Here is a 53,871-nt window from a genome sequence, read left to right on the forward strand (position 1 = left end):
CGCAGGCGCTGGTGCTCGCGCGCTACGGCGTGGCACCGAAGCACGCGTACTTCCTCGGCACCTCCACCGGCGGGCGCGACGCGCTGAGCTACATCCAGCGCTGGCCGCTCGACTACGACGGCGTGATCGCCAACGAGCCCGCGCTCAACTACACCGGTACGCGGCTGTCGAACGTGGCCGTGGGCCGCGCGCTCTACTACAACAACGGCACCGCCGGCTGGATGGACCTGAGCGAGACGCTGATGGTGCAGAAGGCCGCGATGCAGGCCTGCGACAAGCTCGACGGCGCGGCCGACAACATCGTGAGCAACGTCGAGAGCTGCCGCCAGCTCAACACACAGCTGCTGGCGTCGCTGCGCTGCCCCGGCGGCACGAAGACGGCGAAGACCTGCCTGTCGGACGCGCAGATCGCCACCGTGAACGCCATCGAGTCGCCGCTCGACTTCACGACCTACTCGCTGGCCAACGGCGTGAAGCGCGCGGGCGGCTACAACCTGCTCGAAGGCGCGCTGGTGGCGGGTCCCTTCACCACCCGTGACCTCGGCACGCGCAACGTGCCGGCCAACCCCGCCACGTCGGCCGACGCCAACATGTACGTCACTGGCGACCAGTGGGTGAAGTTCTTCGTCACGCGCGACGCCAACTTCAACACGCTCACCTTCGATCCGCTGAACCCGGGCAGCTACGCCGCGCGGGTGACCGAGGTGTCGAACATCACCGACGCGACCAACCCGAACCTCGCGCCCTTCTTCGCGCACGGTGGCCGGCTCATCATGCTGCACGGCCTGGCCGACGAGGTGATCAGCCCGAACTCGACCATCGACTACTACAAGCAGCTCATCGCCACGGTGGGCCAGGCCTCGGTCGACCAGAACGTGCGCTTCTACACCGTGCCCGGCATGGGCCACGGCACCGGCAGCTTCATTCCCAACTGGGACTCGCTGGCCGCGCTCGAAGGCTGGGTGGAGAACGGCCTCGCTCCCGCCACCGGCGTCGCGGTGGACGCGGTGGCCGGCACCTACGGCCGCACGCGCCCGCTGTGCCTGTTTCCGGCCTGGCCCAAGTACCGCGGCAGCGGCAGCCTGGACGCGGCCGTCAACTACAGCTGCGTGACCGAGGTCGGCGATCCGCTGGCCTGCCCGAACCTGCCCGCGGCCGTTACCAGCTACAAGGGCGGCAACAGCTTCGGCGAAGAGCTGCGCGTGCAGATCGACCCGTCCACCATGGCCTACACCGTGACCATCGACGCGAGCCTGCAGCGCACGGCCGGCACGGTGCGCACCGGCACGCTGGTGTCGGAGGGCAACTGCAGCTACGGCAGCGGAGAGAGCGGGGCGGTGTTCAGCTTCGGCGCGGGCGGCGTGCTCTCGGGCGGCGTGAATGCGCCCAGCGGCGGCGGCTTCGCGCCCCTGCTGGCGTTCCAGAACACCTTCCAGAACGCGGCGACGCCGACGGTGTTCAACCCGGTGGCGAACATCTTCAATGCGGTGGGCGTACAGCAGGGCACGGGCGGCACGGCGGCGCAGGCACTGGCGGTGCGGCTGCGCAATGCCGGCACCTTCCAGTACTGCCGCGATCCCGCCAACGGCTTCATGATCTACGACGCCACCTGCACGCAGACCGAGAAGGGCTACATCACCTACAACGGCACGCGCGGCGCCTTCGACCTGTTCACGACCTCGCCCACTGGCAGCGCCGTGACCACCGGCGGCACGCTCACCGGTTCGATGGTGATCGGCCTCGTCAGCGGCACGGCCGTGCCGATGCACCTGGTGCGCGAATCGGCCGCCAATGCAGGCATGCGCCTCTTCGGCCTGCAGCAGAGCCTGGTCTCCGGCACGGCCGACGGCAGCTATGCGCTGCTCAGCGTCAAGGGCGAGAACCACGATGCCACGGTGGCCGGCAGCGGCCTTAACCTCGGCGGCGCGGCCGCGGGGCTGAGCTACGACACGCCGGTGCTCGGCGTGGCGCAGGCCGATGCCGGCCGGGCGGGCAATTTCATCTTCAACAGCGGCGTACTCGCATTCGTCTCCACCGATGCGGCGAAGGCGGCGCTAGAACTCGGAGTACGTCATTGAAAAAAAGACTGTCCAGCCTTGCGGCTTCCATGGCCTTCGCGCTGATCGGCGCGGCTTCCGGCATGCACGCCCAGGCCGCACCCACAGGCCCGAAGCCCGCCGCCTGCCCCTCGCCGGTACCGGAGGCCGCGCGCTGCTACACCGGTGGGGATGGCGCGGGCTCCTTCTACTGGATCGCCATTCCGAAGGACTGGGCGAAGAACGCCGGCCGCGTTCTCGTGATGCACGCCCACGGCGGCCCCGAGACCGGACCGCCCAAGCTGGAGCGCAGCGAGGAAGACCTGAAGCGCTGGGCAGTCACCGTGAAGGCCGGCTACGCATGGGCCGCCTCCACCTACCGGCGCGGCGGCTACGGCGTGACCATGGCGGCGGAAGACACCGAGCGGCTGCGTCAGATCTTCGTGCGCCATTTCGGCCAGCCGCACCGCACGCTGCTGCACGGGCAGAGCTACGGCGCTGGCGTGGCGGCAAAGGCGGCGGAGCTCTACGCGCCGGCCGGCGGGGCGAAGTCTCCCTACGACGGCCTGCTGCTCACGAGCGGCGTGCTCGGCGGCGGCAACAGCGCCTACGACTTCCGGCTCGACCTGCGCGTGGTGTACCAGTACGTCTGCCGCAACCATCCGCGTCCTGACGAGCCGCAGTACCCACTGTGGATGGGCCTGCCCATGGACTCGAAACTCACGCGCGCCGACCTCGCCGCCCGCGTGAAGGAGTGCACCGGCGTCGGCCTGCCGGCCGCGCAGCGCACGCCCGAGCAGGCGGCGCGGCTGAAGACCATCCTCTCGGTCGTGAAGATCCAGGAGCGCTCGCTGCTGGGCCATCTCACCTGGGCGACCTGGCTCTTCCAGGACTTGGTGCAGAAGCGGCTCGAGGGCCGCAATCCCTTCGGCAACATCGGCGTGGTCTACAGCGGCTCGGCCGACGACGCGGCGCTCAATGCCGGCGTGCTGCGCTACGCGGCCGATCCGCAGGCCAAGGGCGCGCTGGCGGCCGACAGCCAGCCCACCGGCCGCACCGCGCTGCCCACCGTGGGCCTGCACGCCATCGACGACCCCACGGCCTTCGTCGAGCTGGAGAACTCCTACCGCCGCATCCGCGATGCCGCCGGCACCGGCAACCTGCTGGTGCAGAGCTTCAGCAGCGAGCGCGAACACAGCTACCTGAGCGATTCGGAATACCCCGCGCTCTTCGCCGCGCTGCTCGACTGGATCGACAAAGGCGAGAAGCCCACGCCCGAAGGCCTCGCGCAGCGCTGCAAGACGCTGATGCCGCGCTACGACACCGACGGCAAGAACGGCTGCCACATCCAGCCCGCATGGCAGCCGCCCGCGCTCGAGAGCCGCGTGCCGTCGCGCGTGCCCTGAATCATTTTTCAATCCAACGTCACGGAGACCTCACCTCATGAAGAAACTGTTCGCCCTCGCGGCGATCGCCGCCGCCGCCGTCGCTGCCCACGCGCAGGACTTCCCGGGCGGCAAGCCCGTCACCATCGTCGTGCCCTTCGCAGCCGGCGGCCCGACCGACCGCGTCGCGCGCGACCTCGCCGAGGCGCTGCGCAAGCCGCTGGGCGGAAGCACCGTCATCATCGACAACGTGCCCGGCGCCGGCAGCTCCATCGGCGCGGCCAAGGTGGCGCGCGCCACGCCCGACGGCTACACACTGCTGCTCAACCACATCGCGATGGCGACAGTGCCCAGCCTGGTGCGCAACGTGCCCTTCAAGGTCGAGACCGACTTCGAGTACCTGGGCATCGTCAACGACGTGCCGATGACGCTGATCTCCAAGCCCTCCATTCCGGCCGCCAACTACAAGGAACTGAGCGGCTGGATCGCCGCCAACAAGGGCAAGATCAACCTCGGCAACGCCGGTGTGGGCTCGGCATCGCACCTGTGCGGCCTGCTGTTCCAGAGCGCCACCAAGACCGAGATGACGCCCGTGCCCTACAAGGGCACCGCGCCGGCCATCACCGACCTGATCGGCGGCCAGATCGACCTGCTGTGCGACCAGACCACCAACACCACGCCGCAGATCCAGGCGGGCAAGGTGAAGGCGTTTGCCGTCACCACGTCGAAGCGGCTCGCGCTGCCGATGCTGAAGGACCTGCCCACGCTCGACGAGGCTGGCCTGAAGAACTTCCAGGTCACGATCTGGCACGGCCTGTATGCGCCCAAGGGCACGCCCGCGCCGGTGCTGAAGAAGCTCAACGACGCGCTCAAGGTCGCGCTGAAGGACCCGGACTTCATCCACCGCGAGGAACAGCTCGGCGCCGTGGTGGCTACCGACGGCCGCGTCGAGCCGGCGGGCCACAAGAAGTTCGTGATCGACGAGATCGCGAAGTGGACGCCTGTGATCAAGGCGGCGGGCGTCTACGCCGACTGAGCGCCGCAGCTACCGGCTCACGGCGATCAGCGTCCAGACGATCGCCACCAGCTGGGCAATGTTGATCAGGATCGCGACGACGTGGGTTCTGCGGAACCCCGGGATCGCGTCCATGTAGTTCGACTGGATCTGCGTGCCCAGCGCATCCATCTTCGGAATGACCTTCTTGCGCAGCACGACGGCGATGAGTGCCAGCGCCGCGGCGCCGGCCGCGATGCCCGGGCGGCCCGCGGAGGCGAAGCTCACCGCGGTCGCGCTCGCGGTGATGAAGGCGGCGACGTAGTAGATGTTGAAGAAGCCGCGCACGAAGCGCGCGTCCAGCGGCGTGTCGTGCTTGAGCACCAGCAGCGGGATCGAGCCCATGATGAAGTAGGCCGTCGTGACGAGCAGCGCCACCGTGAAGAACAGGGCGGCAAACATGGCAGCGGGCATGTTGATTCACCTCCGTGCATCGGACCTCCGCGGATCTCGACGGGACTGGACCGGCTACTCCCTTGGAATCTGCGCTTCGATTTCCCTGATTACAGCCTCTTTCTTCCGGTTGTATATCTGGGGATTCGCCGGATCCACCGCGTGGGCGCGGTCCTTGGCTTCCTCGTATTTCCTGCGCAGGTCGGGGCGGCGCCCGAGGATGTCCATGAAGGCCAGCGAATCCTTGTGGACCGGATCGCCGCGATGGCAGATGTGGATGTTGAGGTTGAAGCGCCGCCCTCCGTGCAGCACGCAGGCGCAGACATACGGCTTCTCGTCCCGGTCGACCCAGACCGGCCGGCGGTGGAAGCCGATGCGCTCGAACTGCGCCTGTTCCTCGCGCAGGTTTTCGCGGGCGGTGATGGCTGCCACGTCGATCATCGGCTTGCCGCGCAGGCCGACGATGGCGGTGCTTCCGATGTGCACCAGCTCCACGCCCGGCAGCCGCGCCTGCACATGCTCCCGGACCTTGGCGAAGACTTCGGCATACGCCGGGTCGTACGCGAGGATGTTGCGGTGATCCAGTCCTTCGTCGAATGCCTCGATCTGCATCGTTGTTCGCTCCGGTTGTGTGTGGCGGCCTTCAGCTGGCGAAGCGCCTGCGGTATTCCACGAGGCTCACGCCCAGGCGGCGGCCGAAGGCGCGCCTGAAGCCGTCCACGTTCGCATAGCCCACCGCGTCGGCCAGGCGCTTGGCCGGCAGGTCGGATTCCTCGGCCAGGCGGCGGGCGGCGTCGATCCTCGCATTCTCGACAAACTCCGCCGGCGTGGTGCCGGTTTCGCTGCGGAAGATGCGCGCGAAGTTGCGCTCGCTCATGCCGGCAAGCTGGGCGAGGGCCGGCACCGAGAGGTCGCCCTTCAGGTTCGCGAGCACGTGGTCCTGCACCTCGCGCATGCCGGAGCGCTCCGAGGTCTGCGCCGCCAGGTGGGCGCTGAACTGGCTCTGGCCGCCGGGGCGCTTGAGGAACATCACGAGCTGGCGCGCCACGCTCAGGGCGAGGTCGCGGCCATGGTCTTCCTCCACCATCGCCAGCGCGAGGTCCATGCCGGCGGTGACGCCGGCCGAGGTGAAGAGCTGGCCGTCCCTCACGTAGATCGCGTCCGACTCGACGCTCGCCAGCGGATAGTCCGAGGCGAGCTGGCCGGCGAGCTTCCAGTGGGTCGCCACGCGCTTGCCGTCGAGCAGCCCGGAGGCGGCCAGCACGAAGGCGCCGCTGCACACCGAGCCGTAGCGCCGCACGGTGCGGGCCTGTCGCCTGAGCCAGTCCTGCAGCTGCGTGTCGGCCGCCATGTCCTCGACGCGCGGGCTGCCCGCGACGAGCAGCGTGTCGATGGCGCCGCGATGCTTGGCCACCGTCGAATCGATGCCCAGGCGCAGCCCGCCGCTGCTCTTGAGCATGCCTTCCCCGGTGCCGATCACCTGCACGTGATAGGCGCGCCGGTCGCCGAGCTGCTGCGAAGCCTCGGCGAAGACGTCGGCGGGGCCGGCCACGTCGAGCAGCTGGAAACGGGGAAAGGCGAGGATGGCGATGCGCATGGCAGACAAGGTCCGGGGATTGGCTGAAAACGCCGTGAGTTGGCGGAAATGGCTTCGGGAGTCTGGCGGAAAATACACACTAATGCAAATCCAGCCAAGGACAACAATCATGCAAGACCAGGCTCTGAACCCTTCTTCATCGGTGATTCCTTCCGTCGCGGCAGCCTCCGTGCGCAACCTCCCGGTCAACCTCTTCGCCTCCGTGATGGGCCTTTCCGGACTGGCCCTCGCATGGCGGCTCGCGCACGAGAGCCTGGGCGCGCCGGCCATCGTCGGCGAGGCCGTCGGGGCATTCGCGCTGGGTGTCTTCGTGCTGATCGCATTCGGCTACGCGACGAAGCTCGTGAGGCACCCGCAGGCGGTGCAGGCGGAGTTCCGTCACCCGGTGGCGGGCAACTTCTTCGGCACCATCGCGATCTCCATCCTGCTGCTGTCGGCCGTCATTGCGCCGTACAGCGCGCCTCTTGCGCACCTGGCGTGGACCGTGGGGCTGCTCGCGACCTTCGCGCTAAGCTTCATCGGCCTGTCGAGGCTGCTGAAGGGACAGGTGGACGCCTCGCTCGCCGTGCCGGCCTGGATCATCCCGGGCGTGGCCACGCTCGACATTCCCGTGACCGGCGCGCACATGCCGATGGCATGGGCCGGCGAGGTCAACCTGGCCGCGAGCGCCATCGGCGTGGTGCTGGCGCTCGTGCTCTTCACGATGATCATCGGCCGGCTGGTGCATCGCGACCCGCTCGCTCCTGCCATGGAGCCGTCGCTGATGATCCTGGTGGCGCCCTTCGCGGTGGGCTTTCTGGCCTACACCAACATCGTCGGAGAGGTCGACCGCTTCGCCTCGCTGCTCTTCTACTTCGGCCTCTTCATGTTCGCCGTGGTCGCGCCGAAGGTGTTCCGCCCGGGCGCCAGCTTCGCGCCGAGCTGGTGGGCGATCGGCTTCCCGATGGCCGCGCTCGCCAACGCCGCGCTGAAGTACGCCGGCTCGCGCGCGAGCGAGCCGCTGTGGGTGATCGCCGTGGTGCTGCTGGTCGCGCTGAACCTGGCGCTGGCGGTTCTCACGGTGAAGACCGTGCGGATCGCGCTCAACGGAAAGCTGTTCGCCTGAGCCTCAGGCCAGTGCCCGGCCGGCCGCGTAGAGCCCCAGCCCGAAGACCGCATGCGTGACCAGGCTGTGCAGCCGCGCGACGGCCGGCCGCGGCGTGCGGCTGGCGGCGATGCCGGCGCCCATGGCCGGCTGCATCACAAGGAAGGGCGCGGCCACGCTGCCGATGCCGACGATCATTGCGGGGGCCAGCGTCGGAGAACGCAACCAGCCAGGGCCCCACACGGCCAGCAGCACGGCCGCGAACGCGATGCCGATCGCGTAGTGCGCCGCCCACCCGAGCAGCCGCTCTCCACGAACGGGTGGCGTGGCGCCGATCGGGGTGTGGAAGAAGCGCCCGCGCGGCAGCCAGGCGAGCCAGCGGCCCACCAGCGCGTAGTCGAGCGATGGAACGCCGAAGAGGCGCTTGCGGGCAATGGCCCAGAGGTCCATGAGCGCTGTGGCGCCCGTGCCGACCAGCAGCACATCGGCCAGCAGCTTCGCCGGGTCATGCATCGGCGCGCCCCTTCTTCCCCTTCTCCCCCTTGTTTGGTGCGCGCGCAGCGGCCATCCAGCAGGCCGCGGTCAGGCGGACTTCGTCGCCATGCACATAGGGCTCGAAGGCGGCGCGCACGGTGTCGATGACGCGTGCGCGCGTCTCCTCGTCCGTTTGCAGGAGTGCGATGCCGACGGGTCCGAGCCGGCTCAGGTAGCCGACGAGATCCTTCTCGGGCAGCGTGCAGGGCAGGTCGACGGGCTGGATGTCGATGTCGGCCCAGCCGCTTTCCTCGAGGATGGCGCGCACCCGCTGACGGTCCGCGAAGGCGAACTGGCCCGGCGCGCCTGGAACACGGGGCGGAAGGTGCGGCAGCAGCGGCGCCGCTGCGCGCTCGGCGGTGGTCATGAACGGGTTCTCGGCCGCGCCGCGCCATGCGATGAAGCTCAGCCCGGCATCGCCCTTGGCCGCATGGAGCAGGTTGGCGAAGGCCCGCACGGGGTCGTCGAAGAACATCACGCCCAGGCGCGAGACGATGCCGTCGAAGCTCGCGGGCTCGAAGGCATGCGCCTGCGCGTCGGCGCAGACGAAGCGGGCGGGGATGCCTTCGCGTTCGGCGCGGCTTCGGGCGGCGGCGATCATCGGCTGCGAGATGTCGATGCCGGTGCACTCCGCGCCGGTGCCCGGTGTCTGCGCCATGGCTTGCGTCATGGCCCGCGCGAGGGCCAGCGTGGTGCCGCCGGTGCCGCAGCCGACATCGAGCACGCGGCCCGCGGGAGCTTGTGTTGCCGTTTCCACGAGCAGTTTTTCCAGGGGGCGGAACAGCTGGTCGAGCGTCTGCTGGGCGTCGACCCAGGCGTTGCCGGCCGGGCCGTTCCAGAGCCTGGCCTGTTCGGCGCCGGCCATGTGCATGGTCGGTCGCATGGTTGGTCGCATGGTTTTCTCCATGATCGTTTCCTCTTGCTTGCCTTCACGAGGCGGAAGCCGCACTATGCAAATTCAAGCCGGCTTGAGGTCAAGAGGAGGAAGCACATGGATATCGCCGAAGTGGCAAGACGCTCCGGCCTGCCCGCGTCCACGCTGCGCTATTACGACGAGAAGGGGCTGATCGCCTCCACCGGGCGGCAGGGCCTGCGACGCACGTTCGACGACGGCGTGCTGGAGCGGCTGGCGCTGATCGCGCTGGGCCGCGCCGCGGGCTTCTCGCTCGACGAGATCGCGCGCATGTTCGGCCCCAACGGCCAGCCGCGCATCGACCGGCTGATGCTCAGCGCCAAGGCGGACGAGCTCGACCGCACGATCCGCAACCTCAGCGCGATGCGCGACGGCCTGCGCCATGCGGCCGTCTGCCGCGCGCCCAGCCACATGGAGTGCCCGACATTCCGCCGCATTCTTGGCGCCGCGGCATCGGGTGCCATCGGCGGGCGGAAGGAGAAAAAGAAGAAGGTCCCGACGCCGCCCGGGGGCTAGGCGTTCGCAAGCAGCGAGAGATCGCGCGCGGCCTGCAGCATGAGCTCGCGCGCACGGTCCAGCGACGGGATCGCGTGCCGGTCGATGCGCCGGATGTACGGCGTGGTGAGCACCGCCAGCGCATGCCCGTGCGGGCCGAGGATGGGGCAGGAGATGTCGATCACGCCGAAGTACTGCATGCTCTCGCGCTGCCGGTAGCCGGTGGCACGCACGGCTTCGAGCATGTGCTCCAGCTCGTCGGGCGGGATCTGCACCTCGCCGTCGAGCGCGACGTGCTCGGCCAGCATCTGCCGGCGCCGCTCGTCCGATTCGCAGGCCAGCAGCACCTGGCCCGAGCCGGTGTCGAGCAGGTTCACGCGCGTGCCGGGCCGCACCGTCATGCCGCAGGTGGCGGGGCTGCTGACCTGCGCGACGATCTGCACGTTGCCCCGGTCGTACACGCCGAGGTGGCAAGACTGCTCGGCTTCCTTCACGTAGCGGTCCATCACCGGCAGCGCCTGCGTCACCAGCCGGTGGTTCGGCGGATAGCGGTGCGCCAGGTCGAACATCTTCAGGCTCAGGCTGTAGCGGTCGCCGGCCAGCGAGCGCAGCACGTACTGGCGGGCAACCAGCCTTTCGAGCATGCGGTAGATCTCGCTCGGGCCGCGGTCGAGCGCCTTCACGATCTCGCCGCGCGTCAGGCCCTCGGGCTGGTCGGCGAGCAGTTCGAGGATGTCCAGGCCCTTGTCCAGCGCGGGCGCGCGGTAGCGATCCTGAGGCTCCTGGTCTTCGGCGGGTTTGCCGAGGATGTCGGGTTGAATCGATTTGTTCACCAATGAATTTCAACAGCAAGACCTGCGGTTTGCAAGTTTCGTTTTACGGGAAAGCACCCATGAAGCGAGCTTGACGCTGAAAGTTCGTATGTAAATACTCTGTTCACGAATGGACTAGAGAGGCAAGGCGTTCGGCGGTTCCCCAACTGCCCGCGACCCGAAATGATCCAGCGCATCGACTCGCATCAGCACTTCTGGCAGCCCGCGCGCGGCGACTACACGTGGTTGCGCGCCGACGAGCCCGCGCTGGCGCCTCTTTTGCGCGACTTCATGCCCGAAGACCTGCAGCCGCTGCTGCGTGCCCACGGCGTTGGCCGGACCGTGCTGGTGCAGGCAGCCGAGTCCAGGGCCGAGACCGACTTCATGCTCGGCCTCGCCGATGCCCATGCCGAGATCGGCGGCGTGGTCGGCTGGGTCGACCTGAGCCGGCCGGGCGCCGCCGCGTCGCTGGAGCGGATGGCGCGGCATCCGAAATTCAAGGGCGTGCGGCCGATGCTGCAGGACCTGCCCGACGACGACTGGATCGCGCGACGCCCGCGCCCCGATGCGCTGCGCGCCCTGCAGAAGCTGGGCCTGCGCTTCGACGCGCTGGTGAAGCCGCGGCACCTTGCGCCGCTGCTGCAGTTCCTGAAGCAGTGGCCGCAGTTGCCGGTGGTGATCGACCACGGCGCCAAGCCGCCCGTGGGCGAGCCCGGCAGCGACGAGTTCGCCCGCTGGCGCGAGGGCATCGCGGCCGTGGCGGCACTGCCGCAGGTGTGCTGCAAGTTCTCGGGGCTGTGGACCGAGGCGCCGTCCTCGATGCAGCGCGACGCGGATGTCCTCACCCACGCGGTGCGCCCCGTGTGGGAGCACCTGCTCGAAGTGTTCGGCCCCGCGCGGCTGATGTGGGGCAGCGACTGGCCGGTGCTCACGCTGGCCGGCGACTACCCGGGCTGGATCGCCGTGAGCGAGGCCTGCATCGGCAGTCTTTCCCCGCACGAGCAGGCCGACGTGTGGCACGGCACCGCCCGGCGCTTCTACGGCCTGGAGCCGCATCGGGAAGTCTCATGACGCAACCCATCGTCACCATCCGCGACCTGAGCAAGTCCTTCGCCGGCGTGCGTGCGCTCGACAGGGCGCAGTTCGAGCTGCTCCCAGGCGAGGTGCACGCGCTCATGGGCGAGAACGGCGCGGGCAAGTCCACGCTGATGAAGGTGCTGGCGGGCGTCTACCGCAAGGACTCCGGCGAGGTGCTGCTCGACGGGCAGCCGGTGGACATCGAGAGCCCGCGGGCCGCGCAGGCGCTGGGCATCGGAATCATCCATCAGGAGCTCAACCTGATGAACCACCTGAGCGCCGCGCAGAACATTTTCATCGGCCGCGAGCCGCGCGGGCGCTTCGGCCTCTTCATCGACGAGGAGGCCATGTGCTGCGAGGCGCAGCGCATCTTCGAGCGCATGAACCTGAAGCTGGACCCGCGCACGCCGGTGGGCGAGCTCACGGTGGCCAGGCAGCAGATGGTGGAGATCGCCAAGGCGCTGTCGTTCGACTCGCGCGTGCTCATCATGGACGAGCCCACCGCCGCGCTGAACAACGAGGAGGTTGCGGACCTGTTCCGCATCATCGCCCGCCTGCGCTCGCGCGGCGTGGCCATCGTCTACATCTCGCACAAGATGGACGAGCTCAAGCGCATCGCCGACCGCGTGACCGTGATGCGCGACGGCCAGTACATCGCCACCGTGCCGATGGCGACCACGCCGATGGACACGCTCATCGCCATGATGGTGGGCCGCCAGCTCGCCGAGACGGAGCACGAGATGCCCGACACCTCCGGCAACGAGGTCGTGCTGGAGGCCAGGGGCATCTGCCGGGGCTCGATGGTGCGCGACGCGAGCTTCGTGCTGCGCCGCGGCGAGATCCTCGGCTTCGCGGGGCTGATGGGCGCGGGCCGCACCGAGCTGGCGCGAGCCGTGTTCGGCGCCGACCGCATCGATGCGGGCGAGGTCTTCGTGCACGGAAAGAAGGTGTCGATCCGCTCGCCCGAGGACGCGGTGGCCCACGGCATCGGCTACCTGTCGGAAGACCGCAAGCACTTCGGCCTGGCCACCGGCATGGACGTGGAGACCAACATCGCGCTCGCGAGCATGAAGAGCTTCCTGTCGATGGGCTTCTTCATCGACCAGGCGGCCGTGGAGTCGGCCGGCGAACGCTATGTGCGGCAGCTGGGCATCAAGACGCCCTCGGTGCGCCAGCAGGTGCGGCTGCTGTCGGGCGGCAACCAGCAGAAGATCGTCATCGCCAAGTGGCTGCTGCGCGACTGCGACGTGCTCTTCTTCGACGAGCCCACGCGCGGCATCGACGTGGGCGCCAAGGCCGAGATATACCGCCTGCTCAACGAGCTGGCCGCACAGGGCAAGGCCATCGTCATCATTTCCTCGGAGCTGCCCGAGGTATTGCGCATGAGCCACCGCGTGCTCGTGATGTGCGAAGGCCGCATCACCGGCGAGCTTGCCGCGCGCGAGGCCTCGCAGGAAAAGATCATGCAGCTCGCCACCCGACGCGAAGCTGCGGCCACCGCCCCCTGACCACGACTGGAGACTCCCCTTGACGACCCCGACCGTGACCACCGCCACCGCACCGGGCTTCTCGCCGAAGACGCTGAAGGACAGGCTCTTCCGGCCCGCCACGCGGCAGAAGCTGCTGGCCTTCGCCAGCCTCGTCGCGCTGATGGTGTTCTTCAGCTTCGCCTCGCCGCAGTTCCTGCAGGCCGACAACCTCGTCGGCATCCTGCAGTCGACCGCGGTGAACGGCGTGCTCGCCATCGCCTGCACCTTCGTCATCATCACCTCGGGCATCGACCTGTCGGTGGGCACGCTGATGACCTTCTGCGCCGTCATGACGGGCGTGGTGCTCACCTACATGGGCATGCCGCTGTGGCTGGGCATCTGCGCGGCGATCTTCTTCGGGGCATTGAGTGGCTTCGTCTCGGGCCTGCTGATCGCCAAGCTGAAGATCCCGCCCTTCATCGCGACGCTGGGCATGATGATGCTGCTCAAGGGGCTGTCGCTGGTGATCTCGGGCACCAAGCCGATCTACTTCAACGACACGCCGGGCTTCACCGCCATCTCGCAGGACTCGCTGATCGGCGACATCGTGCCCTCGCTGCCCATTCCCAATGCCGTGCTCATCCTGTTCCTGGTGGCGGTGGCCGCGAGCATCGTGCTCAACCGGACCATCCTCGGGCGCTACACCTTCGCGCTCGGAAGCAACGAGGAGGCGGTGCGCCTGTCGGGCGTGAACACCGACTTCTGGAAGATCGTGGTCTACACGGTGAGCGGCGGCATCTGCGGCATCGCGGGGCTGCTGATCGCCTCGCGCCTGAACTCGGCGCAGCCCGCGCTGGGGCAGGGCTACGAGCTCGACGCCATCGCGGCTGTGGTCATCGGCGGCACCTCGCTCAGCGGCGGCACCGGCACCATCGTGGGCACCATCATCGGCGCCTTCATCATGAGCGTGCTCACCAACGGCCTGCGCATTCTCTCGGTCGCGCAGGAATGGCAGACGGTGGTCACGGGCGTGATCATCATCCTGGCCGTGTACGCCGACATCCTGCGCCGCCGCAGCGGCAGCAAGGCGCGCTGAACTTCTTGTGTTCCCGATCCCGTTCGTTCCTCACAACCACAGGAGACTTCGCATGATCCAGAGAAGAGCAGTCGTCGCGTGCACGCTGGGCGCGGCCCTCATCGGCTTGTCAGGCCTCGCGCAGGCGCAGCAGGCGCAGGAGATCTACATCCCGCTCGTGTCCAAGGGCTTCCAGCACCAGTTCTGGCAGGCCGTGAAATCGGGCGCCGAGCAGGCCGGCAAGGACCTGAAGGTCAAGGTCAGCTTCGAGGGCCCCGAGACCGAGGCCATGGTCGACAAGCAGATCGACATGCTCTCGGCCGCGCTCGCCAAGAAGCCGCAGGCCATCGGTTTCGCCGCGCTCGACAGCCAGGCCGCGATTCCGCTGCTGAAGAAGGCGCAGGCCGCGAAGATCCCGGTGGTGGCCTTCGACTCGGGCGTGGACAGCGACATCCCGGTGACCACGACCACCACCGACAACAAGGCCGCCGCCGCGCTGGCCGCCGACAAGATGGCAGAGCTCATCGGCAAGAGCGGCGAGGTCGCGCTGGTGGTGCACGACCAGACCAGCCGCACCGGCGTCGACCGGCGCGACGGCTTCGTCAATCGCATGAAGTCGGCCTACCCGAACATCAAGATCGTGAGCGTGCAGTACGGCGGCGGCGACCAGTTGAAGTCGACCGAGATCACCAAGTCGATATTGCAGGCCTCGCCCAACCTCAAGGGCATCTTCGGCGCCAACGAGGGCTCGGCCATCGGCGTGGTCAACGGCGTGAAGGAGATGAAGCGCACCGGCAAGGTCGTGATCATCGGCTACGACTCGGGCAAGCAGCAGAAGAACGCGATCATGGACGGCAGCATGGCCGGTGCCATCACGCAGAACCCGGTGGGCATGGGCTACAAGACCGTCGAGATGGCGGTGAAGGCCGTCAAGGGCGAGAAGCTGCCGAAGATCGTCGACACCGGATTCTTCTGGTACGACAAGACCAACATCGCCGATCCGAAGATCGCCGCGGTGCTGTACGACTGATACGGCGAAGAACACCCATGACCATCGTCCGCTCCATGCGCGTGCTCGACGTGCGCTTTCCCACCTCGCAGCATCTGGACGGCTCCGATGCGATGAACCCCGATCCGGACTACTCGGCGGCGTACGTCGTTCTCGAGACCGACCGGCCGGGGCTGGAAGGCCACGGCCTCACGTTCACCATCGGCCGCGGCAACGAGATCTGCTGCGCGGCCATCGAGGCGATGCGCCACCTGGTCGTGGGGCTCGACCTGGCATGGGTGACAGAGGACATGGGGCGCTTCTGGCGGCATGTGACTTCCGACAGCCAGCTGCGCTGGATCGGCCCCGACAAGGGGGCGATCCATCTCGCGACCGGCGCGGTGGTCAACGCGATGTGGGACCTGTGGGCCAAGTCCGAAGGCAAGCCCGTGTGGCAGCTCGTGGCCGACATGACGCCCGAGGAGCTGGTGCGCTGCATCGACTTCCGCTACATCACCGACTGCATCGCGCCCGACGAGGCGCTGGCGCTGTTGCGCGAAGCATCACGGGGCAAGGACGAGCGCATCGCCACGCTGAAGGCCGAGGGCTACCCCTGCTACACCACCTCGGCCGGCTGGCTCGGCTACTCCGACGACAAGCTGCGGCGCCTCGCGCAGGAGGCGATCGACGCGGGCTTCAGCCACATCAAGCTCAAGGTGGGGCGCGACCTGCAGGACGACATCCGTCGCCTGACCGTGGCGCGCGATGTGCTCGGGCCCGACCGGCACCTGATGATCGACGCCAACCAGGTGTGGGAGGTGGGCCAGGCCATCGACTGGGTACGGCAGCTTGCCTTTGCCAAGCCCTGGTTCATCGAGGAGCCCACCAGCCCGGACGACGTGGAAGGCCACCGCAAGATCCGCGAGGGCGTCGCGCCGGTGAAGGTGGCTACCGGCGAGATGTGCCAGAACCGCATCATGTTCAAGCAGTTCATCATGCGCGGTGGCATCGACGTGGTGCAGATCGACGCCTGCCGGCTCGGCGGCGTGAACGAGATCCTGGCGGTGATGCTGATGGCAGCGAAGTACAAACTTCCCGTGTGCCCTCATGCGGGCGGCGTGGGGCTGTGCGAGTACGTGCAGCACCTGTCGATGATCGACTACCTGTGCATCTCCGGCACGCGCGAGGGGCGTGTGGCGGAATATGTCGATCACCTGCACGAGCATTTCGTGGAGCCCTGCGAGGTTCGCAACGCGGCCTACATGCCGCCGAAGGGGCCGGGCTTCTCGATCACGATGAAGCCGCAGTCGCTGGAGCAGTACCGCTTTCGCGGATAAGTGGACAAGGAAAGGCATCGCACACCATGGACCTGCATCTGAAAGACAAGGTGGTGATCGTCACCGGAGGCGGCAGCGGCATCGGCGCGGCCATTTCGATGACGCTGGCGCAGGAAGGCGCGGTGCCGGTGATCTTCGGCAAGAACCCGCTCGATGCGTCCTTTGAAGAAGCGTTGCGCGGGCTGCAGCCGTGCGCGCGCTTCTTCCAGCTCGAACTGATGGAAGAGGCCGCATGCGTCAAGGCGATTGCGCAGACCGCCGCCGAATTCGGGCGCATCGACGGGCTGGTCAACAACGCGGGCGTAAACGACAGCGTGGGGCTCGAGGCGGGGCGCGATGCCTTCGTCTCCTCGCTCGAACGCAACCTGATCCACTGCTACGTGATGGCGCACCACTGCCTGCCGCACCTGAAGGCAAGCAAGGGCGCCATCGTCAACATCTCGTCGAAGACTGCTGTGACGGGGCAGGGCAACACCAGCGGCTACACGGCGGCCAAGGGCGCGCAACTTTCGCTCACGCGCGAATGGGCCGCTTCATTGCTGGAAGACGGCGTGCGCGTGAACGCGGTGATTCCGGCCGAGGTGATGACGCCGCTGTACCAGCGCTGGATTTCCGCCTTCGACGAGCCCGACCGCAAGCTCGCCGACATCACCGACAAGATCCCGCTGGGCCGGCGCATGACGACGCCCGAAGAGATCGCCGACAGCGTCGTGTTCCTGCTGTCGGAGCGCGCCTCGCATACGACGGGTCAATGGGTGTTCGTGGATGGCGGATACACGCATCTGGACCGCGCACTGACCTGATCGCCAATCGGCTTCGACTGGAGTTTTGCATGCGCCATTTCCTGGCCCTGGATTTGAAGGACGACCCGGCACTGATCGCCGAATACGAGGCTTATCACCGCGATATCTGGCCCGAGGTGCGCGCGCATCTCCAGGCGCATGGCGTGACGGCCATGGAAATCCACCGTCTCGGCACTCGGATGGTGATGTTGATGGAGACCGACGATGCGTGCTACGACGCCGATGCGATGGCGCTTGCCGTGCGCGACGACCCGAAGATCAGGCAATGGGAAGAGCTGATGTGGAAGTTCCAGGCGCCCACGCCATGGACGCCGGAAGGGGAGAAGTGGACCCCGATGACGCGGATCTTTTGTTTGTAATCAAAAGATTCAAATTTGATCGGAAATCGATATTTCCACGGCATGTTTACATTTGCTGGGCAAAATGCCGGCATGCCAAATATCGCATCCATTCTTAAATCAGAGATTTCGCGCGTGGCCCGCAAGGAAGTTCGCGCGGAAATGGAAAACCTCAAGAAGGCATCCGTCCACCATCGCGCGGCCATCGCGGCATTGCGCCGCCAGGTGATGTCGCTGGAGAAAGAGCTGCGCAACGTCGCGAAGGGCGCGGGCCGCAGCGCACGCGCGAGCGAGCCGGACGAGGCTGGCGAGGACGGGCCGAAGCGCCGGTTCAGCGCCGGGCGGTTGGCTACCCACCGCGCGAAGCTGGGTATTTCCGCCGCTTCCTATGGAAAGCTCGTCGGCGTATCGGGCCAGACGATTTATCACTGGGAACAAGGCAAGGCGCGCCCCAGGGCCGCTCAGCTCCAGAGCCTGGCCTCCGTGCGCGGACTGGGCAAGCAGCAGGTGGCCGAGCGGCTGGGAGAGGGCGCGTAGCCCTTCTCGTTTTTTCTTCCAGCGTCAGTCAGTGGTCGTGGTGCAGGTAGCTCGCCTGCCTCGGCAGCCTCAGGCTCACGAGGAAGGCGACGACCATCATCGCGCTCACGTACCAGAAGAAGACCGACTCGTGTCCCAGTGACTTGAGCCCCAGCGCCACGTATTCCGCCGAGCCGCCGAAGATCGCGTTCGCGACCGCGTAGGCCAGCCCCACGCCGAGCGCACGCACTTCGGGCGGGAACATCTCCGCCTTCACGATGCCGCTGATCGAGGTGTAGAAGCTCACGATGGCCAGCGCCGCGATGATGAGCACGAAGGCCAGCACCGGGCTCGTCGTGTGCTGCAGGGCCGTCAATATGGGTACCGTCGTCAGCGCGCCGAGGCCACCGAACAGCAGCATGTTGTTGCGCCGCCCGATGCGGTCGGAGAGCGCGCCGAACACCGGCTGCATGCACATGTAGACGAACAGTGCCCCCGTCATCACGTAGCTCGCCGTCTTGATCGGCAGGTGCACCGTGTTCACCAGGTACTTCTGCATGTAGGTGGTGAAGGTGTAGAAGATCAGCGAGCCGCCGGCGGTGTAGCCCAGCACCGTGAGGAAGGCCGGCGTGTGGTGCCTGAAGAGGCCGGCGATGCTGCCGGCCTCCTTGTTCTTCTTCGCCTCGTCGGTCTGCGTTTCATGCAGCGTGCGGCGCAGCAGCAGCGCGACCACCGCCGCGATGGCGCCGATCACGAAGGGAATGCGCCAGCCCCACGCCTTGAGTTCGGCCTCGGTCAGCAACTGCTCGAGCACCACGATGACCAGCACTGCAAGCAGTTGGCCGCCGATCAGCGTGACGTACTGGAACGACGAGAAGAAGCCGCGCTGTCCGCGCAGCGCCACCTCGCTCATGTAGGTGGCCGTGGTGCCGTACTCGCCGCCCACCGACAGCCCCTGGAACAGCCGGCAGACCAGCAGCAGGAAGGGCGCCCATGCGCCGATCTGCGCATAGGTCGGCAGGCAGGCGATGACGAGCGAGCCGCCGCACATCATCGTCACCGAGATCAGCATCGAGGTCTTGCGCCCAAGCCGGTCGGCCAGCCGACCGAAGAGCCAGCCGCCGATGGGCCGCATCAGGAAGCCGGCAGCGAACACGCCGGCGGTGTTCAGCAGCTGCGCGGTGGGATCGGACTTGGGGAAGAAGGCCGGCGCGAAGTACAGCGCCGAGAAGGCGTACACGTAGAAGTCGAACCACTCGACCAGATTGCCGGACGAGGCCGCCATGATCGCGAAGACGCGGTGGCGCTTTTCTTCGGCCGTGTAGTGGGGGAGGGATGAAGCAGAGGCCGCTGGGCCTCCCGGAGTAGGCGTGACTGCGCTCATGATGCCTTCTGTGCCGTGCGGCAGATGTTGTTGTTTCCAAAACATTCTGCGCCGGCAAGAGGCTGCCGCGTGTCGGCGGATGCCGCATCGGCCTACCCCCGGAATGGCCTTCCGGGGGTTGCTGTGCAGGTCAGAAAGTGCCTGGCAGCAGGATGCTCGAATCGACGTCGTCGATGTTCGTGCGGCCGCAGAAGGCCATGGTGATGTCGAGCTCCTTCTGGATGATCTGCAGCGCGCGCGTCACGCCTTCCTGCCCGAAGGCGCCCAGGCCGTAGAGGAAGCTGCGGCCGATGAGCGTGCCGCGTGCGCCCAGCGCGCGGGCCTTGAGCACGTCCTGGCCGCTGCGGATGCCGCCGTCCATCCACACCTCGATCTCGTTGCCCACCGCGTCGACGATGGCCGGCAGCGCCGCGATGGAAGAGGGCGCGCCGTCGAGCTGGCGCCCGCCGTGGTTCGACACGATGAGCGCGTCGGCGCCGCTGGAGGCCGCCAGGCGCGCGTCTTCCACGTCCATGATGCCCTTGAGGATCAGCTTGCCGCCCCAGAGCTTCTTGATCCACTCCACGTCGGCCCAGCTCAGTGCGGGGTCGAACTGCTCGGCGGTCCACGACGACAGCGACGACAGGTCCTTCACGCCCTTGGCGTGGCCCGCGATGTTGCCGAAGGTGCGGCGCTTCGTGCCCAGCATGCCCATGCACCAGCGCGGCTTGGTGGCCAGGTTGATCAGGTTCTTGATGGTCGGCTTGGGCGGCGCGGTGAGGCCGTTCTTGATGTCCTTGTGGCGCTGGCCGAGGATCTGCAGGTCCAGCGTGAGTTGCAGCGCGGTCACGTTGGCGGCCTTGGCGCGTTCGATCAGGCGCTCGATGAAGTCGCGGTCCTTCATCACGTACAGCTGGAACCAGAAGGGATGGCGGCCGGTGTTCTCGGCGATGTCTTCCAGCGAGCAGATGCTCATGGTCGACAGCGTGAACGGAATGCCGAAGGCCTTGGCCGCGCGCGCGCCGAGGATCTCGCCGTCGGCGTGCTGCATGCCGGTGAGGCCGGTGGGCGCGATGGCCACGGGCATCGCGGTTTCCTGGCCGACCATGGTGGTGCGCAGCGAGCGGCCCTCCATGTTCACGGCCACGCGCTGGCGCAGCTTGATCTTCTGGAAGTCGCTCTCGTTGGCGCGGTAGGTGCCCTCGGTCCACGCGCCGGAGTCGGCGTAGTCGTAGAACATCTTCGGCACGCGCCGCTTGGCGATCACCCGCAGGTCGTCGATGTTGGTGATCTTGGAAAGGTCGGACACGGGCTGTCTCCTGGCAGGTTCTTGTGGTGGATCGGCGGAAGCTAACCGGCCATTATCTGCAGGGGCCCAGGTGCGCCATCTGAAAAAAGCCGGGGCCACTGCTGAAAAGAATTCAGCCCGCCGCCCGCCCGGGAGGCGCGCTCAGGCTGCCCGCTCTCGCAGCGCCTCGCGCAGCCACTCGACGAAGGTGGCGCATTCCCAGCGCTCCATGGCGCCGGGCCGCCAGCACAGGAAGTAGGCATTGGGCGAGGGCACGCTGCGCTGGGACAGCCGCACCAGCCGGCCGTTGTCGAGCCAGGCGCTGCCCAGGCGCAGGTGCATCAGCACCACGCCGAAGTCCTCGGCAGCCGCGTCGAGCGCCAGCCCGAGGTCGTTGAACTGGTGGCCGGTGGCGGGTTCGGGCAGGCCCACGCCGCAGGCCTTGAACCAGGTGCGCCACGATTCCAGCGGCGTGCGCAGCAGCTGCGCGCGCGAAACCTCGGCATCGGTGTCGAAGCTGCCGAAAGGGCCGTGGCGTTCGAGATAGGCGGGGCTGCACACCGGGGAGACGTCGTCGGCCAGCAGCTGGACGAACTCGCGGTCGTGGAACGGGCCGGTGCCGAAGCGCAGCTCGATGTCGGCTTCTTCCGCCGTGGTGTTGCGCACCGGCATGGTCACCTGCAGCATCAGCTCGATGTTCGGGTACGCGTCGCGGAAGCGCGCCAGCCTCGGCAACAGCATCTGCCGCGAGAAGGTCGGCGTGACGGCAACGCGCAGCCGCCGCACCTGCGATTCGGGCTCGCGCCCCGGCACCTGCCGCAGCGCCGCGATGGCCTCGCGCACGCGCGCCAGGTAGGCCATGCCGTCGGCGCTGAGGCTGAAGTCGTTGCCCGTGAAGAACTTGAGCCCCAAGAGCAGCTCGAGCTGGCGGATGCGGTGGCTCACCGCGCTGGGCGTCACCGCGAGCTCTTCTGCGGCGAGGTTCACGCTGCGCAGCCGTGCGACGGCCTCGAAGGCCTGCAGGCCCTGTGTCGAGGGGAGACGCGGAGAAACCATCTTTTGTCGGGAGGGGTAGCGGGGTAGGATGGTATCGAACGCTCCCGGTCCAGCCCCGACCGGGGCACCGGCTCTGAAGAATTTCCAACAACAAGGAGACGAGCGCATGGTCTGGCAACAGGTTTACAACCCCTTCGGCAACATGATCGTATCGACGGCGCTGGCCGCGATACCGGTGGTGGTGATGCTGGTGTGCCTCGGGTTGCTTCACGTCAAGGCGCACTACGCGGCGGGGCTGGGGCTGCTGAGCGCGGTGGTCATCGCGGTGTTCGCGTTCGGCATGCCGGCCGACATGGCGGGCAAGGCGGCCTTCCTGGGCGGCATCACCGGCCTGCTGCCCATCGGCTGGATCGTGCTGAACATCATCTTCCTGCAGCAGCTCACGCAGCAGAACGGCAGCTTCCAGATACTGCAGGACTCCATTGCCGGCATAACGGAAGACAGGCGCCTGCAGCTGCTGCTCATCGCATTCGCCTTCGGTGCCTTCTTCGAGGGCGCGGCGGGCTTCGGAACGCCGGTGGCCGTTACGGCGGCCATCCTCATCGGGCTGGGCTTCTCGCCGCTCGCGGCCTCGGGGCTTTCGCTCATCGCGAATACCGCGCCGGTGGCCTTCGGCGCGCTGGGCACGCCGGTCATCACGCTGGCCAAGGTGCATGGCTACGACCTGATGGCGGTCACCGCGATGATCGGGCGGCAGTTGCCGTTCTTCTCTCTGCTGGTGCCGTTCTGGCTCATCTGGGCCTTCGCGGGGCGCAAGGGAATGATGGAGGTGTGGCCGGCCATCCTGGTGACGGGCGTGTCCTTCGCCATTCCGCAGTTCCTGGTGTCGAACTACATCGGGCCGGAGCTGGTGGACATCATCGCGGCCATCGTGTCCATGGCGTGCCTGATCGCGTTCCTGCGCGTGTGGAAGCCGAAGAAGGTCTGGACCTCGGTGTCGCTCAAGGGGCACGAGGCCGACGGCGGAGAGGCCGCGGCGGCCGTCGCGCCCACGAAGCATTCGAACGCCGCCGTGATCCGCGCATGGACGCCGTGGCTCATCCTCACCGTGTTCGTGTTCATCTGGGGCCTGCCTTCGGTGAAGATCTGGCTCAACGGCATCTTCGCGCCGAGCTTTCCCATCGACGGGCTGCACAACATGATCGAGAAGGTGGCGCCGGTGGTGCCCAAGCCCACGAAGGAGGGCGCGGTGTACCAGTTGCTGCTGCTCTCGGCCACCGGCACCGGCATCCTGGTGTCGGCGCTCGTGGGCGGTCTGGTGATGAAGTACAACCCGATCCAGCTCGTGGCCGCCTACGGCCGCACGCTGTGGCTGGTGAAGTTCTCGCTGCTCACCATCGTGCTGATGCTCGCGCTGGGCACGCTCACGCGCTACTCGGGGCTGGACACCACGCTGGGCCTGGCCTTCGCCAACACCGGCGTGCTGTATCCCTTCTTCGGCACGCTGATGGGCTGGCTGGGCGTGGCGCTCACCGGCTCCGACACCGCATCGAACGTGCTCTTCGGCGGTATGCAGAAAGTGGCGGCCGACCAGCTCGGCCTGAGCCCGAACCTGATGGGCGCGGCCAACAGCTCGGGCGGCGTGATGGGCAAGATGATCGACGCGCAGTCGATCGTGGTGGCTTCCACCGCCACGCGCTGGTTCAACCACGAGGGCGAGATCCTGCGCTACGTGTTCTTCCACTCCATCGCGCTGGCCTGCCTCGTGGGCCTGTACGTGACCCTGCAGGCCTATGTGTGGCCGTTCACGCTGATGGTCGTGAAGTGATGCCGGGCAGCGTGGCCGCCAGCGCCTGAAGCAGCCGTCGCAGGTCGTCGACCGCTTCGCGCGCGAGGGCGGGGCCACCCATCTGCGCCTTGACGATGGCGCCGTCGACGCCCAGCGCGGCAGCTTGCGCAATGGCCATGCGGCGCGGGCTTTCAAGCGATTCGGGCAGCAGCCCGGCAATCACTTCGACCATCTCGCGCTTGTGCTCGCGCGAGATGTCGCTCGCGCCGTTCACGCTGCCGCCCACCTCGACCACCGAGTTGATGAAGGCGCAGCCGCGGAAGGCCGGGTCGGCGAACCACTCGGCCATGGCGTCGGCCAGCACCTCGAGCGCCTGGCCGCCGCCGATGCGCTGCTGCGCGCCGAGCCGGCCCAGGGCATCGACGAACCACGCCATCCACAGGCCGTGCCGATGGTCGAGAAAGGCACGCACCAGGTCGTCCTTCGACGGGAAGTGCCGATAGAAGGTGACCTTGGTGACGCCCGACGTCGCGATGACGCGGTCGATGCCGGTGGCGCGTATGCCGTCGGCGTAGAAGAGGTCGTGCGCGGTGCGCAGGATGCGTTCGCGCGCCGGCAGTTCGGAGATGGAAGAGATGTCCATGGCGAGATTGTAGGCATGTAGACAGGTCTGTCTACATGTGGCACATTGCGGCGCATTCCCCTTCAACGTCAATCGAAAGACCCGCCATGGAATCACGCCCGCCGCTGCCGCCCTTCACCCTCGAAACAGCCACGAAAAAAGTGCAGGCCGCCGAAGACGCCTGGAACTCGCGCGACCCCGTGCGCGTGAGCCTGGCCTACACGCCCGACACCGAATGGCGCAACCGCGCCGAGTTCGTCAACGGTCGCGAGCAGGTGGTCGAGTTCCTGTCGCGCAAGTGGGCGCGCGAGCTCGACTACCGGCTGAAGAAGCAGCTCTGGGCCTTCATGGACAACCGCATCGCGGTGCGCTTCGAGTACGAATGGCACGACGACTCCGGCCACTGGTATCGCAGCCACGGCAACGAGAACTGGGAGTTCGCGGAGAACGGCCTGATGCAACGGCGCTTCGCGAGCATCAACGATCAGCCCATCAAGGAATCGGACCGCAAGTTCCACTGGGCGCGCTGACCCCGTCTTGTTGGGAGCAAGACCTCGGCACGCCTGTTGCTTGCCATCGTGCGTTCAACAGGAGACCGCATGAACCGCAACGACGTTACCGAGAAGATCATCGCCACCAAGGTCAGCAAGGGCATCCAGTGGGCCGACGTGGCCAAGAAGGTGGGCCTCTCGAAAGAGTGGACCACCGCCGCCTGCCTCGGCCAGATGACGCTGGACGAGAAGCAGGCGAAAGTAGTCGCCAAGATCTTCGACCTCACGCCCGAGGAGCAGAAGTGGCTGCAGGTCGTGCCCTACAAGGGCTCGCTGCCCACGCCGGTGCCCACCGATCCGCTCATCTACCGCTGGTACGAGGTGGTGAGCGTGTACGGCACCACCATCAAGGAGCTGATCCATGAAGAATTCGGCGACGGCATCATGAGCGCCATCGACTTCAGCATGGACATCCAGCGCCAGGCCGACCCGAAGGGCGACCGTGTCAACGTGGTGCTGTCGGGCAAGTTCCTGCCGTACAAGACCTACTGAGAGGCCTTGCCTGCCAGCGGGGCTAGGCGTACTCGGCCGGGCGCGGCCTCTGCTGCCTGCTGGCAGGCGGGCGCATCGCACCGGCCGTGATGCCGTAGCCCTCGATGGCCCCCGCGATCGAGCGCGCCACCGCATCCACCGGCACCGCGATGCGCCGGTTGGTGCGCATGCGTTCACGCGCGTAGCTGGCCGCGATGCGCTCGGCCAGCGGATCGATGGGGCCGTGCACGTCGGGGCTCACCACCGTCACGTGCAGCCGGCCGGCATGTTCCTGCCGCAGGCCTTCGGAGATCGCGTTCACCGCGTACTGCGTGCCGTGATACACCGCCGAGCCTGGCGACAGGCCGTGCATCGCCACCGGCGCCACGTTCACGATGTGGCCCCAGCCCTGTTCCTGCATCGTCGGCAGCACCGCCGCGATGCCGAGCAGCACGCCGCGCAGGTTCACGTCGATCGTGAGTTCCCACTCCTCGATCTTGCGGTTCCACAGCGGCGACATCGGCATCACGCCCGCGGCGTTGACGAGCACGTCGATCTGCTCGTGCGTCTCCAGCGCGAATTCGGCAAAGGCTTCCACGTCGGGCCGGTGCGTCACGTCGAGCCGCTGGAAGCTCGCCGTGCCGCCCGTGGCCGTGATTTCGGCCACGAGCGCCGCGAGCCTGTCGGTGCGGCGCGCCCCGAGCACCACCTTGGCGCCGCGCCGCGCAAGCAGCCTGGCGGTCGCTTCGCCGATGCCGCTGCTCGCGCCGGTGATGAGTACGACTTTTTCCTGGATTGTGGTCATGGAGAACTCCTCGTGCTGGTCTGGCTGCCGTGGGGCGCACACTGAAATGAGCGTGGGCCGGGCATGCAGAGAAGTGTGCTTTTTCGCAAGCCCGAAGCGGTAGACGAATCGAACGCGGTTTTTGCCTGATCCTGCAAAACACGCGGCCGGCCGCATCCGGCGCTCAGCGTTGCGTAGTGCTTTCGCGGTAGAGCACCATGCCCGCGTGATACAGCACGCCGTCGCGGAATTCGCCGTCGGCCGTGAAGCCGGTGTCGTCGACGTAGTCGATGTGGTTGCCGCTGAGCATGTAGCGCCCCTGATAGGCGCTGAGGCGCGTGCCGCGCGCTTCGTCGTAGCGGCCATTAGGCAGCAGTTCGTGGCGGATGTGACCGTCTTGTGTCACCCACATGCCCACGAAGCGGTTCGGGTCTTCGAGCAGCCTTGGGCGCTGCGGCTGGGCCTGAGATGGGCCCGATGCCATGGCGAGAGACAGCGAGAGCGCGGTGAGTGCGCCGGTGCGACTTGCGGTGTTCATGGTGCGCCTTGGTTCGTGAATGGAGCGTTCATTCTTGAAAAAGGCACGGCCGCAGCGTTAGTCGCTTCATGCGAGTTTCTTGCCTGATTCCCCGAAGCTGTGGCTGTTGGAGCCATGGGCCGATGCATCCATCGGTAAGTCGCTTTGCACCATGTCGCAAGGATTGAGCAGGAGCCGGAAATCGCCGATGCTCCGTCGATGGACAACAAGCCTCCCGGGAACACGGTCCGCCCGCGCATCTACCTCGCGGGCCCGGACGTCTTTCGCCCCGATGCAAGGGAGCACTTCGTCAGGCTGACGGCCGCCTGCGATGTCGCCGGCCTCGCGGCCCTGCTGCCGGCCGATGGCAACGAAGAGCTGAGCTCCGAGGCGCCGGAGAAACAGATCTACGAAGCCAACATGCAGCGCCTTCGCGGCGCGGACGGCGTCGTCGCCAATCTCGCCAGCTTCAGGGGAATGGAGCCCGACTCCGGCACGGTGTTCGAGGTCGGCGCGGCGATCGCGCTGGGCATTCCGGTCGTGGCCTATGGCGTGCCCGAAGGCAGCTACGCCGGACGCGTGCGTGCCGCGCTGCCGTGCGAAGTCGATGCGAACGGCGTGCTGCGCGAGCGCGGCACCGGCATCGCCGTCGAGGACTTCGGCCAGCAGTTGAACCTGATGCTGGCCTGCTCGATCTCCATCGAGCTTACGCCGGAAGCGGCGTTGAAGAAGATGGCGGAGGTGCTGGCTGTCCGCCACGCGACAAAAGCTGGAAACCCCTGATCGAAGCGCCGGTAGCCAACCCCTAGGATGGTGCTCCCCCTACTGAATGGAGCACCGCATGCCGACCACCGAGACCCACTTCGAACTGACCGCCAACGACGGCGTCACGGTGGAGGTCCATCGCTGGCTGGGCACGGTGACGAAGCCGCGCGCCGTCATCCAGCTGGCGCACGGCATGGGCGAGCATTCGCTGCGCTACAGGCACCTGGCCGAATCGCTGGTGCAGGCGGGCTACGCGGTCTATGCGAACGAGCATCGCGGCCATGGCAAGGGTGCCGAGGCGCGCGGAGAACTGGGCGAGTTCGGCCCGCGCGCGTTCTCCGGGCTGGTGGACGACATGGCGCTGCTGAGCCACCACGTGCGCGGCGTGCATCCGGGCCTTCCGCTGATCCTCCTGGGCCACAGCATGGGCTCGTTCGCCACGCAGTACTACCTGGTCGAGCACAGTGCGCTGCTGGCGGGGGCGGTGCTCTCGGGCACCTCGGCGCTCGATCTGCTGGGCGCCGCGCTGCAGTCGGGCTTCAAGCTGGAAGACATGAACGCCGCGCTGCCCGACGTGCGCACGCCCTTCGACTGGCTCAGCCGCGACCCGGCGCAGGTCGATGCGTACATCGCCGATCCGCTGTGCGGGTTCACTGTCTCGGCCGAGGGGCTGGGTTCGATGTTCGCGAAGCTGGCCGACCTCACGCCCGATGCGATGCGCAAGAGCATCCGGCCCGAACTGCCTCTCTATCTGTTCATCGGCGACGAGGACCCGGTGAGCAACAAGGCCGAGTGGTTCTATCCGCTGGTGCAGCGCTACCGCGAGGCGGGGCTGCGCGACGTGTCGTGCCACGTGTTCGGCGGCGCGCGTCACGAGACGCTGAATGAACTCAACCGCGACGAGGTCGAGGCGGTGCTGCTGGCGTGGATCGCGCGGGTGGTAGGCGGCAACAACTAGCCGCCGGCCGATTCACCTACTCGCCGAACTAGCGCTTCGTTCTCTCCGCATCCGGCGCTTGCTCGTCGAGCGACTGCCGGTACCTGATGCAGCCGCGCATGAACTGCGGCCAGGCCGGAACGGCGATGGCCGGTTCGACCTTCTCGGGCAGCAGGGCCCAGAGGGCAGGGTGGTGCCAGCACAGCTCGTGGCCGCTCGAGTCCCGGTGCTCGCGAATGGCCGTGCGCAGCTTCTTCGCTTCCGTGATCAGCTGATCGCGCGACAGGGTTTCAAGGTCTTCGTCCATGCGGCGGACGCTAAGAGCATTCCGCGCGAGGGTGCGTCGGACGATGCGCCAAGAATCGGTTGGCGCCGGCGGACGGCTGACTACTTCCTGCAGTCGCCGCCGTATGACGTGGTGCCGTCCTTGCACTCGGTGAGCATCGGCTCGCCGGGGGCAGGAGCGGCAGCGGGGGCCGTTGCGGCGCCCGCGTCCTTCAGATAAACGACTTTCTTCGTGCCGAGCTCGCAGCTGCCCACCACCTGCCCGTTCGCCGACGCGTTGGCATCGATGACGGTGACGGTGAAGCGCGCCACGCCGCTCGCGGCGATCTTCGATTCGATGCGGGTGCGCAGGGCCTCGCAGTCCTCGGCGGCATGCGCAGCGCCCGCCGCGCCGGCCAGGGCCAGCACGGCGGGGAGCATCGCGAGCCAGGAGGGCTTCATGACGGCTGCCACCCGCACGATGTCAATCGGCCTTATGCCGAGGCCAGCGCCGCGTTGAGCGTGGCGCTCGGGCGCATGATGGCCGCGAACTTGACGGGGTCGGCCAGGTAGTAGCCGCCGATGTCCACGGCCTGGCCCTGCACGGCCGCCAGCTCGTCGACGATCTTCTGCTCGTTGGCGGTGAGCGTCTCGGCCAGCTTCACGAAGGCTGCCTGCAGTTCCTTGTCGTCGGTCTGCGCGGCCAGCTCCTGTGCCCAGTACATCGCCAGGTAGAACTGGCTGCCGCGGTTGTCGAGCTGGCCGGTCTTGGGCGAGGGGTTCTTGTTGTTGTCGAGCAGCTTGCCGGTGGCGGTGTCCAGCGTCTTGGCCAGGATGGCGGCCTTCTTGTTGTTCGTCTTCAGGCCCAGGTCTTCCAGGCTCACGGCCAGCGCGAGGAACTCGCCCAGCGAGTCCCAGCGCAGGTGGTTTTCTTCCACCAGCTGCTGCACGTGCTTGGGGGCCGAGCCGCCCGCGCCGGTCTCGTACATGCCGCCGCCGGCCATCAGCGGAACGATCGACAGCATCTTGGCCGAGGTGCCCAGTTCCATGATGGGGAACAGGTCGGTCAGGTAGTCGCGCAGGATGTTGCCGGTGGCGCTGATGGTGTCCAGGCCGCGGACCACGCGCTCCAGCGTGTAGCGCATGGCGCGCACCTGGCTCATGATCTGGATGTCCAGGCCCGTGGTGTTGTGCTCGTGCAGGTACATCTTGACCTTGGTGATCAGCTGCGCCTCGTGCGGACGGTAGGCGTCCAGCCAGAACACCACCGGCATGCCGGAGTTGCGCGCGCGGTTGACGGCCAGCTTCACCCAGTCGCGGATCGCGGCGTCCTTGACCTGGCACATGCGCCAGATGTCGCCTTGCTCCACGTCTTCGCTCATCAGCACTTCGCCGGTGTCCAGGTCGGTGATGTTGGCGACGCCGTCTTCGGGGATCTCGAAGGTCTTGTCGTGCGAGCCGTATTCCTCGGCCTTCTGCGCCATCAGGCCCACGTTGGGCACGGTGCCCATGGTCTTGGGGTCGAAGGCGCCGTGCCACTTGCAGAAGTTGATCATCTCCTGGTAGATGCGGGCGAAGGTCGATTCGGGCATCACGGCCTTCACGTCCTTCAGGCGGCCGTCGGCGCCCCACATCTTGCCGCCGTTGCGGATCATCGCGGGCATGGAGGCGTCCACGATCACGTCGTTGGGCGAGTGGAAGTTGGTGATGCCCTTGGCCGAGTCGACCATGGCGAGTTCGGGGCGGTTCTCGTGGCAGGCGTGCAGGTCGCGCTTGATCTCGTCCTGCGTGCTCTGCGGCAGCGTGGCGATCTTGTTGTAGAGGTCGACCATGCCGTTGTTGACGTTGATGCCCAGCTCGTCGAACAGCTTGCCGTGTTTCTCGAAGGCTTCCTTGTAGAAGATCTTCACGCAGTGGCCGAACACGATGGGGTGCGAGACCTTCATCATGGTGGCCTTGACGTGCAGCGAGAACATCACGCCGGTCTTGCGCGCGTCCTCGATTTCCTTTTCATAGAAGGCCAGCAGTGCCTTCTTGCTCATGAACATGGAGTCGATGACCTCGCGGTCGAGCAGGGCGACCTTGGGCTTGAGAACGATGGTCTTGCCGCTCTTGGTGATCAGCTCCATCTTCACGTTGCGCGCGCGGTCCAGGGTCATGGACTTTTCGCCGTGATAGAAGTCGCCGCCGTGCATGTGCGAGACGTGCGAGCGCGATGCCTGGCTCCAGTCGGCCATGCTGTGCGGGTTCTTGCGGGCGTATTCCTTGACGGCCTTGGGTGCGCGGCGGTCGGAGTTGCCTTCGCGCAGCACGGGGTTCACGGCGCTGCCGGTGCACTTGTTGTAGCGCGCGCGGATGTCCTTGTCCTCGTCCGTGGTCGGGTTCTCGGGGTAGTCGGGGATCTTGTAGCCCTTGCCCTGCAGTTCCTTGATGGCGGCCTTGAGCTGGGCGACCGAGGCGCTGATGTTGGGCAGCTTGATGATGTTGGCTTCGGGCTTGAGCGTCAGCTTGCCCAGTTCGGCGAGGTTGTCCGGCACTTTCTGGTCGTCGCTCAGCAGCTCGGGGAACTCGCCCAGGATGCGGGCCGCCACCGAGATGTCGCTGGTTTCGACGTTGATCCCGGCCGGGTTCGTGAAGGCGCGGATGATGGGCAGGAACGCGTAGGTCGCCAGCAGGGGCGCCTCGTCGGTGAGGGTGTAGACGATGGTTGGTTGCTTCGAGCTCATGCGCTTCTTCCGTAGATCCTGGTTGTCGGGGTGGCTGGAACTTCCGGCTGTCGGGGGCTAGCCCGCTTTTTTCCGGAATCCCCGATTGTCGCCCGCCGGGACCGTGTTTCGCCATGCGGGTTGCGAAGCCCCCGGCGCGAAGCGCGTCTTAACGGGGCTCCGGCTGGCCGGATGCCTCTTTTTCGAGCATTTCCCGGGCCAGGTCGACGAAGGCGCGCAGTTTGGGCGCCTGGGCGGCGCGGCGCGGAAAGTACAGGAACAGCCCCGGCTCCTCGAAGGCCGAGCGCGGCAGCAGCTGGCGCAGGCGGCCCTCGCGCAGTTCGGCGCGCACCAGCGGCTCGAAGATGTAGGCGATGCCCACGTCGGCCAGCGCCAGGTCGCGGGCGTAGAGCGCGTCGGTGACGCGCACCGTGCCCGGCACCTCGACCGAGACATGGGCGCCGCCCTCGTCGCGCAGGTCCCAGGCGTACACGCCGCCCGAGGTGACAAAGCGGAATCCGATGCAGTTGTGCTGCTGCAGCGCCTCGATGCTGCGCGGCTCGCCGGCCGCCTCCAGGTAGCGCGGCGTGGCCACCATGATGGCCTCGAAGGGCGGGGTGAGCCGCACCGCCACCATGTCCTGCGCAACGGTATGGCCCAGCCGCACGCCGGCGTCGTGGCTGCTGGCGACGATGTCGGCCAGGCCGTCGTCGCAGGTGATCTCGACCACCAGTCCCGGGTGGCGGCGCGCCATTTCGGCCACCAGCGGCGTCATGGCCAGCGGCAGCGCCACGTGGGGCGCGTTGATGCGCAGCACGCCGCTCACCCGCCCGAGCGATTCACCGAAGCGGTCCACGGCGTCGGCGATCTCGCCCATGGCCGGCGAGAGCATGCCGATGAAGCCTGCGCCTGCCTCGGTGAGCCGCACGCTGCGGGTGGTGCGCGCGAAGATCGGCTGGCCCAGGTGGTCCTCGACGGCGCGCACCGCATGGCTCACGGCCGAGGCGCTCATGCCCAGTTCGGCCGCGGCGGCGGCGAAACCGCCGCGCCGGTGCACGGCCAGCACGATGGCGAGGTGCGGGAGCAGGGCGCGGTCCATTCATGCATCGTATCGCACAGTGCATTCGATTTGATCTATCTAGTCGTCGAGTGCGAATGCTGGGACAGTCACGCCATGCCTTCACGGCAACCCCCGACAACCAAGCAAGGAGCCAGCACCATGACCAACACTTCCAACATCGCCAGCATCTCTTCGCAAGCCCGCCAGACCTGGTTCATCACGGGCGCCGCCTCCGGCTTCGGCCACGCCTTCGCCGAACATGCGCTGGCGCAGGGCCACAACGTCGTCGCCACCGCCCGCGACGCCGGCCGCCTTGCCGATCTCGTGGCGCTGGCACCCGAGCGCGTGCTGGCCACGCCGCTGGACGTGGACGCGGCCGGCGCCGCCGAAGCGGCCGTCGAGGCGGCTGTGGCGCGCTTCGGCCGCATCGACGTGCTCGTCAACAACGCCGGCTACGGCGTCGTCGGCGCGCTCGAGGAAACCGGCGACGCCGACCTGCGCGCGCTGATGAACACCAACTTCTTCGGCGCCATGGCCGTCACCCGTGCCGCGCTTCCGGTGCTGCGCGCGCAGAAGTCGGGCGCCATCGTCAACATCTCCAGCCTCGGCGGGCAGCTGTCGTTCGCGGGCTTCAGCGCCTACTCGGCCTCCAAGTTCGCGCTGGAAGGCGCCTCGGAAGCGCTGGCGCAGGAAGTAGCGCCCTTCGGCATCAAGGTGCTGATCGTCGAGCCGGGCCAGTTCCGCACCCAGCTCGCGGGCAGCGGCATGCGCCACATGCCGGTGATCGAGGCCTATCAGCCGGTGGTCGGCGCCACCCGCGAGTTCGCGCACAGCATGCACAACACGCAGGCGGGCGATCCGCGCAAGGCCGCGGTGGCCATCGCGAAGGCGCTGGAGGCCGAGCACACGCCGCTGCGGCTGCAACTGGGCGGCGACTCGGTCGACGCGGTGCGTGCCCATGCGCAGGCGATGCTCAAGGACATGGAAGCCTGGGAAGCGGTGAGCCGCAGCACCGACTTCGACGCGGCGGCCTGAAACAACCGAAGGCCGGCTTCAGGCCAGCGGTAGCTCGATGGTGGCCGCCAGCGGCACGGTGTCGATGCGCGCCGCGCTGGCCACGATGACCCCTTGCTTCGACTGACCCGCAAAGCCCGAGAGCGTGGCCCACAGGCATCGCGTCGAGGGCATGTCCAGGCCCGCGGTCGGCTCGTCGAGCAGGATGAGCGGCCGGCCCGATGCCAACCCGGCCGCCATCCACACCTTTCGCTTCGAGCCGGTCGAGAGCATGAACATCTTCTTGTCCAGGTGCGGAGCCAGCGAGAAGCCGTCGGCGATGGCCTGCCACTTCGCCTGGTCGAAGCCCGCGTCGCCCTCGGCGAGCGAAGCGGTGCATTCGCGGGCGGTGAGCTGGTCGAAGCGGTCGGTCTCGGGGGCGACGAAGAACACCTGGCGGCGGTAGGCCTCGGGCGCGGTGTCGAAGCTCGCGCCCGCCACCGTCAGCCGCCCGGAGGCGGGAAGCGCGCCGGCAATCACGCTGAGCAGCGCCGACTTGCCGGTACCGGTGTCTCCGTAAAGCAGCGTGACGCCTGGGCCGACGGATGCGTTCCAGCCAGTTACCAGCGCGGGTTGGTCGGGGTAGGCGAAGCCCAGCGCGTCGATCCGGAGAAGGGCGGGAGAAGAAGGATTCATGGTCGCGTGCGACTTTATCAACCGCGCCCCCCGTCGGTGGCTACCATCCGGCTCCATGAGAAAACTGCCGTGCCTGCTCGCTCTGCTGTCGTTCGCCGCCCCGGTGCTTGCCGCTCCCGACCTTTCCGCGCCGTCGGCGCAGGTGTTCGATGCGGTGAAGAAGCCCGATTCGCTCGATGCGCAATGGCGCACGCGCCTGTGCGCGTTGTTGCCGCAGCCCTGCAACGCGCAGCAGCTGGGCCTTTACCGTCCGCGCGGCGCCGCACCCGGCGACTACGTGGTGCTCTCCGCCGAACCGCTGGCCATGGCGCGCGTCAGGCGCGATGCCGGCGACGCGAAGGGCTGGCAGCTCGCTCGTCTCCACGATTTCTCCGACTACGCGCAGGCCCTGAAGAAGGACAGCGAAGCCAGCCGGTCCGAGGCGCGCCTCTCGCTCGCGCCGGCGCTCTATCCGGTGGCGGAGGGCAAGTGGGCCGCGGCAGTGCTGCAGACGGTGTCGGAAGGGTATTCGGGCGGCGGCGCGTCGTTCGACACCGCCGACTTCGTGCCGCTCGAAGGCGGCAAGGCGGTACAGGAGGGCATTCCGTTCTCGTGCTCCAAGATGATCCGCGCCTGCTTCAGCGAGAAGGAATACAAGACCTCGAAGCACTGCCACGACGAGAGCTTCGGCAGCCTGCGCATCGCCTACGGCGAGACGTTCAAACCCGGCGCGCCCTACGACTGGCAATACACCTGGGTGCAGACCGAGTGGCCGCAGAACGAGCCGCGCAGCGCCGCAACCACCACGCGCGTGCTGTTCACCGCGAAGACCACCGAGCGCGCGGGGTTCTGCGACGGGCCGCAGTGATCTGGTTGGGCGGCCGGCCGTCGCTCAGTGCCGCGGCACGGTCGTCGTGCCCACGTGCATCGTGCGTCCTGCCCCCAGCCCCGCGATCACGAGCGCGATGCCCAGCCCGATGAAGAGCCACGACGAGGCGCGGAAGCTCCCCGTCCAGCCGTGCAGCAGGCCGGCCACAAGCGGACCGAAGGCGGCCACCATGTAGCCCACGCCCTGCGCCATGCCCGAGAGGTGCGCGGCCACGTGCGAATCGGGCGATCGCAGCACGATCATCGTGAGCGCCAGCGCGAAGGTGCCGCCTTGCGCGATGCCCAGCAGCACGGCCCAGGCCCACACGCCGAACACGCCATCCAGCGGCGCGAACAGCATCGCCAGCATCGCGCCCACGGTGAGCATCGCCAGCGCGACGGCCAGGCCGCGCTGGTTGCGCAGCTTCACCGCCAGCGCCGGCACCACGAGGCAGGTCACCACCTGCGTCATGACCGACAGCGACACCACGTAGCCCGCGGTTTCGCTGCCGAGCCCGCGCTCGCGCAGGATCGGCGCGAGCCAGCCCATCACGATGTAGGCGAGGGCGGACTGCAGGCCCATGAAGAAGGTGACCTGCCAGGCCAGCCTGTCGCGCCAGAGGCCGCGCACCGTGAAGCCCGACTCGCTCGCCACCGGCTTCAGCGGCAGCGCCTGCGGCGCCCAGATCAGCGTGACCAGCGCGGCCGGCACGGCCCACATCGCGAGCGCCATGGTCCAGCCGCCGCCCAGTGCGTGCTCGATGGGCACCGTGAGGCCGGCGGCGCTCGCCGCGCCGCCGCACACGGCCATGGTGTAGAGGCCCATCATGAGCGCCGCCTGCGAGGCGAAGTCGCGCTTCACCAGGCCCGACAGCAGCACGTTCGACACCGCGATGCCGCTGCCCGCGATGGCCGACGCCAGGAACAGCAGCGGGATGTTGCCGGTGCCGCGCAGCACCGTGCCGACCAGGATCAGCACCATGCAGCCGAGCAGCGTGCGCTCGGTACCGAAGCGGCGGCCCAGGCCCGGTGCGAGCGGCGCGAACACGCCGAGGCAGACGATGGGCAGCGTGGTCAGCAGGCTCGCGGCGGTGGCGGAAAGGCCGGTGGCCTTGATGATTTCCGGCAGCACCACCGAGAGGCTGGCGAACACCGGGCGCAGGTTGAAGGCGATCAGCACCACGCTGGCGCCGAGCAGGATGCGGCGCGCAAGTGTGGGCGCTGGCGTGGGGCGCGGCGCGGGCATGCTGTCGGCCTCGGCGTCGATCAGCAGTTCGTCGCCGGAATGATGGGAAGAAGAGGAGGGCGTGGCTGCGGCATTGCCGCGCGCGAGGGTGGCCGAATTCATCACGAGCCCAGCGCCAGCGCGTTGATCATCGGCGCCATGAAGGTGCGCACCGCCGCGGCCGCCACGTCGGGGTCGCGGCTGGCGATGCCTTCGATGATGGCGCGGTGCGCGGCCTCGTCGGGCTCGGGCAGGGCGCTGCCCAGCGAGCTCGCGATGGTCTCCTTGATGTAGCCCGTGATGAAGCGGCAGGTTTCGGCCAGCGCGAGGTTGCCCGAGATGTCGACGATCGCGAGATGGAAGGCAAGGTCGCGTTCGACGAAGGCCGCGCCGTTGTCGGCGGGATCGAAGGTGCCGCGCTTGTCGAGCAGCACGTGCAGGCGGCGCAGGTCGCGCGCCGTGTGGCGCACCGCGGCGAGCCGGGCGGCTTCCACCTCGAGCGCGCGTCGCACCTCGAACTGGTCGCGCAGGCTGGCGAGCCGCATCTTCTGCAGGCTGGACGAGGGATCGAAGCCCGAGCGCACATAGGTGCCCGAGCCCTGGCGCACTTCGAGCAGCCCGCGCGACACCAGCGTCTTGACCGCCTCGCGCACCGTGCCCCGGCTCACGCCCAGCAGCTGCGCGAGCTGCGGCTCGATCGGGATGCGGGAACCGACGGCCCAGCGGCCGGCGGAGATCTCGGCGCGGATGCTGTCGGCGGCGGTGTCTGCAAGGGAGGTGCGGGGAGCTTGGGCAAGCATCGGGAGTGAGCCTGGTCGTTCAATCATTGGATGAATTTTGCCCCCAAACAGAAACCGGATTCTGCACGCGGCGATTGATCCGCACATGGCCTTTATGAAAACCGCAACCCCTGTCTACGAATCGCGCAAGCCGATTTCGCGGATTTATCCTCATTAAGTGAATTTTTCCCGGCCTTGGGCAGCTGTTGCCGAAAGTGTTGCTCGCGCGGAGCGTCCTGTCAGAGAATGAAACTAAAGGTAGCTTGTGAATCCGCAAGTTGTCCTGCCCCGTGGTCCGGCCCTCCCTTCCCGACCGTCATGCGGGGCGTTCAGGGAGCGCCAGAAAAAACGGACCGCGTCGAAGCGATATGAAGGACTTTTCTTTGTCGGACGTGCGGCTGTTCACCAAGGCCGCGCAGCTCGGGGGACTGACTCCGGCCGCCGAAGTGCTCAACGTGCCCAAGGCCTCCGCGTCGCGCCAGCTCCAGCGACTGGAAGCCACCGTCGGCCACCTGCTGCTGCATCGCGGCGCCACCCGCTTCGCGCTCACCGAGGAGGGCCGCGAGTTCCTGGCGGCCGCCCAGCATGCGCTGACGATCCTCGACGACGTCATGCTCAATCTCTCGTCCGACGGGAGCGCCATCTCGGGGCGGCTGCGCATCGCCGTGCCGCACTACTACGGCAGGGAATTGCTGATGAACCACCTGCCCGCCTTCATGACCGCCTATCCGCGGCTGGAGGTGACGGTCGAGACCGCAAGAGACCACGCCGACCTGCTGCGCGACGCGGCCGACGTGGCCATCCGCTGCGGACGCGAGGGCAGCGACGAACTGGTGACGCGCCACCTGAAGCAGGAGCCGCTGATGCTGTGCGCCGCGCCGGCCTATCTCGCGCGCCACCCTCCGGTGCTGGGCCTGGCCGACCTTGCCGCGCATCGCTTCCTGACGACCGATGCCGACGGGCGCAAGCGCGAGATCAGCCTCGCGACCGCCGAGAAGACACACCGCCTGCGCGTGGAAAGCGTGTTCCAGTCGGACGACCCCGAAATGGTGCTGCGCCTCGCGCTGTCGGCCCGCGGCATCGCGCTGGTGCCGCAGTCGCTGGCGCGGCCGCAGATCGACGGCGAGACGCTGGTGCCGGTGCTGCCGTCGCTGGATCTCAAGCCGCACGACATCCACCTGAGCTACCTGCCCGCGCGCCGCAACACGCCGAAGGTCAAGACCTTCGTCGACTACTTCCTCGACGTGTTCAGGGCGCCCTGAATCGGCGTCAGTCGCCAGTCGTCAGCGCCGCGCGCCGCCGCTGTTTTTCGCGACCACGCCCGCGCCGCGCACCTCGAGGCGGCGCTGGTCGACCACCTTGCCGCCGGCGTCCACCAGTTCGATCACGTGGCGCCCCGGCCATGGGAACCACTGGACGGTGTTGCCGCGCGCGAGCGGCTTGCCGTCGATGCGCCACTGCACGCCGCGGCCTTCGGAGTCGAAGCGCACGCGCTGGCGTTGCGGCGGGATGTCGGGGTCCAGCGCGATGATGGTGCCGTCGGCGGGCGCGGTGATGCGCGCCGGGGCGGAGGCATCGGTCGTCATGCCGGTGTCCAGCGCGAAGAGCGGCTGCTCCGTGCCCTGCAGGAACCACTCGCTGCGCGCCGCCTCCAGTGGATTGCCGTCGGCGCCGGGGCCGAAGCTCACCTGCGCCTCGACCAGGCCCGGCGGCGGCGAAGGCGCGCGGCTCGGCTCGCGCGAGTGCAGGAAGCGCATCACCTCGGCCCACACCGGCGCCGCGCCGCTGGTGCCGCTTACGTCCCACATCGATTCGCCGCTGGCGTTGCCCACCCACACCCCCACCGTGTAGCGCTGCGACCAGCCCACGGCCCAGTTGTCGCGCATGTCCTTGCTGGTGCCGGTCTTCACGGCGGTCCAGAAGCGGGTGGAAAGAATGCTGTCGAGCCCGAAGGTGCGCGTGCGCGCATTGGGGTCGGAGAGGATGTCGCCGACGATGAAGGCCGCACGCGGATCGATCAGCGGAGGCGGCGGCGCGGCTTTCGATTTCTCGGCGGGCCGCGGCGTCAGCGTCGTGATGCCGTAGCGCCCGCCGTTGGCCAGCATGCGATAGGCATTGGTGAGCGACAGCAGCGACACCTCGGCGCTGCCGAGCGCGAGGCTGTAGCCGTAGTAGTCGCCGCTCTCCCGCAGCGGCAGGCCGGCGGCGCGCAGTTCGCGCGCGAAGGCCTCGGGCGACACCATCACCAGCGTGCGCACCGCGGGCACGTTGAGCGAGGCCGCCAGCGCGGTGCGCGCCGACACCGGGCCCTTGAAGCGGCGGTCGTAGTTCTGCGGAATGTAGAGGCCGCTGGCGGTGCTGATCTGCGCCGAGGAGTCCTCGATCAGCGAGGCCGCCGTGATGCGCTTCTCGGCGATCGCCTGCCCGTAGAGCAGCGGCTTGAGCGTGGAGCCGGGCTGCCGCAGCGCGGTGACGCCGTCCACCTCGGCGGCCTGGCTCAGCGGACCGGAGGAGCCGACCCAGGCGAGCACCTCGCCGGTCGCGTTGTCGAGCACGACGAGCGCGCCGTCTTCCACGTGCCGGTCGCGAAGCTCGCGCAGATGGCGCTGCAGGGTGTCGAGCGCGAAGCGCTGCAGCGGCGCGCGCAGCGTGGTGCGCACGCCGGTTTCCTTCTCCTTGCCTTTCGGCGGCGGGGAGGCGACGGTCGCAACGGGAGCGGCAGCCGCGTTCGCGTCCCGAATCTCGCGCAGCACCCGGCGCGCGGCATGCGGCGCGATTCCTTCATTCGGCTCGAAGGCGCGCCGCTGCACCGCGGCGCTGGTGAACATGTCGAGTGCCTCGCAGTCGGTCTTGCGCTCCGGCTCCATCGTGCGCAGCACTTCGCAGGCACGCTGCGCCACCACCGCGGGCTTGGCGTTCGGCGCGCGCACCAGCGCGGCAGCCACGCTGGCCTCGCGCGCGTCGAGGCCGCTGGGCGCCTTGCCGAAGAGCGTGCGCGAGAGCGCGTCGATGCCCACGATCTCGCCGCGGAACGGCACGGTGTTGAGGTACGCCTCCAGGATCTGGTCCTTGCGCCAGTTGCGCTCCAGCTGCGCGGCCGCCACCGTCTGACCGATCTTCTGCGTGAAGCTGCGCCCGCCCGAGTTGCGGCGCAGGTCCTCGTCGAGCAGGCCCGACAGCTGCATCGTGATGGTCGATGCGCCGCGCGTGCGCGTGTTCCAGAGGTTGCCCCACGCGGCGGCCGAGACCGCGCGCCAGTCGATGCCGCTGTGCTCGTAGAAGCGCTTGTCCTCGCTCAGCACCATGGCCGTGCGCAGCGCGGGCGACACGTCGGCCAGCGCGGTCCACTGGCCGCGCCGCACGGTCGGGTCGGTGCGCACGCGCTGCAGCAGCTCGCCGTTGCGGTCGAGCACGGCGGTGTCGGACGAGCGGAAATCGCGCTTCACTTCCTCGAAGCTCACCACGGCGCGGGCCGGAAGCGCCCACGCCGCGGCGATCAGCAGGGCTGCGAGGGTCTTGCGAGAGAAAACGGAGGGCGCGGACTGCATCGGAAGAAAAGAGAACCGGTATCCAAAAGCAAAAGCGTGGGTGCCGGCATTCTCTCTCGCCGACGCGCCACGGGAACCTCGCCTACCGCGCAACGCGCCGCCGGCCGCCTTGCCGCGGCGCGGCCACGGGCCAGAGTCCGGGACGGGCTCCACATCCGGTAACGAACTTCACGCGAGGGCTTCAATGCGGAAACCCGGCGCGTACCGGCGTGGCCTTCAATGCATTACCGGCTCGCAGGAGGCGAACCCCGGTTTCACAAACATTCCAAGGAGAACTCGCATGACGAAGACATTGGCGATCCTGCTGGCCGCATCGGCCATCCTGGCCGGCTGCGTGGTCGCACCCTACGACCGCCCGCCGCCGCCGCGCCCGCACTACGGTGATCGCGACCGTGACGGCGTGCCCAACCGCTACGACAGGGACCGCGACAACGACGGCGTTCCCAACCGCTACGACCGCAGCCCCAACAACCCGTACCGCAACTGATCCGCGGGACGACATAAAAGAAAAAGGTCGCGAAGCATCGAGCTTCGCGGCCTTTTTTCTTTCACTAGGCGGCGCGGGTGTTTCTCAGCCCGGCCGGCGCGCCATCAGCGCCCAGATGCCCGCCGCGCTCAGCAGCGAGCCGCCCGCGAAGTTGAAGCGCCGCTGCGCGCGCGGCGACGACAGCAGCTTGCGCGCCGATCCCGCGAACACCGCGTACAGCGTGGCGTTGGTCGCGGCCAGCACGACGAAGGTGACGGCCAGCACCCAGAGCTGGCGCGTCACGTCCGCGGCCGGGTTGATGAACTGCGGCAGGAAGGCCACGAAGAACACGATGCCCTTGGGGTTCAGGGCGGTCACCAGGTAGGTGTTGGCGAACAGGCGCAGCCGCGAGGCGGGAGCCGCCGGTGCGGCGATCTCGGCCGACGAGATGCCCGCGCGCAGGAGCTTGATGCCGAGGTACAGCAGGTACAGCCCGCCGACCCACTTCACCACCGTGAACCAGAAGGCCGAGGTGGCGAGCAGCGCGCCCAGCCCCAGCAGCGACACCACCAGCGCGGTGGAGTCGCCCAGCGCCACGGCTGCCACCAGCGGCAGGTTGGCGCGGCGCCCGTGCGACATCGAGTAGCTGATCACCGTGAGGATGGTCGGCCCGGGAATGATCAGCATGACGGCGGAGGCCGCGACGAAGGCGAGCCAGAGTTCGATGGACATGTGCGTTTGTCTCCTGGTGGTGGTTTTTCCGGAAAGCGATTCGATTCTCTTCTTCGGATCAGATGCCGATGGCCGTGCGCGCGACATGCCAGGTGCCGCGGTGCCCGTCCACGTAGCTGATCGGCGAGCTGGCGAGTTCGTCGAGGTCCACGTCGTCCAGGCAGGTCACGTTCACGCCGTAGGCGCTCTCGCCGGTCTCGGGCGAATGGCCCACGCCGAAGGAGCGCACGCTGCAATGCCTGCAGACGATGTAGTGGCTGTTGCGGGTGTCGAGCATCTGCTCGCTGAGTTCGGACTCTCCTTCGACCAGCCGGAAGGCATCGGTCGCGACGATGGCGGGCCAGAAGCGCGTTCGGGTGCAGATCGCGCAGTTGCAGCGCAGGGTGCCCAGGTCCAGGTCGATGTCGGCCTCGAATCTCACGGCGCCGCAGTGGCAGCCTCCTGTATAGGTCTTTTTCATACGCTCGGACTTCGCATGGTGGTGCTGGAGAGCACCATATCAAAGGCCGCGCGGCGGCGCTGCGCTGTGGTCATGCGTCATGCGCGGGCGACCCAGCCCCTGAACGTGAATCCGGTGAAGAAGAGGCGGACGTCGCCGAACCCCGCTTCGCGCAGGATGGCTTCGTCCTGCGCGGGCGACAAAATCGTCAGCTCCTTCTCGACCTTCTCCCGCGTCACGGCCGCCTGGCGCGGATCGGAACCCGACGCGACCAGAAAGGCCGCGTACCGAGACATCCAGGTGTCGCGTTCGCCCGCCCCGTCTTCCACGCTGAGGTGCGCCACGACGAAGGGCGCGCCCGGCTTCAGCCGGCGATGGATTTCCCTGGTGGTCGAAAGCCGCTGGTCGCGCGGCACGAAGTGGTAGGTCAGCAGGCAGGTGGCGCCGTCGAAGGGGCCGTCCGGCGCGTCCTGCACATAGCCTTCGTGCAGCGTCACCCGCGACATCAGCGGGCCCAGCCTTTGCGATGCGAGTTCGAGCATCGGGCCGCTCGGATCGACCCCGTCGATCTTCCATTCCGGGTTGGCCTGCGCGAGGTCTTCGACTTCCAGGCCGCCGCCTGCACCGACCACCAGCACCCGGCCATCCGCAGGTACGTGTTCCGCGAGAAGGATGCGGGTCATCGGCAGGAGCCCGCTGTAGCCGGGCACGTTGCGCTTCGGGCCTTCGGCGTACTTGGCGACGGCGTCGGAGGTGCTGAATGCGCTGTGGGATGTGTTGCTCATCCGAAGATGATGGCACGCGAGGCCGGGGCCGGCGGTGCCAGGGGTCAAGCCCGCGCAGGAGCCGTTCAGGCAGCCGGGCCGCTGCCGAACCGGAGGGCCGAGCGGGCCCTGGCGCGCTCGGCCTCGACGGCACGGTCGCGCGGCTCGGCCGTGGTGACCAGCGAGTCGATCAGCCGCGCCGCCGTAGCGGCCACTTCATCGACCGCGTGATTGAAGGCTTCCTCGTTCGCCTTGGACGGCACGTTGAAGCCGCTGAGCTTGCGCACGAACTGCAGTGCGGCGGCGCGGATCTCCTGCTCGGTGGCGGGCGGCTCGAAGTTGTAGAGGGTCTTGATGCTGCGGCACATGGAATCTCTCCGTTGCGTGGTCGTTCATGCGCGAGAAAGCCGCGCCTCCAGCTGCTGCTTCACCGCCGGCCACTCGTCGTCGATGATGCTGAAGCGCACCGAGTTGCGCTTGCGGCCGTCCGGCATGATGCGCTCGTTTCGCACGATGCCTTCCTGCTTCGCGCCCAGCCGCAATATGGCTGCGCGCGACTTGGCATTGATCTCGTCGGTGGTGAACTGCACGCGCACGCACTGCAGCTCCTCGAAGGCGTAGCGCAGCATCAGCAGCTTGGCCTCGGTGTTCACGAAGGTCTTCTGCCACGAGCCCGAAATCCAGGTGCTGCCGATTTCCAGCTTGCGGTTGATGCGGTCGATCTTCCAGAAGCGCGTGGAGCCGATGACCTTGCCCGTCTCGCGCACCACGGTGGCGAAGGGCATCACCGTGCCGGCTTCACGGCCCGCCAGCGTGTTGCCGATGTAGGCGTCGACCGTTTCGGCGGAAGGAACGACGGTGAACGGCAGTTTCCAGAGTTCGCCGTCGGAGGCGGCCTCCACGAGTGCCGCGGCGTCGCCGGCCTGCAGCGGGCGAAGCAGGAGGCGGGGGCCGGTGAGCGTTGGTTGCGCGAGCGACATGAGCCGCACGATAGCCGATGGGCGGACGGCCCCGCGCGCCGGACTGTTCCCACACGCATCGGTCGCACCTTCCCACCGGAGGCGGCGCGCGCACGCCGAACATGCGAGGGGTGAACAAGCCAGGAGGCCTCATCCATGACTTCGACGAAGCAGCCAGAGAAATCCCCGGGGAAGTTTCCCTTTCCCACATCCGGCAATCCCACGCAGGGGCAGGCCGAGACCGCCAAGCCCACGCCGCAGCCTTCCAGCGAGGAAGCACTGGACAGCGGCGTGGAAGAGTCCTTTCCGGCCAGCGACCCGGTTTCCGTCACCGTGACGAAGGTGAAGCTGCCTTCTTCCGAGAAGAAGGAAGACGCCGAGAAGAAAAAGGAAAAGGCCGGCAAGGAAGAAGCCGCGTCCCGGCGTTGATGCCCGACAAATCGCCGTGCAAGCGCTTTCTCCAGTCTCTCCCGGACAGCCAAGCGTGGCCGACACGTGCCCCGGCCCTTGCAGCGTCGTCACGTGGGACGTGGACTCGCGCGGCTATTGCAGCGAGCACGAGCACGCCACCCGCGCCAACTTCGGGCAGCGGCTCGCGGCGCTGATGGGCTGTGCGTTCGTGGGCGAGTACGACGGCGCGCTGCAATCGGGCGGCTCGCCGGCTTCGCGGCACTACTTCGTGCCCAGCGACACCGTGTCCGATCCCGTCCGTGCACGCGCCATGGGCATCGCCGGCGTGAACGATCTCTTCGGCGGCGTGGTGCCGCACGCCTTCGTCGCCACCAAGGTCATCTCCCATCCGCTCATCGACGAAGACTGCGCCGCGCGGCCGCAAGGCTGGTCGGCGCGCTTTGCATCGGAGGTGGGCGATGCGGTCCTACCGGGCTTCTCGTGCTTTTCCGCCGACGAGGCGATGAGGGCAGGGCGCTCGATGCTCGACGCGGGCTCTGTGCGCCTCAAGCCGGTGACAGCGACCGGCGGGCGCGGCCAGATCGTCGTAGAGAGCGCAGAAGCGCTCGACGGCAGCATCGCCGCCATGGACGAAGCCGGCATCGCACGCACCGGCCTCGTCCTCGAGGCGAACCTGGAAGACCCGGTCACCTGGAGCGTCGGGCAACTGCTCGTGGCCGGGATGATCGTCAGCTACTGCGGCGAGCAGCGCACCACCAGCGACAACGCCGGCGAGGAGGTGTACGGCGGCTCCGATCTCATGATGGTGCGCGGCGATTTCGACACGCTGATCGCCGGCGTCGCGTCGCCGTCGCTGCGGCGCGCGATCGAGCAGGCGCGGCGCTATCACCGTGCGGTGATCGACTGCTACCCCGGCTTCTTCGCCTCGCGCGTGAACTACGACGTCGCGCAGGGCGTGGACGGCCGGGGCGAATGGCGCTCGGGCGTGCTGGAGCAGTCGTGGCGCGTGGGCGGCGCCACGGGCGCCGAGATCGCGGGGCTCGAAGTGTTCCACCGCGACCCGGCGCGCAGCGAGGTGCGCGCGTCGTGCTTCGAGGTGTACGGCCCTTCCGTGCTGGTGCCCGCCGATGCCATCGTGGCCTACCAGGGGATCGACAGCCGGGTCGGGCCGCTGTCGAAGTACACGATCCTGCCCGGAGACCGCCATGCCGACGCGCCATAGCACCATCGACATTCCGGTGGACGGCGAGCACATCGAGGGCACGCTGTTCGCGGCCTCGACGACGGTGCCGGGCGTGCTGCTGGTCCACGGCTGGGACGGCAGCCAGGAGCAATACGCCAGGCGCGCGCACGAACTCGCGGCGCTGGGCTGCGTGTGCCTGACCTTCGACCTGCGCGGCCACGCACGCCACGCCGCGCAGCGCATGCAGGTGACCCGCGGGGACAACCTGCGCGACGTGCTGGCGGCCTACGACGCGCTGGTCGGGCATCCGGCGGTCGACCCGGGAGCGATCGCCATCGTCGGCAGCAGCTACGGAGGCTACCTGGCCGCGCTGGTCACCACCATGCGGCCGGTGCGCTGGCTGGCGCTGCGCGCGCCGGCGCTCTATCGCGACGGCGAGTGGGACACGCCCAAGGGGCAGCTCAGCCGCTCCGACCTCGTCGCCTACCGCCGCTCGCTGGTCGGGCCCAAGGACAACCGTGCGCTCGCGGCCTGCGCGGACTTCGCCGGCGACGTGCTCATCGTCGAATCGGAGCACGACCAGATCGTGCCGCACCCGGTGGTCGAGAACTACCTCGGCGCCTTCAAGCGCGTGAAGTCGGTGACCTACCGCGTGCTCTCCGATGCCGACCACGCGCTCTCGAAGCAGGAGTGGCGCCAGGCCTACGGCTCGCTGCTGGTGTCGTGGGTCACCGAGATGACGCTGGGCGCCAAGGCGACGGCCACCCTCACCAAGCCGCAGACCACCGGCTCGGCCTGAAGACAGACGACGCCGCGGGGCGCCTTCTTCCCACAAGCCGCCCTCGCGCGCGAGCGGAGAACGAGGGTGAAAGGACCCACGACCATGTCGAACACGAACATCGAAGAAGCCGCGGAACGCGGCACCGAGGCTGTCGGCTTCGGCACGGACGCCGGCCGGCTCAACCGCTGCATCGCCCTGTGCAATGCCTGCGCCGCTGCATGCGAGCGCTGCGCGGCGGCGTGCGTCGCCCAAGGGGGCGGGGTGCGCATGGCCCGGTGCATCCTGCTGAACCTGGACTGCTCGGCGATCTGCACGGCGGCCGCCGGCATCATGGCCAGGAACAGCGAGAACGCCGGCCTCATCTGCAGCCTGTGCGCCGACATCTGCCGGCTCTGCGCCGCCGAATGCACCAACCATGCCGAGCCGCACTGCCGGCGTTGCGCGGAGGCCTGCGGCCAGTGCGAGACCGAATGCCAGCGCATGGCAACAGCCTGACCGCAGCGACGGCCAGGCCTATGCCGGCTACTGCAGCGCCGATTCGACGGCCAGCGCCACCGCAGCCAGCCGCGCATCGTCGCCGCGCACCGAGGCCAGCATCAAGCCCACCGGCAGTTCGCCCGGCGCATGGCAGGGCAGGCTGAAGGCGCAGCCGTCGAGCAGGTTGATCGCGAAGGTGTTGCGCAGCAACAGGCCGTTGGCCCTGAAGAAAGCGGCGTCTTCCGCCAGCGCGTCGATGGGCGGCGCGACGATCGGCACGGTCGGGCACACGAGCGCATCGAAGCCTTCGATTGCGCGTTCGACACGGCCGATCCAGTCGCGCCGGCGGTCCTGCATGGCGATGTAGTCGGCGGCGCGCACCTCGGTGCCGAGCGCGATGCGGGCGGCCACGCGCGAGTCGAAGCCCTCGCGCTTCGCGGCGAAGCGTTCGCGGTGCACGGCCGCCGCCTCCACCGGCGAGAAGCCGCCGGGCGCGTTGACGGTCGCGATCTCGGCGAGCTCGGCCAGCGTGATGTCGACGATCTGCGCGCCTGCGGCCGACAGCGTCTGCAGCGCACGGTCGAAGGCGCGTGCCACGGCAGGCTCGACGTCGTCGAACATCAGCGTGCGCGGCACGGCCAGGCGCATGCCCTGCAGCGGGCGGCGGCGCACCGCGAGCGGCGTGTCGGCGATGGCGGCGTCGGCGATCAGGCAGTCGTCCACGCTGCGCGCCATGGCGCACACCGTGTCGAGAGAGCGCGCGAGTTCGAAGGCACCGGTGCGCGGCACGCGCGACTGAGTGCTCTTGAAACCCACGAGCCCGCACAGCGCGGCGGGAATGCGGATGGAGCCGCCCGTGTCCGAGCCCAGCCCCGCCACCGCGAGCCCGAGCGCCACCGACACCGCCGCGCCGGACGACGAGCCGCCCGGAATGCGCGCGGTCTGCGCATCGGCCGGATTGCGCGGCGTGCCGTAGTGCGGGTTGATGCCCACGCCCGAGAACGCGAACTCCGTCATGTTGGTCTTGCCGACGATGGCCGCGCCCTGTGCGCGCACCCGCGCCACGGCAGTAGCGTCGTGCGCGGCCGGTGCCTCGCCCGCGCAGACGGCGGAGCCCGCCATGGTGGTTTCGCCGGCCACGTCGTAGAGGTCCTTCACCGACACCGGCAGTCCGGCGAGCGGTGGCGTCTCGATGCCGGCCTTGCGCGCTGCATCGGCGTGGCGCGCCGCGGCGCGGGCCGCGTCGGCGTAGAGGCGCGTGAAGACGTGCTGCGCCGCTGGCTGTTCGGCCGCTTCGAGCACTCCGTCGATCAGCGCCTCGTGCGAGAGCTCGCCGCGCGCAATGCGCTCGCGCAGTGCCTTGATGGTGTTGCCGTTGCTCTTCATCGTCATGCCACCACCGGCAGTGTTTCCACCGCATAGCGATGCACGATGCGGCGCTGAAGTTTCGGGTCGTGCAGTTCGATCTCCATCTGCGTCGCGGGCCGGATGCCTTCGCCCTTCGCGTTGGGCAGCGCGCCCAGCGTGCCGCAGGTCATGAAGAGGCCTTCGGGCGCGGAGCCGGCGCCGGGCATGCCGTCGCGCAGGCCGGCCAGCGGGCGGATCGATGCGAGCGTGCCGCGCTGGTAGTCGATCCAGCGGCCGTCCTCCAGGATGCGCGAGCGCAGCTCCAGCGTGTCCTGGTGCGCCTGCACGTCGCTCCAGCGCCATGCGGTCTCGGCCACCGGCTTGGCGCACATCTGCTTCGACACGGCCACCGAGTAGCTCTCGACGTGGCGGTCGGTGTGGTCCGAGGCCACGCTCAGCCACCACTCGCCCTGCGAGAAGAAGAGCACCGGCTCGGCCTCGCCGGAGCTCTGGTCGCCCAGCGCCTCGATGGCGGGCGATTGCGTCAGCAGCTGGGCCGCCACGCGGTAGTACAGCGGCACGCTCGAAGGACGCGGCACGCCGAGCGCGGCCAGTTCCTCGATGTGGTGCTCGATGGCTGCGATGTCGCGGCCGGTCCAGCCCGCCACCACCAGCGCGCGGGGCGCGACGAGGTGCAGGGCGGTGGAGCGGGTGCCGTCGTCGGCGATGCTTTCGCAGGCGAAGCGCAGGCGGGAGTTCGTGTTGCTCGTCGTCGTCATCGATCAGCTCTCCAGCGGGCGCTTGGCGGTTTCGCGCGCAACTACCAGGGCGATCAGCGTCACGCCCAGCGCGGCCACCACGTAGAACGACACGGCCACCGTGCTGCCCCAGGACTTGAACAGGCTCGCGATGATCAGCGGCGCGAAGCCGCCGCCCAAGATGCCCGCCAGCGTGTAGGCCAGCGAGGCGCCGGCATAGCGCACGCGGCCGGGGAACTGCTCGGTGACGAAGGCGGCCTGCGGGCCGTACATCATCGCGTGGATCAGCAGGCCCACCACCACCGCCGCGCAGATCGCGACCGGGTGCGCGCTGTCCATCAGCACGAAGAACACGAAGGCCCACACCATGCCCAGCAGCGCGCCGGCGATGTAGACCGGGCGGCGGCCGATGCGGTCGGACAGGCTGCCGAACCACGGCACGGCAATGGCGTTGCAGGCCGCGCCGATCATCGTGGCGGTGAGCGCCAGAGGGCGCGACAGGTGCAGCACCGTCGTCACGTAGGTCAGCGTGAACACGACCACCAGCGCGTACAGCACGTCGGAGCCGATGCGCGAGCCGCCGGCCACCAGCAGGCGGCGCCAGTGCTGGGTGATCACTTCCTTGATGGGCGTCTTGGCGGTGGACTTCTTCTCTTCCATCTCGCGGAAGACGGGTGTCTCGTCCACGCCGCGGCGCAGCCACAGGCCGAAGAGCACCAGCGCGACGCTGGAGATGAAGGGAATGCGCCAGCCCCAGCTCTGGAAGTCTTCCGGGCTCAGCCAGGCCGACACGGCGGCGATGAAGCCGGTGCCGATCAGCGTGCCGCACGAGGGGCCCACCTGCGTGAACGAGGCATTGCGGCCGCGCTCGTCGGGCTTGCCGTGCTCCATCGACAGCAGCACCGCGCCGGCCCATTCGCCGCCGAGCGCCACGCCCTGCACGAAGCGCAGGGCCACCAGAGCGACGGGCGCCCAGATGCCCCAGCTCGCGTAGGTGGGCAGCAGGCCCATCAGGCCGGTGGAGACGCCCATGATGACCAGCGTGGCCACCAGCACGAAGCGCCGGCCCAGCCGGTCGCCGAGGTGGCCGAACACCACGCCGCCCAGCGGGCGCGAGATGTAGCCGACCGCGTAGGTCGAGAACGCGAGGATGGTGCCGGTGAGCGGGTCGAACGAGGGGAAGAACACCGCGTTGAAGACCAGTGCCGCCATGATGTTGTAGACGGTGAAGTCGTACCACTCCAGCGTGGTGCCGATGGAGCTGGCCATGGCCAGCCGGCCCATCTTCGCGGAGGCCGGCGCGGCCTGCCCGGGTGCCGCGGAGCCCGCGGCGGGAAGAACATGTTCGGTCATTGGATGCCTTTGTTCGGTGAAGAAGTAGAGGTGAGTGGGGCGGATGCCTGCCGCGTCATGCCAGCTCGGCTGCGGTCAGCTTCCAGCCGAGCGCGAGCAGCCAGCCGCCGGCGGGATCGGCGTCGAACGCGGCGGCGGCCGTGGCGCGCGCCGCGCGGGCCGAGGCTTCGCTGCTGGTCTCGATCACCAGCAGCGGCTGCAGCACGCGGCCTTCGGTGGATTCGCGCGGCAGCGGCGTGCTGAGCATGGTGTCGGGCACGAGCAGGTACGACTGCACGAAGCCTGCCTGTTCCTTGCGCAACTGCGCGCCGACGACGGCGGCGCGTGCCACCTGGGCCTCGGCATCGACGGCGGCCGCGAGCGGAAGCACGGCCACATGGCTGCCGCTGCCGAAGCCGGTGACGGCGCGAACGGCGCACACGCGGCGCATCGGCTGGCGCATGCGGTCGAGATTGGCGACTGACCACGGCGTTTGCTTCTCGAATGCCGCGCGGTAGCCGGGCGAGCCGAACACCGCCAGCGATTCGGTGCGGTACAGCCCCAGGTACTTGCGGCCGCCTTCGAGAGAGAAATAACGAGCGCCCGAGAGAAAGCCGGGAATGCGCACGCGCTCTTCCACATGCTCCTGGTCGTACCAGCGGTTGAAGTCGGCCTCGTCGCCCGGTTCGACGTCGGAGGCGACGAACAGCAGGCCGTTTGCCGTCGTTGCTGCGGAAGAGGAGGAGTCAGGTGTGTTCATGGCGGCGGAAGCGGGTCGGGCCTTCGAAAAATGAAGGCGCGATCTTCCGTCGCAGGGTCGGACTGTCACAAACGAGTTTTTCTGGGCGACAGCCACAAGAATTACTGGCCCCTTTTCGGGGCCGAAATGCGCCAAACCGAGGGTTAACCCTCTGAAGTCGTGCTCCAGGTTGGTGCGACGGCCGAGGTCGTGAACTGGTCGGAGGCCCGGCACGCCAGCTCGGCCACGAGCCGGATGGCGTCGGAGTCGGCGGCTTCCAGGTGGCTCACCACGATGCGCTGCGGCGAGATGAGTGCGTCGCACTCGATGATCTTCACGTCGCCGATGGCCACGTACTCGTAGCAGGGCGGCAGCGGCACCAGCGCGTTGCCGAAGCCGGCCTTCACCAGCCGCGCGAGCGCCGAGATCGAGCTCACGCAGTGCACCTTGCCCAGAGGAATGCCCGCCGCGCGGAACAGGTTCTTCAGCGCCTCGTGCGGCTGCGAGCCGGGGCTCATCGTGAGCACCGGCTGGCGCAGCAACTGCTCGACCGTCTGCACCGGCTCGGCGCCGGGCGCGCCCACCCAGCCCATGGGCATCGGCAGGCAGGGCGTGCTCACGATGCCCGCGCCGGCGATGTGGTCGGTCTGCAGTGCGATGTCGAGCGCGCCCTCGCGCAGGCCGCGGTGCAGCGCCAGCGTGGTCTCGGAGGTGAGCTGCACCTCGATGCCGGGATAGGTGGAGCGCAGGTTGGTGAGAAAGCCCAGCAGCCAGGTGTGGACCACCGTCTCGATGGCGCCGATGCGCACCAGCCCGAGGATGTCTTCGCGGGGACGACCGAGCGAGACGATCTCGCGGCGCAGCTCGAGCAGGCGTTCGCCGTAGTCCATCAGCCGCACGCCCACCGGCGTGAGCCGCAGCTCGCGCGCGTCGCGTTCGAACAGGCGCGCGCCGATGTCTTCTTCGAGGGAGGCCACGCGGTTGGACACCGCCGCCTGCGTGATGTGGAGCCGGTCGCTCGCCGCGCGGAAGCTGCCGAGCCGTGCGGCCCAGAGGAAGGCTTCTACAAATCTTGTGTTCATGAGGGCACCTGCGGGCCATTCTGCCCGCATCGCGCCATCGAGAGAACTTGCTTCCTACTTCCTGCGCCTGTGAGGCGGCGGGGGAGCGAGCGTGATGTCGTCCACCATGCGCGCGGCCGCGGCCGACGAATTGCTCGCGAGCATCACCGCGGCCTGCTGCTTCGCGGGGTCGAACACCAGCAGCGCGCGGTAGCCGCCGGTCTGGCCGGTGTGGAACCAGGTGCGATGTCCGGCGGCGCCGCGCATGCGGATGGCGTAGCCCACTTCGTAGGTGCCGTCGTGGCCCAGCGGGGCGAGCGCGCGTTCGGCCGCCGCGCCCAGCGGGCCATCGCGCCCGGCCATGAGCGCGCGCGCGAACACCAGCAGGTCGGCCGCCGTCGAGCGCAGGGCACCCGCGCCCGCGAGCGCGTCGAAGTCCCAGGGCGAGCGCGGCGTGTCGTGTTCGTAGCCGGGCGCGAGCCGGCTCGCTTCTGCGTCGAGGTGCTGCAACGTGTCCTTCATGCCCAGCGGCACGGCGATGTTCTCCTGCACCAGCAGGTCCCAGGGCTTGCCGTAGCGGTCGGCAAGCAACTGGCCCAGCAGGCCCAGGCCGAGGCTGCTGTAGGGGCCCTTGCAGGGTGGCGCATGTTCCAGCCTGAGCGTGGAGAGACCCGCGAGCAGCTGCGGCCGGTCGGGCCGCGCGAAGGGCTGGCTGCTGGCCAGGCCCGGTGCATCCGGCAGCATTCCCGGCAGGCAGGCGGTGTGGGTGACCAGCTGCCGCAGCGTGATGGCCGCGACCTGCGGCGGCATCGTGGTCTGGCCGGCCAGCAGCTTGCCCAGCGTGTCGTCGAGCGAGAGATCGCCGCGCTCCACCGCCTGCGCCAGCAGCACGCCGGTGAACACCTTGCTGATGGAGCCGATCTCGAAGAGCGGCTGGGCCCCGGTCTGCGTGGTCTCGACGATCCGGCCCGGCTGCCCGATGGCGTTGCGCTGCATCGCGAACTGCGTGCGGCCCTCGCGCGAGATGCCGACCACGATGCTGCCCGGCGCGCCGTTCATCACCCGCGACACGATGGCGGCGGGCGCGGTGGCGAAGCCGATGGGTTCGGCGTGGGCGTGGGTGAAGGCGGAGATCGCCGCGATGCAGCAGCCTGCGAGCAAGCGGTGCAACGGATGCGCTCGATGAGAGGCGTGCGAGAGGAAAGTGAAGTGAGGAATCATCCGGTCGGCTCCTTGCGTTGTGGAGTGCAAAGGCCGCGAATGATCCGGGGGCGCTCGCCATGGCGGCAAGCGCGGCGGCGGTGCGCCACGTCACGGCCGTAACGGCCGTCACGCGACGCCGGCCGCCGGTGCTTACTCGCCGGTGTCGTAGAAGAACTCTTCCTTCACGATCTTCCCGTCCTTCGTGGTGTAGAGCGCCATTTCTTCCATGGTGAAGCGGTGGCCGGTGGCCTTCATCGTCACGTCGAAGCGGAAGCCGACGATGAAGCGGTCGCCGTGCGGCCACGGGCCCGCGACCTGCATCGAATGCACTTCGTGGTTGGCGACCCACCACTCGCCCTTGGCCCTGATCGCCGCCAGGCCGACCGCCTCGCGTGCCTGCCCGGGAGGGGCGCTGGCCTCGACGCTCACCGCGTCGGGCGTGTAGAGCGACTCGCATTCATCGAACTTTCCTTCTTTGCACAGCGCGACGAGCTTGTTTGCGATTGCCAGCGTGGTCATGGGTTGTCTCCTGATGAAAAGGATGGAAGGGAGGGGCGGGACGGAAGGGAAGGCAGTTTAGGCCGGGTGGGCCTTTCAGGCGACGCTCAGCACCGCCTGCATCGCGGTCAGCCTCGACTGGTTCTGGCCGGCGTAGGGCCAGTCGGGGTAGTGCGTGCGGGCGCGCTCGTTCAGCGCGAGCTGGCAGGCGATCGCGGCCAGGGCCTCCTCGCGCACGTCCGGATCGATCTCGCCCGCGATCTTGAGCTGCCCGAAGGCCGTCGCAACGCGCGCGCGGCACTCGGACTGCAGGTAGGTCTCGTGCATGTCGTCTTCCGCGAGCCATTTCTCGCGCGCACCGGCGTCGGCGCGGTGCATGGATTCGGGCACGCCGAAGTCCCAGTCGGCGAGCATTTCCCCGAGGAACTCGGCGACCCTGCCGTTGCCGCCGTCGTCGCGGTACCAGTCCTCCAGCGCCGCGAGCGTGTCGCTTCCGTCGTCGTTGCCGAAGGGGCTGAAGTCGTCGCCCACGTCGTAGTAGAAGTCTTCGCCGGCAAGCTGCACGAAGCGCGGGTGGCTGGTCTTGCGCGCGAGGCCTTCCTCGGGATCGTCGAAA

59 protein-coding genes (2 of these 59 cut by a window edge) are annotated in these 53,871 nt (G+C 68.3%); 26 read left to right on the plus strand and 33 right to left on the minus strand.

Annotation, left to right across the window (positions count from 1 at the left end):
• The 3 genes in view from SFB74_RS08140 to SFB74_RS08150 are tightly spaced (at most 37 nt apart) and all read left to right on the plus strand, a layout consistent with a single transcriptional unit that may run on beyond the window.
• Positions 1 to 2,078 carry the 3' portion of a tannase/feruloyl esterase family alpha/beta hydrolase gene (locus SFB74_RS08140; protein WP_432730276.1) on the plus strand. The gene continues 679 nt to the left of window position 1, outside the view, so the window shows 2,078 of its 2,757 coding nt (coding positions 680-2,757); its start codon lies beyond the left edge, outside the window; it ends in the stop codon at positions 2,076 to 2,078.
• Positions 2,075 to 3,442 (plus strand): hypothetical protein, encoded by a 1,368-nt coding sequence (locus SFB74_RS08145; protein WP_432730277.1) that lies wholly within the window; start codon positions 2,075 to 2,077, stop codon positions 3,440 to 3,442. Before SFB74_RS08140 ends, SFB74_RS08145 begins: the two co-directional genes overlap by 4 nt.
• Before the next feature lie 37 nt (positions 3,443 to 3,479).
• Complete coding sequence (locus SFB74_RS08150; protein ID WP_432730278.1) at positions 3,480 to 4,457, plus strand: tripartite tricarboxylate transporter substrate-binding protein; 978 nt, start codon at positions 3,480 to 3,482, stop codon at positions 4,455 to 4,457.
• 9 nt (positions 4,458 to 4,466) lie between these two features.
• Here the strand turns inward: SFB74_RS08150 and SFB74_RS08155 are convergent, their stop codons facing one another.
• From SFB74_RS08155 to SFB74_RS08165, 3 genes are read right to left on the minus strand one after another with little or no spacing between them, the layout of a single operon-like run.
• A complete protein-coding gene (locus SFB74_RS08155) occupies positions 4,467 to 4,889 on the minus strand; it encodes a hypothetical protein (protein ID WP_432730279.1) in 423 nt (140 codons plus the stop codon).
• Positions 4,890 to 4,943: 54 nt separating this feature from the next.
• The gene (locus SFB74_RS08160) at positions 4,944 to 5,480 is read right to left on the minus strand and encodes a GrpB family protein (RefSeq protein WP_432730280.1); all 537 of its coding nucleotides are present in this window, start codon (positions 5,478 to 5,480) and stop codon (positions 4,944 to 4,946) included.
• Between the two features lie 31 nt (positions 5,481 to 5,511).
• Entirely contained in the window at positions 5,512 to 6,465 is a 954-nt protein-coding gene (locus tag SFB74_RS08165; RefSeq protein ID WP_432730281.1) for a GlxA family transcriptional regulator, read from the minus strand.
• Positions 6,466 to 6,574: 109 nt separating this feature from the next.
• Here SFB74_RS08165 and SFB74_RS08170 point away from each other — a divergent pair, with 109 nt between their 5' ends.
• Positions 6,575 to 7,570: an SLAC1 anion channel family protein gene (locus tag SFB74_RS08170; protein ID WP_432730283.1), complete on the plus strand. Its 996-nt coding sequence runs from the start codon at positions 6,575 to 6,577 to the stop codon at positions 7,568 to 7,570.
• A gap of 3 nt (positions 7,571 to 7,573) precedes the next feature.
• Here the strand turns inward: SFB74_RS08170 and SFB74_RS08175 are convergent, their stop codons facing one another.
• Both SFB74_RS08175 and SFB74_RS08180 read right to left on the minus strand, forming a co-directional pair.
• Positions 7,574 to 8,062: a DUF2938 domain-containing protein gene (locus SFB74_RS08175; protein WP_432730284.1), complete on the minus strand. Its 489-nt coding sequence runs from the start codon at positions 8,060 to 8,062 to the stop codon at positions 7,574 to 7,576.
• On the minus strand, positions 8,055 to 8,978 hold the full coding sequence (locus tag SFB74_RS08180) for a class I SAM-dependent methyltransferase (RefSeq protein WP_432730285.1): 924 nt from the start codon (positions 8,976 to 8,978) through the stop codon (positions 8,055 to 8,057). The genes SFB74_RS08175 and SFB74_RS08180 overlap by 8 nt, the downstream gene beginning before the upstream one ends.
• Positions 8,979 to 9,074: 96 nt before the next feature.
• On the opposite strand from SFB74_RS08180, the gene SFB74_RS08185 reads away from it, so the two are divergent.
• Entirely contained in the window at positions 9,075 to 9,512 is a 438-nt protein-coding gene (locus tag SFB74_RS08185; protein WP_432730286.1) for a helix-turn-helix domain-containing protein, read from the plus strand.
• On the opposite strand, the gene SFB74_RS08190 is transcribed toward SFB74_RS08185, so the two are convergent.
• Positions 9,509 to 10,324, minus strand: a complete 816-nt coding sequence (locus tag SFB74_RS08190) for an IclR family transcriptional regulator (protein ID WP_432730287.1) — start codon at positions 10,322 to 10,324, stop codon at positions 9,509 to 9,511. The two genes, SFB74_RS08185 and SFB74_RS08190, sit on opposite strands and share 4 nt — an antisense overlap.
• A 162-nt stretch (positions 10,325 to 10,486) precedes the next feature.
• Here SFB74_RS08190 and SFB74_RS08195 point away from each other — a divergent pair, with 162 nt between their 5' ends.
• The 8 genes from SFB74_RS08195 (at position 10,487) to SFB74_RS08230 (ending at position 17,927) form a co-directional block, all read left to right on the plus strand.
• Positions 10,487 to 11,374 (plus strand): amidohydrolase family protein, encoded by an 888-nt coding sequence (locus tag SFB74_RS08195; RefSeq protein ID WP_432730288.1) that lies wholly within the window; start codon positions 10,487 to 10,489, stop codon positions 11,372 to 11,374.
• Positions 11,371 to 12,888 carry a sugar ABC transporter ATP-binding protein gene (locus tag SFB74_RS08200; RefSeq protein WP_432730289.1) on the plus strand — a complete coding sequence of 506 codons (1,518 nt, stop codon included), beginning with the start codon at positions 11,371 to 11,373 and terminating at the stop codon, positions 12,886 to 12,888. Before SFB74_RS08195 ends, SFB74_RS08200 begins: the two co-directional genes overlap by 4 nt.
• A gap of 19 nt (positions 12,889 to 12,907) precedes the next feature.
• A complete protein-coding gene (locus SFB74_RS08205; RefSeq protein ID WP_432730290.1) occupies positions 12,908 to 13,945 on the plus strand; it encodes an ABC transporter permease in 1,038 nt (345 codons plus the stop codon).
• Positions 13,946 to 13,997: 52 nt separating this feature from the next.
• Positions 13,998 to 14,954, plus strand: a complete 957-nt coding sequence (locus tag SFB74_RS08210; protein WP_432730291.1) for an ABC transporter substrate-binding protein — start codon at positions 13,998 to 14,000, stop codon at positions 14,952 to 14,954.
• A gap of 17 nt (positions 14,955 to 14,971) precedes the next feature.
• The gene (locus SFB74_RS08215) at positions 14,972 to 16,249 is read left to right on the plus strand and encodes an L-fuconate dehydratase (RefSeq protein ID WP_432730292.1); all 1,278 of its coding nucleotides are present in this window, start codon (positions 14,972 to 14,974) and stop codon (positions 16,247 to 16,249) included.
• A 26-nt stretch (positions 16,250 to 16,275) separates the two neighbouring features.
• A complete protein-coding gene (locus SFB74_RS08220; RefSeq protein WP_432730293.1) occupies positions 16,276 to 17,052 on the plus strand; it encodes an SDR family oxidoreductase in 777 nt (258 codons plus the stop codon).
• Positions 17,053 to 17,081: 29 nt separating this feature from the next.
• On the plus strand, positions 17,082 to 17,411 hold the full coding sequence (locus SFB74_RS08225; protein ID WP_432730294.1) for an L-rhamnose mutarotase: 330 nt from the start codon (positions 17,082 to 17,084) through the stop codon (positions 17,409 to 17,411).
• Positions 17,412 to 17,483: 72 nt separating this feature from the next.
• Entirely contained in the window at positions 17,484 to 17,927 is a 444-nt protein-coding gene (locus SFB74_RS08230) for a helix-turn-helix domain-containing protein (protein ID WP_432730295.1), read from the plus strand.
• Positions 17,928 to 17,955: 28 nt separating this feature from the next.
• Here SFB74_RS08230 and SFB74_RS08235 read toward each other — a convergent pair whose 3' ends face one another.
• The 3 genes from SFB74_RS08235 to SFB74_RS08245 all read right to left on the minus strand — a co-directional run bounded on the left by SFB74_RS08235 (position 17,956) and on the right by SFB74_RS08245 (position 21,613).
• On the minus strand, positions 17,956 to 19,290 hold the full coding sequence (locus tag SFB74_RS08235) for an MFS family transporter (protein ID WP_432730296.1): 1,335 nt from the start codon (positions 19,288 to 19,290) through the stop codon (positions 17,956 to 17,958).
• Between the two features lie 130 nt (positions 19,291 to 19,420).
• Positions 19,421 to 20,578 (minus strand): alpha-hydroxy acid oxidase, encoded by a 1,158-nt coding sequence (locus SFB74_RS08240; RefSeq protein ID WP_432730297.1) that lies wholly within the window; start codon positions 20,576 to 20,578, stop codon positions 19,421 to 19,423.
• A 141-nt stretch (positions 20,579 to 20,719) separates the two neighbouring features.
• Complete coding sequence (locus SFB74_RS08245) at positions 20,720 to 21,613, minus strand: LysR substrate-binding domain-containing protein (protein WP_432730298.1); 894 nt, start codon at positions 21,611 to 21,613, stop codon at positions 20,720 to 20,722.
• Positions 21,614 to 21,719: 106 nt separating this feature from the next.
• Here SFB74_RS08245 and SFB74_RS08250 point away from each other — a divergent pair, with 106 nt between their 5' ends.
• The gene (locus SFB74_RS08250) at positions 21,720 to 23,381 is read left to right on the plus strand and encodes an L-lactate permease (RefSeq protein WP_432730299.1); all 1,662 of its coding nucleotides are present in this window, start codon (positions 21,720 to 21,722) and stop codon (positions 23,379 to 23,381) included.
• On the opposite strand, the gene SFB74_RS08255 is transcribed toward SFB74_RS08250, so the two are convergent.
• Complete coding sequence (locus SFB74_RS08255) at positions 23,359 to 23,985, minus strand: TetR/AcrR family transcriptional regulator (protein ID WP_432730300.1); 627 nt, start codon at positions 23,983 to 23,985, stop codon at positions 23,359 to 23,361. The genes SFB74_RS08250 and SFB74_RS08255 overlap by 23 nt on opposite strands.
• An 86-nt stretch (positions 23,986 to 24,071) precedes the next feature.
• On the opposite strand from SFB74_RS08255, the gene SFB74_RS08260 reads away from it, so the two are divergent.
• The gene (locus tag SFB74_RS08260) at positions 24,072 to 24,494 is read left to right on the plus strand and encodes a DUF1348 family protein (RefSeq protein ID WP_432730301.1); all 423 of its coding nucleotides are present in this window, start codon (positions 24,072 to 24,074) and stop codon (positions 24,492 to 24,494) included.
• Between the two features lie 69 nt (positions 24,495 to 24,563).
• Positions 24,564 to 25,007, plus strand: a complete 444-nt coding sequence (cynS, locus tag SFB74_RS08265) for a cyanase (protein WP_432730302.1) — start codon at positions 24,564 to 24,566, stop codon at positions 25,005 to 25,007.
• 22 nt (positions 25,008 to 25,029) lie between these two features.
• On the opposite strand, the gene SFB74_RS08270 is transcribed toward cynS, so the two are convergent.
• On the minus strand, positions 25,030 to 25,791 hold the full coding sequence (locus SFB74_RS08270) for an SDR family oxidoreductase (protein ID WP_432730304.1): 762 nt from the start codon (positions 25,789 to 25,791) through the stop codon (positions 25,030 to 25,032).
• A gap of 163 nt (positions 25,792 to 25,954) precedes the next feature.
• Positions 25,955 to 26,308, minus strand: coding sequence for an Atu4866 domain-containing protein (locus SFB74_RS08275; protein WP_432730305.1), 354 nt, complete (start codon positions 26,306 to 26,308; stop codon positions 25,955 to 25,957).
• Positions 26,309 to 26,506: 198 nt separating this feature from the next.
• Here SFB74_RS08275 and SFB74_RS08280 point away from each other — a divergent pair, with 198 nt between their 5' ends.
• Both SFB74_RS08280 and SFB74_RS08285 read left to right on the plus strand, forming a co-directional pair.
• Entirely contained in the window at positions 26,507 to 27,070 is a 564-nt protein-coding gene (locus SFB74_RS08280) for a nucleoside 2-deoxyribosyltransferase (RefSeq protein WP_432730307.1), read from the plus strand.
• A gap of 58 nt (positions 27,071 to 27,128) precedes the next feature.
• Complete coding sequence (locus tag SFB74_RS08285) at positions 27,129 to 28,010, plus strand: lysophospholipase (protein ID WP_432730308.1); 882 nt, start codon at positions 27,129 to 27,131, stop codon at positions 28,008 to 28,010.
• Positions 28,011 to 28,038: 28 nt separating this feature from the next.
• Here SFB74_RS08285 and SFB74_RS08290 read toward each other — a convergent pair whose 3' ends face one another.
• The 4 genes from SFB74_RS08290 to SFB74_RS08305 form a co-directional block, all read right to left on the minus strand.
• The gene (locus tag SFB74_RS08290; RefSeq protein WP_432730309.1) at positions 28,039 to 28,296 is read right to left on the minus strand and encodes a hypothetical protein; all 258 of its coding nucleotides are present in this window, start codon (positions 28,294 to 28,296) and stop codon (positions 28,039 to 28,041) included.
• An 80-nt stretch (positions 28,297 to 28,376) separates the two neighbouring features.
• Positions 28,377 to 28,715 carry a DUF1161 domain-containing protein gene (locus SFB74_RS08295; RefSeq protein WP_432730310.1) on the minus strand — a complete coding sequence of 113 codons (339 nt, stop codon included), beginning with the start codon at positions 28,713 to 28,715 and terminating at the stop codon, positions 28,377 to 28,379.
• A 32-nt stretch (positions 28,716 to 28,747) separates the two neighbouring features.
• A complete protein-coding gene (locus SFB74_RS08300) occupies positions 28,748 to 30,979 on the minus strand; it encodes an NADP-dependent isocitrate dehydrogenase (RefSeq protein ID WP_432730311.1) in 2,232 nt (743 codons plus the stop codon).
• A gap of 148 nt (positions 30,980 to 31,127) precedes the next feature.
• On the minus strand, positions 31,128 to 32,057 hold the full coding sequence (locus SFB74_RS08305) for a LysR family transcriptional regulator (RefSeq protein WP_432730312.1): 930 nt from the start codon (positions 32,055 to 32,057) through the stop codon (positions 31,128 to 31,130).
• A 120-nt stretch (positions 32,058 to 32,177) separates the two neighbouring features.
• Between SFB74_RS08305 and SFB74_RS08310 the strand changes: the two genes are divergently transcribed.
• Positions 32,178 to 33,053: an oxidoreductase gene (locus tag SFB74_RS08310; protein WP_432730313.1), complete on the plus strand. Its 876-nt coding sequence runs from the start codon at positions 32,178 to 32,180 to the stop codon at positions 33,051 to 33,053.
• An 18-nt stretch (positions 33,054 to 33,071) separates the two neighbouring features.
• On the opposite strand, the gene SFB74_RS08315 is transcribed toward SFB74_RS08310, so the two are convergent.
• Positions 33,072 to 33,707: an ABC transporter ATP-binding protein gene (locus SFB74_RS08315; RefSeq protein WP_432730314.1), complete on the minus strand. Its 636-nt coding sequence runs from the start codon at positions 33,705 to 33,707 to the stop codon at positions 33,072 to 33,074.
• A 55-nt stretch (positions 33,708 to 33,762) separates the two neighbouring features.
• Here SFB74_RS08315 and SFB74_RS08320 point away from each other — a divergent pair, with 55 nt between their 5' ends.
• Complete coding sequence (locus SFB74_RS08320) at positions 33,763 to 34,554, plus strand: hypothetical protein (protein ID WP_432730316.1); 792 nt, start codon at positions 33,763 to 33,765, stop codon at positions 34,552 to 34,554.
• Between the two features lie 24 nt (positions 34,555 to 34,578).
• Here SFB74_RS08320 and SFB74_RS08325 read toward each other — a convergent pair whose 3' ends face one another.
• Together SFB74_RS08325 and SFB74_RS08330 are read right to left on the minus strand one after the other, a co-directional pair.
• The gene (locus tag SFB74_RS08325) at positions 34,579 to 35,901 is read right to left on the minus strand and encodes a CynX/NimT family MFS transporter (RefSeq protein WP_432730319.1); all 1,323 of its coding nucleotides are present in this window, start codon (positions 35,899 to 35,901) and stop codon (positions 34,579 to 34,581) included.
• On the minus strand, positions 35,901 to 36,578 hold the full coding sequence (locus tag SFB74_RS08330; protein ID WP_432730320.1) for a FadR/GntR family transcriptional regulator: 678 nt from the start codon (positions 36,576 to 36,578) through the stop codon (positions 35,901 to 35,903). Before SFB74_RS08330 ends, SFB74_RS08325 begins: the two co-directional genes overlap by 1 nt.
• Before the next feature lie 347 nt (positions 36,579 to 36,925).
• Here SFB74_RS08330 and SFB74_RS08335 point away from each other — a divergent pair, with 347 nt between their 5' ends.
• Positions 36,926 to 37,819 carry a LysR family transcriptional regulator gene (locus SFB74_RS08335; RefSeq protein WP_432730321.1) on the plus strand — a complete coding sequence of 298 codons (894 nt, stop codon included), beginning with the start codon at positions 36,926 to 36,928 and terminating at the stop codon, positions 37,817 to 37,819.
• Positions 37,820 to 37,840: 21 nt separating this feature from the next.
• On the opposite strand, the gene pbpC is transcribed toward SFB74_RS08335, so the two are convergent.
• On the minus strand, positions 37,841 to 40,105 hold the full coding sequence (gene pbpC, locus SFB74_RS08340; protein WP_432730322.1) for a penicillin-binding protein 1C: 2,265 nt from the start codon (positions 40,103 to 40,105) through the stop codon (positions 37,841 to 37,843).
• A gap of 280 nt (positions 40,106 to 40,385) precedes the next feature.
• Between pbpC and SFB74_RS08345 the strand changes: the two genes are divergently transcribed.
• On the plus strand, positions 40,386 to 40,592 hold the full coding sequence (locus SFB74_RS08345; protein ID WP_432730323.1) for a hypothetical protein: 207 nt from the start codon (positions 40,386 to 40,388) through the stop codon (positions 40,590 to 40,592).
• 84 nt (positions 40,593 to 40,676) lie between these two features.
• On the opposite strand, the gene SFB74_RS08350 is transcribed toward SFB74_RS08345, so the two are convergent.
• The 5 genes from SFB74_RS08350 to SFB74_RS08370 all read right to left on the minus strand — a co-directional run bounded on the left by SFB74_RS08350 (position 40,677) and on the right by SFB74_RS08370 (position 43,486).
• The gene (locus tag SFB74_RS08350; RefSeq protein ID WP_432730324.1) at positions 40,677 to 41,303 is read right to left on the minus strand and encodes a LysE family translocator; all 627 of its coding nucleotides are present in this window, start codon (positions 41,301 to 41,303) and stop codon (positions 40,677 to 40,679) included.
• A 58-nt stretch (positions 41,304 to 41,361) separates the two neighbouring features.
• Positions 41,362 to 41,763, minus strand: a complete 402-nt coding sequence (locus SFB74_RS08355) for a GFA family protein (protein WP_432730325.1) — start codon at positions 41,761 to 41,763, stop codon at positions 41,362 to 41,364.
• Positions 41,764 to 41,840: 77 nt separating this feature from the next.
• Positions 41,841 to 42,527, minus strand: coding sequence for a class I SAM-dependent methyltransferase (locus tag SFB74_RS08360; protein WP_432730326.1), 687 nt, complete (start codon positions 42,525 to 42,527; stop codon positions 41,841 to 41,843).
• Between the two features lie 65 nt (positions 42,528 to 42,592).
• On the minus strand, positions 42,593 to 42,874 hold the full coding sequence (locus SFB74_RS08365; RefSeq protein WP_432730327.1) for a DUF2277 domain-containing protein: 282 nt from the start codon (positions 42,872 to 42,874) through the stop codon (positions 42,593 to 42,595).
• Between the two features lie 24 nt (positions 42,875 to 42,898).
• Positions 42,899 to 43,486 (minus strand): GNAT family N-acetyltransferase, encoded by a 588-nt coding sequence (locus SFB74_RS08370; RefSeq protein WP_432730329.1) that lies wholly within the window; start codon positions 43,484 to 43,486, stop codon positions 42,899 to 42,901.
• Between the two features lie 135 nt (positions 43,487 to 43,621).
• On the opposite strand from SFB74_RS08370, the gene SFB74_RS08375 reads away from it, so the two are divergent.
• The 4 genes from SFB74_RS08375 (at position 43,622) to SFB74_RS08390 (ending at position 46,335) form a co-directional block, all read left to right on the plus strand.
• Entirely contained in the window at positions 43,622 to 43,894 is a 273-nt protein-coding gene (locus SFB74_RS08375; RefSeq protein ID WP_432730330.1) for a hypothetical protein, read from the plus strand.
• Between the two features lie 55 nt (positions 43,895 to 43,949).
• Positions 43,950 to 45,098, plus strand: a complete 1,149-nt coding sequence (locus SFB74_RS08380; protein ID WP_432730331.1) for a DUF3182 family protein — start codon at positions 43,950 to 43,952, stop codon at positions 45,096 to 45,098.
• The gene (locus tag SFB74_RS08385) at positions 45,082 to 45,858 is read left to right on the plus strand and encodes an alpha/beta hydrolase family protein (RefSeq protein WP_432730332.1); all 777 of its coding nucleotides are present in this window, start codon (positions 45,082 to 45,084) and stop codon (positions 45,856 to 45,858) included. The genes SFB74_RS08380 and SFB74_RS08385 overlap by 17 nt, the downstream gene beginning before the upstream one ends.
• Before the next feature lie 84 nt (positions 45,859 to 45,942).
• The gene (locus tag SFB74_RS08390; RefSeq protein ID WP_432730333.1) at positions 45,943 to 46,335 is read left to right on the plus strand and encodes a four-helix bundle copper-binding protein; all 393 of its coding nucleotides are present in this window, start codon (positions 45,943 to 45,945) and stop codon (positions 46,333 to 46,335) included.
• A gap of 27 nt (positions 46,336 to 46,362) precedes the next feature.
• On the opposite strand, the gene SFB74_RS08395 is transcribed toward SFB74_RS08390, so the two are convergent.
• The 8 genes from SFB74_RS08395 to SFB74_RS08430 all read right to left on the minus strand — a co-directional run.
• Positions 46,363 to 47,709, minus strand: a complete 1,347-nt coding sequence (locus SFB74_RS08395) for an amidase (RefSeq protein ID WP_432730334.1) — start codon at positions 47,707 to 47,709, stop codon at positions 46,363 to 46,365.
• Positions 47,706 to 48,443: a DUF2848 domain-containing protein gene (locus SFB74_RS08400; protein WP_432730335.1), complete on the minus strand. Its 738-nt coding sequence runs from the start codon at positions 48,441 to 48,443 to the stop codon at positions 47,706 to 47,708. Before SFB74_RS08400 ends, SFB74_RS08395 begins: the two co-directional genes overlap by 4 nt.
• Positions 48,444 to 48,446: 3 nt before the next feature.
• On the minus strand, positions 48,447 to 49,775 hold the full coding sequence (locus SFB74_RS08405; RefSeq protein ID WP_432730336.1) for an MFS transporter: 1,329 nt from the start codon (positions 49,773 to 49,775) through the stop codon (positions 48,447 to 48,449).
• 55 nt (positions 49,776 to 49,830) lie between these two features.
• Positions 49,831 to 50,514, minus strand: a complete 684-nt coding sequence (locus tag SFB74_RS08410) for a hypothetical protein (protein ID WP_432730337.1) — start codon at positions 50,512 to 50,514, stop codon at positions 49,831 to 49,833.
• Between the two features lie 143 nt (positions 50,515 to 50,657).
• Positions 50,658 to 51,575 (minus strand): LysR family transcriptional regulator, encoded by a 918-nt coding sequence (locus SFB74_RS08415; RefSeq protein ID WP_432730339.1) that lies wholly within the window; start codon positions 51,573 to 51,575, stop codon positions 50,658 to 50,660.
• A gap of 54 nt (positions 51,576 to 51,629) precedes the next feature.
• On the minus strand, positions 51,630 to 52,724 hold the full coding sequence (locus tag SFB74_RS08420; protein WP_432730340.1) for a serine hydrolase domain-containing protein: 1,095 nt from the start codon (positions 52,722 to 52,724) through the stop codon (positions 51,630 to 51,632).
• A gap of 183 nt (positions 52,725 to 52,907) precedes the next feature.
• Positions 52,908 to 53,276 (minus strand): SnoaL-like domain-containing protein, encoded by a 369-nt coding sequence (locus SFB74_RS08425; protein ID WP_432730341.1) that lies wholly within the window; start codon positions 53,274 to 53,276, stop codon positions 52,908 to 52,910.
• 75 nt (positions 53,277 to 53,351) lie between these two features.
• On the minus strand, positions 53,352 to 53,871 hold the 3' portion of the coding sequence (locus SFB74_RS08430) for a MolR family transcriptional regulator (RefSeq protein ID WP_432730342.1). The gene runs 11 nt beyond the window's last position; the window shows 520 of its 531 coding nt (coding positions 12-531); the start codon falls outside the window, past its right edge — the gene reads right to left on this strand; its stop codon occupies positions 53,352 to 53,354.

This window comes from Variovorax xiamenensis (assembly GCF_050916385.1).
In the GTDB taxonomy this organism is placed as follows: Bacteria; Pseudomonadota; Gammaproteobacteria; order Burkholderiales; family Burkholderiaceae_C; genus Variovorax.

Coding starts and splice junctions, on each gene's coding strand:
- SFB74_RS08150 (WP_432730278.1), top strand. CDS start 3,480: ATGAAGAAACTGTTCGCCCTCGCGGCGATCGCCGCCGCCGCCGTCGCT.
- SFB74_RS08155 (WP_432730279.1), bottom strand. CDS start 4,889: ATGCCCGCTGCCATGTTTGCCGCCCTGTTCTTCACGGTGGCGCTGCTC.
- SFB74_RS08160 (WP_432730280.1), bottom strand. CDS start 5,480: ATGCAGATCGAGGCATTCGACGAAGGACTGGATCACCGCAACATCCTC.
- SFB74_RS08165 (WP_432730281.1), bottom strand. CDS start 6,465: ATGCGCATCGCCATCCTCGCCTTTCCCCGTTTCCAGCTGCTCGACGTG.
- SFB74_RS08170 (WP_432730283.1), top strand. CDS start 6,575: ATGCAAGACCAGGCTCTGAACCCTTCTTCATCGGTGATTCCTTCCGTC.
- SFB74_RS08175 (WP_432730284.1), bottom strand. CDS start 8,062: ATGCATGACCCGGCGAAGCTGCTGGCCGATGTGCTGCTGGTCGGCACG.
- SFB74_RS08180 (WP_432730285.1), bottom strand. CDS start 8,978: ATGCGACCAACCATGCGACCGACCATGCACATGGCCGGCGCCGAACAG.
- SFB74_RS08185 (WP_432730286.1), top strand. CDS start 9,075: ATGGATATCGCCGAAGTGGCAAGACGCTCCGGCCTGCCCGCGTCCACG.
- SFB74_RS08195 (WP_432730288.1), top strand. CDS start 10,487: ATGATCCAGCGCATCGACTCGCATCAGCACTTCTGGCAGCCCGCGCGC.
- SFB74_RS08200 (WP_432730289.1), top strand. CDS start 11,371: ATGACGCAACCCATCGTCACCATCCGCGACCTGAGCAAGTCCTTCGCC.
- SFB74_RS08210 (WP_432730291.1), top strand. CDS start 13,998: ATGATCCAGAGAAGAGCAGTCGTCGCGTGCACGCTGGGCGCGGCCCTC.
- SFB74_RS08215 (WP_432730292.1), top strand. CDS start 14,972: ATGACCATCGTCCGCTCCATGCGCGTGCTCGACGTGCGCTTTCCCACC.
- SFB74_RS08220 (WP_432730293.1), top strand. CDS start 16,276: ATGGACCTGCATCTGAAAGACAAGGTGGTGATCGTCACCGGAGGCGGC.
- SFB74_RS08225 (WP_432730294.1), top strand. CDS start 17,082: ATGCGCCATTTCCTGGCCCTGGATTTGAAGGACGACCCGGCACTGATC.
- SFB74_RS08230 (WP_432730295.1), top strand. CDS start 17,484: ATGCCAAATATCGCATCCATTCTTAAATCAGAGATTTCGCGCGTGGCC.
- SFB74_RS08235 (WP_432730296.1), bottom strand. CDS start 19,290: ATGAGCGCAGTCACGCCTACTCCGGGAGGCCCAGCGGCCTCTGCTTCA.
- SFB74_RS08245 (WP_432730298.1), bottom strand. CDS start 21,613: ATGGTTTCTCCGCGTCTCCCCTCGACACAGGGCCTGCAGGCCTTCGAG.
- SFB74_RS08250 (WP_432730299.1), top strand. CDS start 21,720: ATGGTCTGGCAACAGGTTTACAACCCCTTCGGCAACATGATCGTATCG.
- SFB74_RS08255 (WP_432730300.1), bottom strand. CDS start 23,985: ATGGACATCTCTTCCATCTCCGAACTGCCGGCGCGCGAACGCATCCTG.
- SFB74_RS08260 (WP_432730301.1), top strand. CDS start 24,072: ATGGAATCACGCCCGCCGCTGCCGCCCTTCACCCTCGAAACAGCCACG.
- cynS (WP_432730302.1), top strand. CDS start 24,564: ATGAACCGCAACGACGTTACCGAGAAGATCATCGCCACCAAGGTCAGC.
- SFB74_RS08270 (WP_432730304.1), bottom strand. CDS start 25,791: ATGACCACAATCCAGGAAAAAGTCGTACTCATCACCGGCGCGAGCAGC.
- SFB74_RS08275 (WP_432730305.1), bottom strand. CDS start 26,308: ATGAACACCGCAAGTCGCACCGGCGCACTCACCGCGCTCTCGCTGTCT.
- SFB74_RS08280 (WP_432730307.1), top strand. CDS start 26,507: ATGGACAACAAGCCTCCCGGGAACACGGTCCGCCCGCGCATCTACCTC.
- SFB74_RS08285 (WP_432730308.1), top strand. CDS start 27,129: ATGCCGACCACCGAGACCCACTTCGAACTGACCGCCAACGACGGCGTC.
- SFB74_RS08290 (WP_432730309.1), bottom strand. CDS start 28,296: ATGGACGAAGACCTTGAAACCCTGTCGCGCGATCAGCTGATCACGGAA.
- SFB74_RS08295 (WP_432730310.1), bottom strand. CDS start 28,715: ATGAAGCCCTCCTGGCTCGCGATGCTCCCCGCCGTGCTGGCCCTGGCC.
- SFB74_RS08300 (WP_432730311.1), bottom strand. CDS start 30,979: ATGAGCTCGAAGCAACCAACCATCGTCTACACCCTCACCGACGAGGCG.
- SFB74_RS08305 (WP_432730312.1), bottom strand. CDS start 32,057: ATGGACCGCGCCCTGCTCCCGCACCTCGCCATCGTGCTGGCCGTGCAC.
- SFB74_RS08310 (WP_432730313.1), top strand. CDS start 32,178: ATGACCAACACTTCCAACATCGCCAGCATCTCTTCGCAAGCCCGCCAG.
- SFB74_RS08315 (WP_432730314.1), bottom strand. CDS start 33,707: ATGAATCCTTCTTCTCCCGCCCTTCTCCGGATCGACGCGCTGGGCTTC.
- SFB74_RS08320 (WP_432730316.1), top strand. CDS start 33,763: ATGAGAAAACTGCCGTGCCTGCTCGCTCTGCTGTCGTTCGCCGCCCCG.
- SFB74_RS08325 (WP_432730319.1), bottom strand. CDS start 35,901: ATGAATTCGGCCACCCTCGCGCGCGGCAATGCCGCAGCCACGCCCTCC.
- SFB74_RS08330 (WP_432730320.1), bottom strand. CDS start 36,578: ATGCTTGCCCAAGCTCCCCGCACCTCCCTTGCAGACACCGCCGCCGAC.
- SFB74_RS08335 (WP_432730321.1), top strand. CDS start 36,926: ATGAAGGACTTTTCTTTGTCGGACGTGCGGCTGTTCACCAAGGCCGCG.
- pbpC (WP_432730322.1), bottom strand. CDS start 40,105: ATGCAGTCCGCGCCCTCCGTTTTCTCTCGCAAGACCCTCGCAGCCCTG.
- SFB74_RS08345 (WP_432730323.1), top strand. CDS start 40,386: ATGACGAAGACATTGGCGATCCTGCTGGCCGCATCGGCCATCCTGGCC.
- SFB74_RS08350 (WP_432730324.1), bottom strand. CDS start 41,303: ATGTCCATCGAACTCTGGCTCGCCTTCGTCGCGGCCTCCGCCGTCATG.
- SFB74_RS08355 (WP_432730325.1), bottom strand. CDS start 41,763: ATGAAAAAGACCTATACAGGAGGCTGCCACTGCGGCGCCGTGAGATTC.
- SFB74_RS08360 (WP_432730326.1), bottom strand. CDS start 42,527: ATGAGCAACACATCCCACAGCGCATTCAGCACCTCCGACGCCGTCGCC.
- SFB74_RS08365 (WP_432730327.1), bottom strand. CDS start 42,874: ATGTGCCGCAGCATCAAGACCCTCTACAACTTCGAGCCGCCCGCCACC.
- SFB74_RS08370 (WP_432730329.1), bottom strand. CDS start 43,486: ATGTCGCTCGCGCAACCAACGCTCACCGGCCCCCGCCTCCTGCTTCGC.
- SFB74_RS08375 (WP_432730330.1), top strand. CDS start 43,622: ATGACTTCGACGAAGCAGCCAGAGAAATCCCCGGGGAAGTTTCCCTTT.
- SFB74_RS08385 (WP_432730332.1), top strand. CDS start 45,082: ATGCCGACGCGCCATAGCACCATCGACATTCCGGTGGACGGCGAGCAC.
- SFB74_RS08390 (WP_432730333.1), top strand. CDS start 45,943: ATGTCGAACACGAACATCGAAGAAGCCGCGGAACGCGGCACCGAGGCT.
- SFB74_RS08395 (WP_432730334.1), bottom strand. CDS start 47,709: ATGACGATGAAGAGCAACGGCAACACCATCAAGGCACTGCGCGAGCGC.
- SFB74_RS08400 (WP_432730335.1), bottom strand. CDS start 48,443: ATGACGACGACGAGCAACACGAACTCCCGCCTGCGCTTCGCCTGCGAA.
- SFB74_RS08405 (WP_432730336.1), bottom strand. CDS start 49,775: ATGACCGAACATGTTCTTCCCGCCGCGGGCTCCGCGGCACCCGGGCAG.
- SFB74_RS08410 (WP_432730337.1), bottom strand. CDS start 50,514: ATGAACACACCTGACTCCTCCTCTTCCGCAGCAACGACGGCAAACGGC.
- SFB74_RS08415 (WP_432730339.1), bottom strand. CDS start 51,575: ATGAACACAAGATTTGTAGAAGCCTTCCTCTGGGCCGCACGGCTCGGC.
- SFB74_RS08425 (WP_432730341.1), bottom strand. CDS start 53,276: ATGACCACGCTGGCAATCGCAAACAAGCTCGTCGCGCTGTGCAAAGAA.